Source organism: Kribbella qitaiheensis (genome assembly GCF_042657745.1).
Classification (GTDB): Bacteria; Actinomycetota; Actinomycetes; order Propionibacteriales; family Kribbellaceae; genus Kribbella; species Kribbella qitaiheensis.
In genome coordinates, this window is record NZ_JBHSKE010000044.1 from 1 (window position 1) to 55,799 (window position 55,799).

53 protein-coding genes (1 of these 53 running past the window's edge) are annotated in these 55,799 nt (G+C 68.3%); 25 read left to right on the top strand and 28 right to left on the bottom strand.

Annotated elements, in window-relative coordinates:
* Window positions 1–475 precede the first annotated feature (475 nt).
* The gene (locus ACFPJ1_RS27585) at window positions 476–1,873 is read left to right on the top strand and encodes a mycothione reductase (RefSeq protein ID WP_380108269.1); all 1,398 of its coding nucleotides are present in this window, start codon (window positions 476–478) and stop codon (window positions 1,871–1,873) included.
* A gap of 9 nt (window positions 1,874–1,882) precedes the next feature.
* On the opposite strand, the gene ACFPJ1_RS27590 is transcribed toward ACFPJ1_RS27585, so the two are convergent.
* A complete protein-coding gene (locus ACFPJ1_RS27590; protein WP_380108270.1) occupies window positions 1,883–3,367 on the bottom strand; it encodes an LLM class flavin-dependent oxidoreductase in 1,485 nt (494 codons plus the stop codon).
* A 417-nt stretch (window positions 3,368–3,784) separates the two neighbouring features.
* Here ACFPJ1_RS27590 and thpR point away from each other — a divergent pair, with 417 nt between their 5' ends.
* From thpR to efeB, 4 genes are read left to right on the top strand one after another with little or no spacing between them, the layout of a single operon-like run.
* On the top strand, window positions 3,785–4,348 hold the full coding sequence (thpR, locus tag ACFPJ1_RS27595) for an RNA 2',3'-cyclic phosphodiesterase (protein ID WP_380108271.1): 564 nt from the start codon (window positions 3,785–3,787) through the stop codon (window positions 4,346–4,348).
* A gap of 43 nt (window positions 4,349–4,391) precedes the next feature.
* On the top strand, window positions 4,392–5,243 hold the full coding sequence (gene efeU / locus ACFPJ1_RS27600) for an iron uptake transporter permease EfeU (RefSeq protein WP_380108272.1): 852 nt from the start codon (window positions 4,392–4,394) through the stop codon (window positions 5,241–5,243).
* Between the two features lie 33 nt (window positions 5,244–5,276).
* On the top strand, window positions 5,277–6,419 hold the full coding sequence (efeO, locus tag ACFPJ1_RS27605) for an iron uptake system protein EfeO (RefSeq protein ID WP_380108273.1): 1,143 nt from the start codon (window positions 5,277–5,279) through the stop codon (window positions 6,417–6,419).
* Window positions 6,416–7,681, top strand: coding sequence for an iron uptake transporter deferrochelatase/peroxidase subunit (gene efeB / locus ACFPJ1_RS27610; RefSeq protein ID WP_380108274.1), 1,266 nt, complete (start codon window positions 6,416–6,418; stop codon window positions 7,679–7,681). Before efeO ends, efeB begins: the two co-directional genes overlap by 4 nt.
* Before the next feature lie 61 nt (window positions 7,682–7,742).
* Here efeB and trpC read toward each other — a convergent pair whose 3' ends face one another.
* From trpC to ACFPJ1_RS27635, 5 genes are all read right to left on the bottom strand, one after another.
* Window positions 7,743–8,519, bottom strand: coding sequence for an indole-3-glycerol phosphate synthase TrpC (gene trpC / locus ACFPJ1_RS27615; protein WP_380108276.1), 777 nt, complete (start codon window positions 8,517–8,519; stop codon window positions 7,743–7,745).
* A gap of 140 nt (window positions 8,520–8,659) precedes the next feature.
* Window positions 8,660–9,499: a carbohydrate ABC transporter permease gene (locus ACFPJ1_RS27620; RefSeq protein ID WP_380108278.1), complete on the bottom strand. Its 840-nt coding sequence runs from the start codon at window positions 9,497–9,499 to the stop codon at window positions 8,660–8,662.
* Complete coding sequence (locus ACFPJ1_RS27625) at window positions 9,492–10,475, bottom strand: carbohydrate ABC transporter permease (protein ID WP_380108280.1); 984 nt, start codon at window positions 10,473–10,475, stop codon at window positions 9,492–9,494. The genes ACFPJ1_RS27620 and ACFPJ1_RS27625 overlap by 8 nt, the downstream gene beginning before the upstream one ends.
* An 84-nt stretch (window positions 10,476–10,559) precedes the next feature.
* Window positions 10,560–11,879, bottom strand: a complete 1,320-nt coding sequence (locus tag ACFPJ1_RS27630) for an ABC transporter substrate-binding protein (RefSeq protein WP_380108281.1) — start codon at window positions 11,877–11,879, stop codon at window positions 10,560–10,562.
* A 233-nt stretch (window positions 11,880–12,112) separates the two neighbouring features.
* On the bottom strand, window positions 12,113–13,207 hold the full coding sequence (locus tag ACFPJ1_RS27635) for a LacI family DNA-binding transcriptional regulator (protein WP_380108282.1): 1,095 nt from the start codon (window positions 13,205–13,207) through the stop codon (window positions 12,113–12,115).
* Between the two features lie 97 nt (window positions 13,208–13,304).
* Between ACFPJ1_RS27635 and ACFPJ1_RS27640 the strand changes: the two genes are divergently transcribed.
* Complete coding sequence (locus ACFPJ1_RS27640; RefSeq protein ID WP_380108284.1) at window positions 13,305–15,074, top strand: acyltransferase; 1,770 nt, start codon at window positions 13,305–13,307, stop codon at window positions 15,072–15,074.
* A 150-nt stretch (window positions 15,075–15,224) separates the two neighbouring features.
* On the opposite strand, the gene ACFPJ1_RS27645 is transcribed toward ACFPJ1_RS27640, so the two are convergent.
* The 10 genes from ACFPJ1_RS27645 to ACFPJ1_RS27690 all read right to left on the bottom strand — a co-directional run bounded on the left by ACFPJ1_RS27645 (window position 15,225) and on the right by ACFPJ1_RS27690 (window position 27,624).
* Window positions 15,225–17,810 (bottom strand): hypothetical protein, encoded by a 2,586-nt coding sequence (locus ACFPJ1_RS27645; RefSeq protein WP_380108285.1) that lies wholly within the window; start codon window positions 17,808–17,810, stop codon window positions 15,225–15,227.
* A 22-nt stretch (window positions 17,811–17,832) separates the two neighbouring features.
* Window positions 17,833–19,155, bottom strand: a complete 1,323-nt coding sequence (locus tag ACFPJ1_RS27650) for an ABC transporter substrate-binding protein (protein ID WP_380108287.1) — start codon at window positions 19,153–19,155, stop codon at window positions 17,833–17,835.
* An 18-nt stretch (window positions 19,156–19,173) separates the two neighbouring features.
* Window positions 19,174–20,040 (bottom strand): carbohydrate ABC transporter permease, encoded by an 867-nt coding sequence (locus ACFPJ1_RS27655; protein ID WP_380108288.1) that lies wholly within the window; start codon window positions 20,038–20,040, stop codon window positions 19,174–19,176.
* Window positions 20,040–20,900, bottom strand: a complete 861-nt coding sequence (locus tag ACFPJ1_RS27660) for a carbohydrate ABC transporter permease (protein WP_380108290.1) — start codon at window positions 20,898–20,900, stop codon at window positions 20,040–20,042. The genes ACFPJ1_RS27655 and ACFPJ1_RS27660 overlap by 1 nt, the downstream gene beginning before the upstream one ends.
* 234 nt (window positions 20,901–21,134) lie before the next feature.
* Entirely contained in the window at window positions 21,135–22,178 is a 1,044-nt protein-coding gene (locus tag ACFPJ1_RS27665; protein WP_380108292.1) for a mandelate racemase/muconate lactonizing enzyme family protein, read from the bottom strand.
* 2 nt (window positions 22,179–22,180) lie between these two features.
* Window positions 22,181–23,497, bottom strand: a complete 1,317-nt coding sequence (locus ACFPJ1_RS27670) for an ABC transporter substrate-binding protein (RefSeq protein WP_380108294.1) — start codon at window positions 23,495–23,497, stop codon at window positions 22,181–22,183.
* Window positions 23,498–23,553: 56 nt separating this feature from the next.
* A complete protein-coding gene (locus tag ACFPJ1_RS27675) occupies window positions 23,554–24,636 on the bottom strand; it encodes a mandelate racemase/muconate lactonizing enzyme family protein (protein WP_380108295.1) in 1,083 nt (360 codons plus the stop codon).
* A 3-nt stretch (window positions 24,637–24,639) separates the two neighbouring features.
* Window positions 24,640–25,539 (bottom strand): carbohydrate ABC transporter permease, encoded by a 900-nt coding sequence (locus ACFPJ1_RS27680; protein WP_380108296.1) that lies wholly within the window; start codon window positions 25,537–25,539, stop codon window positions 24,640–24,642.
* On the bottom strand, window positions 25,529–26,470 hold the full coding sequence (locus tag ACFPJ1_RS27685; RefSeq protein ID WP_380108298.1) for a carbohydrate ABC transporter permease: 942 nt from the start codon (window positions 26,468–26,470) through the stop codon (window positions 25,529–25,531). The genes ACFPJ1_RS27680 and ACFPJ1_RS27685 overlap by 11 nt, the downstream gene beginning before the upstream one ends.
* 395 nt (window positions 26,471–26,865) lie before the next feature.
* Window positions 26,866–27,624, bottom strand: coding sequence for an IclR family transcriptional regulator (locus tag ACFPJ1_RS27690; protein WP_380108299.1), 759 nt, complete (start codon window positions 27,622–27,624; stop codon window positions 26,866–26,868).
* 95 nt (window positions 27,625–27,719) lie between these two features.
* Here ACFPJ1_RS27690 and ACFPJ1_RS27695 point away from each other — a divergent pair, with 95 nt between their 5' ends.
* The gene (locus ACFPJ1_RS27695; RefSeq protein ID WP_380108301.1) at window positions 27,720–28,835 is read left to right on the top strand and encodes a hypothetical protein; all 1,116 of its coding nucleotides are present in this window, start codon (window positions 27,720–27,722) and stop codon (window positions 28,833–28,835) included.
* On the opposite strand, the gene ACFPJ1_RS27700 is transcribed toward ACFPJ1_RS27695, so the two are convergent.
* Entirely contained in the window at window positions 28,756–30,114 is a 1,359-nt protein-coding gene (locus tag ACFPJ1_RS27700) for an MFS transporter (protein ID WP_380108303.1), read from the bottom strand. The genes ACFPJ1_RS27695 and ACFPJ1_RS27700 overlap by 80 nt on opposite strands.
* Window positions 30,111–30,737, bottom strand: coding sequence for an ArsR/SmtB family transcription factor (locus tag ACFPJ1_RS27705; RefSeq protein WP_380108305.1), 627 nt, complete (start codon window positions 30,735–30,737; stop codon window positions 30,111–30,113). Before ACFPJ1_RS27705 ends, ACFPJ1_RS27700 begins: the two co-directional genes overlap by 4 nt.
* 203 nt (window positions 30,738–30,940) lie before the next feature.
* Here ACFPJ1_RS27705 and ACFPJ1_RS27710 point away from each other — a divergent pair, with 203 nt between their 5' ends.
* The 3 genes from ACFPJ1_RS27710 (at window position 30,941) to ACFPJ1_RS27720 (ending at window position 33,746) form a co-directional block, all read left to right on the top strand.
* Window positions 30,941–31,306 (top strand): hypothetical protein, encoded by a 366-nt coding sequence (locus ACFPJ1_RS27710; protein ID WP_380108307.1) that lies wholly within the window; start codon window positions 30,941–30,943, stop codon window positions 31,304–31,306.
* 95 nt (window positions 31,307–31,401) lie between these two features.
* Window positions 31,402–32,652, top strand: coding sequence for a class I SAM-dependent methyltransferase (locus tag ACFPJ1_RS27715; RefSeq protein ID WP_380108309.1), 1,251 nt, complete (start codon window positions 31,402–31,404; stop codon window positions 32,650–32,652).
* Between the two features lie 23 nt (window positions 32,653–32,675).
* Window positions 32,676–33,746, top strand: a complete 1,071-nt coding sequence (locus ACFPJ1_RS27720) for a hypothetical protein (protein ID WP_380108311.1) — start codon at window positions 32,676–32,678, stop codon at window positions 33,744–33,746.
* A gap of 85 nt (window positions 33,747–33,831) precedes the next feature.
* Here the strand turns inward: ACFPJ1_RS27720 and serC are convergent, their stop codons facing one another.
* Window positions 33,832–34,956: a phosphoserine transaminase gene (gene serC / locus ACFPJ1_RS27725; protein ID WP_380108313.1), complete on the bottom strand. Its 1,125-nt coding sequence runs from the start codon at window positions 34,954–34,956 to the stop codon at window positions 33,832–33,834.
* A gap of 105 nt (window positions 34,957–35,061) precedes the next feature.
* Window positions 35,062–35,895: a phytanoyl-CoA dioxygenase family protein gene (locus tag ACFPJ1_RS27730; protein WP_380108315.1), complete on the bottom strand. Its 834-nt coding sequence runs from the start codon at window positions 35,893–35,895 to the stop codon at window positions 35,062–35,064.
* Between the two features lie 122 nt (window positions 35,896–36,017).
* On the opposite strand from ACFPJ1_RS27730, the gene ACFPJ1_RS27735 reads away from it, so the two are divergent.
* Window positions 36,018–36,797 (top strand): AraC family transcriptional regulator, encoded by a 780-nt coding sequence (locus tag ACFPJ1_RS27735; RefSeq protein WP_380108317.1) that lies wholly within the window; start codon window positions 36,018–36,020, stop codon window positions 36,795–36,797.
* Between the two features lie 6 nt (window positions 36,798–36,803).
* Here ACFPJ1_RS27735 and ACFPJ1_RS27740 read toward each other — a convergent pair whose 3' ends face one another.
* Both ACFPJ1_RS27740 and ACFPJ1_RS27745 read right to left on the bottom strand, forming a co-directional pair.
* Entirely contained in the window at window positions 36,804–37,478 is a 675-nt protein-coding gene (locus ACFPJ1_RS27740) for a DUF2293 domain-containing protein (protein WP_380108319.1), read from the bottom strand.
* 65 nt (window positions 37,479–37,543) lie between these two features.
* On the bottom strand, window positions 37,544–38,656 hold the full coding sequence (locus ACFPJ1_RS27745) for a citrate synthase 2 (RefSeq protein ID WP_380108321.1): 1,113 nt from the start codon (window positions 38,654–38,656) through the stop codon (window positions 37,544–37,546).
* A 156-nt stretch (window positions 38,657–38,812) separates the two neighbouring features.
* Here ACFPJ1_RS27745 and ACFPJ1_RS27750 point away from each other — a divergent pair, with 156 nt between their 5' ends.
* From ACFPJ1_RS27750 to ACFPJ1_RS27775, 6 genes are all read left to right on the top strand, one after another.
* Window positions 38,813–40,780, top strand: coding sequence for a hypothetical protein (locus ACFPJ1_RS27750; protein WP_380108322.1), 1,968 nt, complete (start codon window positions 38,813–38,815; stop codon window positions 40,778–40,780).
* A gap of 44 nt (window positions 40,781–40,824) precedes the next feature.
* A complete protein-coding gene (gene pdxH / locus ACFPJ1_RS27755; protein ID WP_380108452.1) occupies window positions 40,825–41,448 on the top strand; it encodes a pyridoxamine 5'-phosphate oxidase in 624 nt (207 codons plus the stop codon).
* Window positions 41,449–41,770: 322 nt separating this feature from the next.
* Complete coding sequence (locus tag ACFPJ1_RS27760; protein ID WP_380108324.1) at window positions 41,771–42,064, top strand: hypothetical protein; 294 nt, start codon at window positions 41,771–41,773, stop codon at window positions 42,062–42,064.
* A complete protein-coding gene (locus ACFPJ1_RS27765; RefSeq protein WP_380108326.1) occupies window positions 42,064–42,198 on the top strand; it encodes a hypothetical protein in 135 nt (44 codons plus the stop codon). Before ACFPJ1_RS27760 ends, ACFPJ1_RS27765 begins: the two co-directional genes overlap by 1 nt.
* A 4-nt stretch (window positions 42,199–42,202) precedes the next feature.
* Window positions 42,203–42,829: a CGNR zinc finger domain-containing protein gene (locus ACFPJ1_RS27770; protein ID WP_380108327.1), complete on the top strand. Its 627-nt coding sequence runs from the start codon at window positions 42,203–42,205 to the stop codon at window positions 42,827–42,829.
* Between the two features lie 438 nt (window positions 42,830–43,267).
* On the top strand, window positions 43,268–44,074 hold the full coding sequence (locus tag ACFPJ1_RS27775; protein WP_380108329.1) for a hypothetical protein: 807 nt from the start codon (window positions 43,268–43,270) through the stop codon (window positions 44,072–44,074).
* A gap of 45 nt (window positions 44,075–44,119) precedes the next feature.
* On the opposite strand, the gene ACFPJ1_RS27780 is transcribed toward ACFPJ1_RS27775, so the two are convergent.
* Window positions 44,120–44,854 carry a hypothetical protein gene (locus ACFPJ1_RS27780; protein ID WP_380108331.1) on the bottom strand — a complete coding sequence of 245 codons (735 nt, stop codon included), beginning with the start codon at window positions 44,852–44,854 and terminating at the stop codon, window positions 44,120–44,122.
* A gap of 226 nt (window positions 44,855–45,080) precedes the next feature.
* Here ACFPJ1_RS27780 and ACFPJ1_RS27785 point away from each other — a divergent pair, with 226 nt between their 5' ends.
* The 5 genes from ACFPJ1_RS27785 (at window position 45,081) to ACFPJ1_RS27805 (ending at window position 49,669) form a co-directional block, all read left to right on the top strand.
* The gene (locus ACFPJ1_RS27785; protein WP_380108332.1) at window positions 45,081–45,707 is read left to right on the top strand and encodes a TetR family transcriptional regulator; all 627 of its coding nucleotides are present in this window, start codon (window positions 45,081–45,083) and stop codon (window positions 45,705–45,707) included.
* Between the two features lie 109 nt (window positions 45,708–45,816).
* Window positions 45,817–46,770 (top strand): ROK family protein, encoded by a 954-nt coding sequence (locus ACFPJ1_RS27790; protein ID WP_380108334.1) that lies wholly within the window; start codon window positions 45,817–45,819, stop codon window positions 46,768–46,770.
* On the top strand, window positions 46,767–47,897 hold the full coding sequence (gene nagA, locus ACFPJ1_RS27795) for an N-acetylglucosamine-6-phosphate deacetylase (protein WP_380108336.1): 1,131 nt from the start codon (window positions 46,767–46,769) through the stop codon (window positions 47,895–47,897). Before ACFPJ1_RS27790 ends, nagA begins: the two co-directional genes overlap by 4 nt.
* A complete protein-coding gene (locus tag ACFPJ1_RS27800; RefSeq protein ID WP_380108338.1) occupies window positions 47,885–48,805 on the top strand; it encodes a 1-phosphofructokinase family hexose kinase in 921 nt (306 codons plus the stop codon). Before nagA ends, ACFPJ1_RS27800 begins: the two co-directional genes overlap by 13 nt.
* A 27-nt stretch (window positions 48,806–48,832) precedes the next feature.
* Window positions 48,833–49,669 carry a class II fructose-bisphosphate aldolase gene (locus tag ACFPJ1_RS27805; protein ID WP_380108340.1) on the top strand — a complete coding sequence of 279 codons (837 nt, stop codon included), beginning with the start codon at window positions 48,833–48,835 and terminating at the stop codon, window positions 49,667–49,669.
* On the opposite strand, the gene ACFPJ1_RS27810 is transcribed toward ACFPJ1_RS27805, so the two are convergent.
* The 5 genes from ACFPJ1_RS27810 to ACFPJ1_RS27830 all read right to left on the bottom strand — a co-directional run bounded on the left by ACFPJ1_RS27810 (window position 49,666) and on the right by ACFPJ1_RS27830 (window position 53,250).
* Window positions 49,666–50,718 carry an ABC transporter permease subunit gene (locus ACFPJ1_RS27810; protein WP_380108341.1) on the bottom strand — a complete coding sequence of 351 codons (1,053 nt, stop codon included), beginning with the start codon at window positions 50,716–50,718 and terminating at the stop codon, window positions 49,666–49,668. The genes ACFPJ1_RS27805 and ACFPJ1_RS27810 overlap by 4 nt on opposite strands.
* Complete coding sequence (locus ACFPJ1_RS27815) at window positions 50,715–51,605, bottom strand: ABC transporter ATP-binding protein (protein WP_380108343.1); 891 nt, start codon at window positions 51,603–51,605, stop codon at window positions 50,715–50,717. The genes ACFPJ1_RS27810 and ACFPJ1_RS27815 overlap by 4 nt, the downstream gene beginning before the upstream one ends.
* Window positions 51,602–51,994 carry a GntR family transcriptional regulator gene (locus ACFPJ1_RS27820; protein WP_199234890.1) on the bottom strand — a complete coding sequence of 131 codons (393 nt, stop codon included), beginning with the start codon at window positions 51,992–51,994 and terminating at the stop codon, window positions 51,602–51,604. Before ACFPJ1_RS27820 ends, ACFPJ1_RS27815 begins: the two co-directional genes overlap by 4 nt.
* A 114-nt stretch (window positions 51,995–52,108) precedes the next feature.
* Window positions 52,109–53,035, bottom strand: a complete 927-nt coding sequence (locus tag ACFPJ1_RS27825) for a cryptochrome/photolyase family protein (RefSeq protein ID WP_380108345.1) — start codon at window positions 53,033–53,035, stop codon at window positions 52,109–52,111.
* Window positions 53,029–53,250 carry a deoxyribodipyrimidine photo-lyase gene (locus tag ACFPJ1_RS27830; protein WP_380108347.1) on the bottom strand — a complete coding sequence of 74 codons (222 nt, stop codon included), beginning with the start codon at window positions 53,248–53,250 and terminating at the stop codon, window positions 53,029–53,031. The genes ACFPJ1_RS27825 and ACFPJ1_RS27830 overlap by 7 nt, the downstream gene beginning before the upstream one ends.
* A 94-nt stretch (window positions 53,251–53,344) precedes the next feature.
* On the opposite strand from ACFPJ1_RS27830, the gene ACFPJ1_RS27835 reads away from it, so the two are divergent.
* From ACFPJ1_RS27835 to pabB, 3 genes are all read left to right on the top strand, one after another.
* The gene (locus tag ACFPJ1_RS27835; protein ID WP_465261086.1) at window positions 53,345–54,058 is read left to right on the top strand and encodes a metal-dependent transcriptional regulator; all 714 of its coding nucleotides are present in this window, start codon (window positions 53,345–53,347) and stop codon (window positions 54,056–54,058) included.
* A gap of 106 nt (window positions 54,059–54,164) precedes the next feature.
* The gene (locus tag ACFPJ1_RS27840; RefSeq protein WP_380108350.1) at window positions 54,165–54,938 is read left to right on the top strand and encodes a class I SAM-dependent methyltransferase; all 774 of its coding nucleotides are present in this window, start codon (window positions 54,165–54,167) and stop codon (window positions 54,936–54,938) included.
* A 24-nt stretch (window positions 54,939–54,962) separates the two neighbouring features.
* Window positions 54,963–55,799: the 5' portion of an aminodeoxychorismate synthase component I gene (gene pabB / locus ACFPJ1_RS27845; RefSeq protein ID WP_380108352.1), read on the top strand. Its footprint extends 534 nt past the window's final position; only the first 837 of its 1,371 coding nucleotides appear in the window; the start codon lies at window positions 54,963–54,965; its stop codon lies beyond the right edge, outside the window.

A 55,799-nucleotide genomic window follows, 5' to 3' on the forward strand; every position in this document is an offset into this window, starting at 1 on the left:
TCTTTCCAACACCACCCGACCCCAGCCAGGACCTACCCAGGCGCGTCACCCAAAAAGCAACAGGCTCTCCAGGTCCCCACACGGTGTCCGAGGTCCCCGCAACCGCACCGCCACCGGCTGGCGCACCCCCGAGAAGGTGTCCGCGGTCCCCACAACTGCACGGCACGGCGGCCGCCGCCGGATCCGGGCCGGGCGGCGGGCTCTCGGTAGCGGGTCGTTCGGCCGCTGGCGTCTTACAAGCCGCCAGCCATCGAACAGCCCGCCAGCGGATCCCGAAACGAGCCACGAGCGGCCGAACAACCCGCCAGCCGGCTGACGACCCGCCAGTGGTCGAACAAGCCGCCGGCGCCAGCCCCCTAATCGGCACAACCACCACCCATCAGGGCGAAACCCAGCCCGGAAGCCCTTGTACCGACCGACAGGCCCGCCAGGTGGCCCCGAGCCGCCTGGTTGGTGTCGGCGGTCACAATGGGGTGTGACCCACTTTGACCTGGTAGTGGTCGGAACCGGCTCCGGCAACACGATCGTGACCAAGCAGTTCGCCGACTGGAAGGTGGCGATCGTCGAGCGCGGCACGTTCGGTGGGACCTGCCTGAACGTCGGCTGCATCCCGACCAAGATGTTCGTGCACACCGCCGATCTGGCCGCGGTACCGTCCGGGAGTTCCCGGTTCGGGGTGGACGAGCAGCTGACCGGGGTGCACTGGCCGGAGATCCGCGATCGCATCTTCCACCGGATCGACCCGATCTCCGCGAGCGGCGAGGAGTACCGGCTGCATCACGCGAACAACGTGAACGTCAGCCTCTACCACGGCACCGGGCGGTTCACCGCCGAGGGCGAGCTGACCGTGACGTCGGCGGACGGCGAGCAGACCGAGGTGCTGACCGCGGACAAGTTCGTGCTCGCCGCGGGGAGCCGGCCGATCGTGCCCTTCATCCCGGGGCTCGAGGAGGTCGGCTTCCACACCTCCGAGACGATCATGCGGATGGAGCAGCTGCCCCGCCGGCTCGGGATCATCGGCAGCGGGTTCGTCGCGGCCGAACTGGCGCACGTCTTCTCCTCGCTCGGCGTCGAGGTGACGGTCATCGGCCGCTCCGACCTGATGCTGCGGCACGAGGACCGGGAGGTCGCGGTCCGCTACACCGAAATCGCCAAGGAGCGGTACAACGTCCGGCTCTATCACGACACCGTCCGGGTGAAGGGGCGCGACGACGGGATCGCGCTGGAGATGCTCAGCCCGCAGGGTTCCGACGAGCTCATTGTCGACGAGTTGCTGGTCGCCGTCGGGCGGACGCCGAACTCAGATGTGCTGAACGTCGGAGCCGCCGGTGTCGAGCTGACGGAGGACGGCCGGGTCATCGTCGACGAGTTCCAGGAGACGGCGGCCGAGGGGATCTACGCGCTCGGCGACCTCTGTTCGCCGTACCAGCTCAAGCATGTCGCCAACCACGAGGCACGGGTGGTCAAGCACAACCTGCTCCACCCGGAGGACCGGATCGAGGCCGACCACCGGTACGTCCCGCACGCGGTCTTCGGCTCGCCGCAGGTGGCGTCCGTCGGGCTGACCGAGGAGGAGGCGATCGAGCAGGGCGTCCGGTACGTCGTCGGCCGCGAGGCGTACGCCGACATCGCCTACGGCTGGGCGATGGAGAACACCACCGGTTTCGCCAAGGTCCTCGCGGATCCCGACACCGGCCTGCTGCTCGGCTGCCACGTGATCGGCCCGCAGGCGGCGACCGTGATCCAGCCCGTCATCCAGGCGATGAGCTTCGGCCTCGACGCCCACACGATGGCCCGCGGCCAGTACTGGATCCACCCGGCGATGCCCGAGCTGATCGAGAACGCCCTGCTGAACCTGAAGCTCAAGGGCTAGCGTCAGGGCCTAGCGGAACGCGGTGATGACCTCGGCCATCGTGTCGATCGGGCTGAGGTCGTCGTCGAGGTCGGGCAGGCTCAGCATCACCTCGGCCGCGCCGGCTTCGGCCAGCTCACGGAACCGGCCGATCTGGTCGGCGATCGTGCCGGCGTTGACGGTCGCGGCATACCGGGCCGGGTCCTGGTTGCGTGGTCTCAGCCGGTCGACCAGTGCGTTGACCTGCTGGTGGTCCTTGCCGACGAGCGTGGTCGACAGGTGGGTGAGCCTTGGTGGTTGCTTGCCTGCTTCCGTGTGCGCCTTCAGGTACTCCGCCTTCTGCCGCACCTTGACCGCATCCCCGAAGACGTTCGCGGCGTCGGCGTACCGGGCGGCCAGCCGGAGCGTACGCTCGCCGCTGCCGCCGAGCAGGATCGGCAACGGGTCTTGCAGTGGTCGTGGGTAGCAGGCCGTCTCCGGTACGTCGAGAACCTTGCCGCGCCAGGGTTTGTTGCCCGGGCCCCAGAGCACCGGGAGCAGTTGGAGCGCGTCCTCGAGCAGGGCGTAGCGATCGCTGACTGACGGAAAGTCCCAGCCGTACGCGTCGTGCTCGGCCTTGAACCAGGCGAGCCCGAGCCCGCAGACCGCGCGGCCGCCACTCAGTACGTCGAGGGTGGCCGCGATCTTTCCGAGGTGGGCGACGTTGCGGTAGGTGATGCCGGTGACGAGGGTGCCGAGTTTCACGCGCTCGGTGCAGGCCGCGAGATAGGCGAGCGTGGTCCAGCTCTCCAGGAAGTCCTCCCAGGCGCGCCCGACCTGCGGGATCTGCCGGAAGTGGTCCATCACGTAGATCGCGTCGAACCCGGCGGCCTCGGCACTGGTGGCGACCTGCCTGATCCACTCACCCGTGGTCTTGCGCCCCGCTTTGTGCGTGTAGCTGCTCAACTGCAGCCCGAACTGGAGTCTTGCCGGCGCTGCCTGCTGCCGCTGCACCGCCTGCTCTGCTTGGACGAACGCCTCCGGTACTACGCGAACTGTCCGCGGCGCGAGGATCTCGTCGTACCCTTCGTCGGGCAGTTCCTTCTTCACCCGGCCCCAGGTCTTCAGCTGCGCGGTGAGCACGTCGGCCGGGATCCGCTTCGTCCGCTCGCGATTCCTCCGCCGGCACTCGGCAGCCGGTGTGTCGAAAGCCACCGCCACACAGGGAATCCCGTGCTCCCTTGCCAACCACAACCAATTGAGCCGCCGCTCCCGATCCAGCCCCAACGTGTCGATCACGGTGGTCAGCCGCCGCCCGATCCGTTGCCTCACCACCTCTTCCAGCAACGCGAACGCATCAGCACTGGCCGCCAGATCGTCCTCCCCGGCCCCCACCAATGCCCGCAGCCGATCACTCGACACCACCAACTCAGGCGCGAACGCTTCGGCTGCCCACGTCGACTTCCCCGAAGCCCCGGGCCCCACCAACACCACCACGCACGGCGAAGGCAGATTCCGCCCACCGACATCACCCATACCTCAGTCTCCCCCGATCTCCAGCACATACCAGTCCCGCGGATCCTCGAACTGCAGCCACAGACGGTTGTCCCGGCAGACCCGGTTGCGCGCCCAGCCCGGAGGAGGCGAACCATCGGGTATCACCATCGGGTGCGTTGCCCAGGCGAGGAGCCACGATGGACGCCTCGTCGAAGTAGCTGATCCAGATTCCACCGGACCGGTCGGTCAGCATTTGCTCGATCGCGTCCCCGGCGTTGAACGACACCCTGGTCGAGCCGTCGGGACCGACCACCCGCGCGTTGTGCTCAGGTGTTCCGCTCTGCCGGTTGCGCGCGTCGACCAGGACGAAACCCACCACCAAGTGCGTCGATCAGCCGATCATCACTGCCCGGTCACCGGCGTAAAGCTGGTTGCCGGGGGAATTAGGGTTGGTGGATGCGATTGTTTGTGGCGGTGGTGCCGCCGGTGGAGGTTGTGGAGCATCTGAGCGAGTTCGTGGAGCCGCGGCGGGCTCATCGCGATGACGACATCCGGTGGGCGGCGGACGAGAACTGGCACATCACGCTGGCGTTCCTGGGGGATGTTCCGGAGTACAAGACCGATGATCTGGCCGAGCGGCTCGAGGTGGCGGCCGAGCGGCAGAAGCCGTTCGACCTGCAACTGGCCGGGGCCGGCGCGTTCCCGTCGGTGGCGGACGCGCGGGTGGTGTGGACCGGGGTGCGGGACGAGAGCGAGGCCCTGCCTCACCTGGCGATGACGACGCGTTCGGCGGCGAACAAGGCGGGCGTGACCGTGGACGGGCGGAAGTTCACCCCGCACCTCACGCTGGCCAGGACGCGGCAGCCGATCGACGTGGTGAAGTGGGTCCGGGTGCTGGACGAGTACCGCGGCCCGGCGTGGACTGCGGAAAGTATCGAGTTGATCTCATCGCGTCTCGGCGAGGGGCCGAGCCACGGTGCGGCTTACGACACAGTGGGCGAATGGGAGTTCTTAGGTTAACCTTCGGAAGGTTAGCCGTACCTAACGCCCAGGAGTCTCCGCCATGCTCGCCAACTACCTGATCGGTCTCCGAGAAGGCCTTGAGGCATCGCTGGTGGTCAGCATCCTCGCCACCTTCCTGGTCAAGTCGGGCCATCGTGACCGGCTCAAACTGGTCTGGATCGGTGTCGGCGCGGCCGTCGCCGTAGCAGTGGCCGGCTGGGCCCTGCTGCAGTTCATCACCTCGCTCACGGCCAAGTCGTTCACCACCCAGGAGACGATCGGCGGGGTGATGTCGATCATCGCGGTCGGCTTCGTCACCTGGATGATCTTCTGGATGCGCAAGGCCTCCCGCGGCATCGCGCGGGAGTTGCGCGACCGGATGGGGCACGCGCTCGAGATCGGCACCCGCGCGGTGGTCCTGCTGGCCTTCCTCGCGGTCTTCCGGGAAGGCATCGAGACGGCGTTCATCGTCTACGCCTCGGCGGCGACCGCGACCACCGCGACCCCGTTCATCGGCGTACTGCTCGGCCTGGCCACCTCGGTGGTGCTCGGCGTGCTGATCTACCGCGGCGCGGTCAAGGTCAACCTCGCGGTCTTCTTCAAGTGGACCGGCGCGGTCCTGATCCTGGTCGCGGCCGGCATCTTCGCCTACGGCTTCCACGACCTGCAGGAGGCGAACATCCTGCCCGGCCTGGAGAACCTGGCCTTCGACATCTCGCACGTGATCCCGCCGGACAGCTGGTACGGCGTCCTGCTGAAGGGGATCTTCAACTTCAACCCGGCCCCGACCGTCGTCGAGGCGGTCGCCTGGCTGGCGTACCTCGTGCCGGTCCTGGTGCTCTACTTCCGGCCGCTCAAGCCCACCACGCCGCCGTCCGCGGTAGCCGCCGAAGCCCGAACCGAAGCGGCCTGAACCACCCCCTCACCCGTCCAGGAGACACCTCGCATGATCACCATCACGGCCCGCCGGGCCACCGCAGCCGGCGCGGTACTGCTGCTGGCCGGTCTGACCGGTTGTGCCGACGAGAAGCCGGCCGCGGCACCCGGTGACACCAGCGGCCCGGTCTCGGTCAAGGCGACCGACTCCGAGTGCTCGCTGAGCCGCACGGACGTCAAGTCCGGCACCAGCACCTTCTCCGTCGCCAACGGCGGCAGCAAGGTCACCGAGTTCTACGTGTACGCCGAGGGCGACCGGGTGATGGGCGAGGTCGAGAACATCGGCCCCGGCCTGAAGCGCGACCTGATCGTGGAACTGCCGACCGGCAAGTACCAGGCGGTCTGCAAGCCGGGCATGATCGGCGACGGCATCCGCGGCGACCTGAACGTCACCGGTGACGCCCCCGCGCAGGTGGACGAGGACACCGCGCTGAAGCAGGCCACCGAGAGCTACCAGCGCTACGTGAACTCCCAGGCGGTCGCGCTGGAGCAGAAGACCACCGAGTTCGTCCATGCGGTCAAGGCCGGCGACATCGCCAAGGCCAAGGAACTGTTCCCGGTCTCCCGCACCTACTGGGAGCGGATCGAGCCGGTCGCGGAGTCGTTCGGCGACCTCGACCCGAAGATCGACGCGCGCGTCAACGACGTCGAGGCGGGCACCGAGTGGACCGGCTACCACCGGATCGAGCAGGCGCTGTGGGAGAAGAACACCACCGCGGGCATGGCGAAGTACGCCGACCAGTTGCTGGTGGACGTGAAGACGGTGGTCGCCAAGGCCAAGGTCGTGAAGCTCAACCCGCTGCAGCTCGCCAACGGCGCGAAGGAACTGCTGGACGAGGTCGCGACCGGCAAGATCACCGGTGAGGAGGACCGCTACTCGCACACCGACCTGTGGGACTTCCAGGCCAACGTCGAGGGCTCGCAGGCCGCGATCCAGGCGCTCCGCCCGGCCCTGCAGCAGCGTGACGCGGCCCTGGTCACCACGCTGGACACGAACTTCAAGGCAGTCTTCGCGGCGGTCGACAAGTACCGCGTCGGCGACGGCTTCAAGCCCTACCAGCCGACCGATGCCGAGCGCAAGGAACTCGGCACGGTGGTGGACGCGCTGGCCGAGCCGGTCAGCAAGGTCGCCGCAGTGGTCGCGCAGAAATGACCGAACGCAAAGGCATCTCCCGTCGCGGCCTGCTGGGCGCGGCGGGAGCGGCCGTGGCCACCGGCGTCGCGGGGTACGCCGCTCACTCCGCACTCGCGGGCGAGGAGTCCCAGGCCGCGGACAACACCGGACCGGTCGAGTTCCACGGCCGGCATCAGGCCGGGATCGTCACCCCGGCCCAGGACCGGCTGCACTTCGCCACCTTCGACGTGACCGCGAACAAGCGGGACGCGGTCGTCTCCCTGCTGAAGGAGTGGACCGCCGCGGCCGCGCTGATGACCGCGGGCCGCGACATCGGCCAGTACGGCGCGGTGAACGGTCCGGCCGAGGCGCCTCCGGAGGACACCGGCGAGGCTGTCGGCCTGCCGCCGGCCCGGCTGACCCTCACGATCGGCTTCGGGCCGAGCTTCTTCGCCGATGCCAAGGGCAACGACCGGTTCGGGATCAGGGCGAAGCGGCCGGGCGCGCTGGTCGACCTGCCGCACTTCATCGGCGACAACCTCGATCCCAACCGCAGCGGCGGTGACATCGCGATCCAGGCGTGTTCGGACGACCCGCAGGTCGCGGTGCACGCGATCCGCAACCTGGCCCGGATCGGCTTCGGCACCACCTCCGTGCGCTACTCCCAGCTCGGCTTCGGCCGCACGTCGTCCACCTCGCGGGCGCAGAGCACGCCGCGCAACCTGTTCGGCTTCAAGGACGGCACGAACAACCTCAAGCTGGAGGACACCGACAAGCTCGAGCAGCAGTTGTGGGTGCAGCCTGAGGACGGGCCGGACTGGATGGTCGGCGGCTCGTATCTGGTCTCCCGGCGGATCCGGATGACCATCGAGACCTGGGACCGTACGTCGCTCAGCGAGCAGGAGGCGATCGTCGGCCGCGGCAAGGGCACCGGCGCCCCGCTCGGCAAGGCGGACGAGTTCGACCTGATCGACTTCGAGGCGAAGAACTCCGAGGGCGAGCCCAAGGTCGCCAAGGAAGCGCACATCCGGCTGGCCCACCCGCAGTTCAACAACGGCGCGGAGTTGCTCCGCCGGGGCTACAACTTCGTCGACGGCTCGGACGGACTCGGCCGCCTCGACGCCGGGCTGTTCTTCCTCGCCTACCAGCGGGACCCGCGCAAGCAGTTCATCCCGATCCAGACGCAGCTCGCCCGATCGGACGTGATGAACGAGTACATCCGCCACGTCGGCTCCGGCATCTTCGCCTGCCCCGGCGGCGTCCCGGCCGGCTCCTTCTGGGGCGAGAAGCTCTTCGCCTGACCAGTTGTGCCTGACAATCCCCAGCTGCTGAGTGGCAGCAGGGGATGGTCGGACACGTGCCCTAGGCCGAGCGGAATCTCCGGATCGAGTCAGTCGGGTCACCGGACTTGACCAGCGCCTCGCCGACCAGGACCACGTCGGCACCCCACTCGCGGTACTGCGTGACGTCCTCCGGCTCGTTGACCCCCGACTCGGCGACGCGAATCCGGTCGGTCGGGATCTGCGGCGCGAGCTTCCCGAAGACGGCCGGGTCGACCCGCAGCGTCGTCAGGTCACGAGCGTTGATCCCCAGCACCTGAGCGCCGGTGCCGATCGCGCGCTCGAGCTCTTCCCCGGTGTGGGACTCGACCAGCGGCGTGAGGCCGAGTTCACCGCACCGGCCGACCAGGTCGGTGAGCAGGGCGTCGTCGAGCGAGACGACCATCAGCAGGGCGAGGTCGGCGCCGAACGCCCGGGCCTCCCACAGCTGGTACTCCTCGACGATGAAGTCCTTGCGCAGTACCGGCACCGACACGCGCTCACGGACCGCCGCGAGATCAGCAAGCGATCCGCCGAACCGCCGCCGCTCGGTCAGCACGCTAATCGCCGCGGCCCCACCGTCGGCGTACTGCGCGGCGAGCCCGGCCGGGTCGGGGATGTCGGCCAGATCACCCTTGCTCGGACTCCGGCGTTTGACCTCGGCAATGATCGACACCCCGTCGGCGCGGAAGCCCGGCAACGGATCCAGAGCCGGGGGCAGCTCGGCGACCCGTGCCTTCAGTTCGGCCAGCGGAACCTGCCGCTGTCGCTCGGCCAGGTCCTCGCGGACCCCTTCCAGAATGCCGTCCAGCACGCTCACTTCGGTTCCTCCGTGGGTGGTCTCCACCTCCCACCGTACGACGGTGCTCCAGGCAACCGGTCCGGGAAGCGCGGCACAAACTCGTCGCGCCCCGCCCAGGCTGACCTGGACGGGGCGCGGACGGCGTATCGGCGTACTGGCTACTTCACGGCTCCGGCGGTGACGCCGGCGACGAAGTGGCGCTGGGCCAGGAGGAAGCCGATGACGACCGGGACGCTGACCACCAGGGCGGCGGCCATGATCTGGTTCCAGTAGACGTTGGTCTGAGTGGAGTACTGCCTCAGGCCCACGGACAACGTCCGGTTGGCCTCCGTGGTCATCACCGAGGCGAACAGGACCTCACCCCAGGCCGTCATGAACGAGTAGATCGCCACCGCGATGACGCCCGGGCGCGCGGCCGGGAGGACGACCCGCCACAGTGCGCCCATCGGTCCGCAGCCGTCGACCAGGGCGGCCTCGTCCAGCTCGCGCGGGATGCTGTCGAAGTACCCGGCCAGCATCCAGATCGAGAACGGCAGGCTGAAGGTCAGGTAGGTGATGATCAGCCCGAGCCGGGTGCCGACCAGTTGCACCCCGATGGAGTTGTTGATGTTCACGAAGATCAGGAACAGCGGCAACAGGAACAGCACGCCCGGGAACATCTGCGTCGACAGCACCGTGGTGCTGAACACGGTCCGGCCGCGGAACCGGAACCGGGAGACCGCGAAGGCCGCCAGGATCGCGATCGCCACCGAGAAGACCGTCGCGACCACCGAGACGATGGTGCTGTTGACGAAGTAGCGGGCCAGCGGCACCGTCTGCCACATGTCCACGAACGGTTCCAGCGTGAGGTTCGACGGCCACCAGGTGAAGGCGCCCTGCACGTCGCTCAGCGGCTTCAGGGACGAGGTCGCCATCACGTAGAGCGGGACGAGCACGAACAGACCGAGCACGGTGAGCACGACGGCCCGGTAGATCTTGAAGCCCTTGGTGTCACGCACGACGAGACCTCCGGCCGGTGATGAGCAGATAGGCGCCGGTGACGATCATCAGGAAGATCAGCAGCAGCACGGACATCGCCGCGCCGGACCCGAAGTTCCAGGTCAGGAAGGACGCGTTGTAGATGTGGAAGGTGATCAGGTCACCCGCGGGCGGTTGCGCCGTACCGAACAGCACGTACGGCGTGTTGAAGTCGCTGAAGGTCCACAGGAACAGCACCAGCACGAGCACCAGGTTGACCGGGCGCAGCGATGGCAGGGTGATGTTGCGCCACTGCCGGATCGCGCCGGCGCCGTCCACCGAGGCCGCCTCGTACACGTCGCGCGGGATGCTCTGCAGGCCGGCCATCAAGGTCAGGAAGGCGAACGGCCACAGCTTCCACAACGCGACGGTGATCAGGGAGACCAGCGCGTTGCCGCCGATCAGCCAGAACGGCCGGTCAGAGACCAGGCCGAGGTTGTCGACCAGCAGGTGGTTCACCGCGCCGGTGTCGCGCTGGAGCATGAAGTTCCAGGTCAGGATGCCGGCGTACGCGGGCAGCGCGTAGGGGACCAGGAAGAGCGTCCGGACCAGGGCGCGTCCCTTGAACGGCGGCTGCAGCGCGACGGCCGCGGCCATCCCGAGACCCCAGGCCAGCGCCAGCGTGATCAGGGAGAAGGCGACGGTGACGCCGAACGACTTCAGCAGGCCCTCGCCGACGGCGTTGTCGAAGTCGAGGGCGACCCGGTAGTTGTCGAAGCCTGCCCACGGGGCGGCGGACCAGTTCGCGATGAAGAACTTGGTCAGTTTCACGAAGCTCATCCAGATCCCGACGAGCATCGGGATGATGTGGATCAGCAGTTCCAGCAGTACCGCGGGGGCGAGCAGCAGATAGGGCAGTTTCCGGCTCAGCCCGGGCCGATGGTCCGGCCCTCGCTTCTTCTTCGCCCGTGGCTCGGGCGCCGCCGCGGCGGGGGCCTTTTCTGTGGCGACGGACATCCGGTCGCCTCCTGTCTTGTGGATCGCTGGGTAGACGGCTACGAGGGTGGCCCGGGCTGGACACCCCGGGCCACCGTTCGTGTGTCAGCTACTCGCCGCCACCTGATCCTCAGCGGTCTTCAGCGCCGTCTTCACGTCGTCGGCGGTGACCGTGCCGCCGGTCGCGATCTTGGCGAACAGGCCGTTCATCGCCTTGCCGACGGTGCTCTCGAACTGGTCCTCGGCCGGCACCAGCGGCAGCGGCTTGGACTTGGTGTTGTAGACGTCGGCGAAGGTCGCCGCCTCGGCCGCGTCCGTGGTGAACACCGGCTTGGCGTCCTTCAGTACCGGCAGCGAGGCGAACGGCTTACCCAGCGTGGTCTGGGTGGTCGCGTCCGTCATGTACTTGACGAACTTCAGCGCCGCGTCCTTGTTCTTGGTGTTCTTGAAGATCGACAGGTTGATGCCGGCCACGTGGCTGGCCACCGGCTCGCCACCGGACGGAGCCGGGAACGGCACGACGCCGTACTCGCCGGCCTTCATGCCGTTGGCAACGATCGAGGAGTCGGCGTTGTTCTGGTTGATCACCATCGCGACCTTCTTGGTGGCGAAGTCGTTCACCGACTTGGTGCCGTTGTCGTACTGCGCGTTCGACGGGTTGGCGACCTTGTCCTTCTGCATCAGGTCGAGGTACCGCAGCACACCCTGCACGTTGCCGTCACCGGTGAAGGTCGGCTTGCCGTCGGCGTCGAACCAGTCGGCCTTGTTCTGCGCGGCGTTGATGAACGCGAAGTGCACGTTCTCGGTGTAGCTGCCGGCCGCCAGCGCCATGCCCCACTGCTTCTTCGCGGGGTTGGTCAGCTTCTGCGCGGCGGTGACCATCTCTTCCCAGGTCTTCGGCGGCTGCAGGCCGGCCGCGGCGAACATCGCCTTGTTGTAGTACAGGCCGTAGGCCAGACCGTAGAGCGGGACGGACGTCGGGTCGGTGCCCTCCTTGCCGCCGGTCGCCAGGGCCGTCGGCACGAACTTGTCCTTGCCCCCGATCGCGTTCATCGCGTCACCGTCGAACGGCAGGAACGCGTCGGTCGCCTGAAGCGACGCGGCCCAGGTGTTGCCGATGTTCACCACGTCCGGCGCCTGGCCGGAGGTGATCGCGGTCTGGATGCGGGTCTGCAGGTCGTTCCAGCCGATCACTTCCAGGTTGACCTTCACGCCGGTCTCCTGGGTGAACTTCTCCAGCACCGGGGTCAGGACCTGCTTGTCGTTGTCCAGGCTGGTGCCCTGGTTGCTGGCCCAGTAGGTCAGCGTCGCATCTCCTCCACCACCGCCGTTGGAGCTGTCGCCGGAGTCGTTGCCGCCACACGCGGCCAGGCTGACTCCGAGGGCGGACACCGCTACCGCGGCTACAAGCGAACGCAGTCTCACGTCGGACTCCCTCGTCCTGTCGAGCCTCCGGCAGGGAGCGGAGGCGGATCGGGCCAATAGTGGCCTAACCGGTTAAGTATGGGAACCCGAACCGGTTCAGTTGGGTCTGGTTCGTTACTGCTCCGTGACCTGTACCGCTGGCAGTTGCAGGTTATCCGCGCATTGCGAACACCCTCGCGCACGTTCGCACACGGTTGTCTTGCGACTCCATGTCAAGACCTGCTGACGCAGGGTCAGCCCGTACTGCGGTGCGCAGCGGCCGAGGAGTCCCGGACCCGCAGTATGCCGGGGGGTGTCTCCCAGTGCAGGCCGGCCTCGCCCGCGGCGATCCGGAACAGCAGGTCCGCCGCCATCCGGCCGCGCTCCATCGTCTGCTGGTCGACCGCGGTGATGCCCGGGTTGGCCAGCTCGCACAGCGGGGAGTCGTCCCAGGCCACGATGGTCAGCTCGTCCGGCACGACCGTGCCCAGCTCCGCAGCCACCCGCACCGCGGCGACCGCCATCAGGTCGTTGCCGAGGACGAGCGCCGTCGGCCGGTTCTTCCCGCTGAGCACCTTGCGGGTCATCTCCGCGCCGTCCTCGTACCGGTAGCTGCCCTCGTGGTGCGTCACCCGGATCCCGCGCTGCCGGCCGCGTTCGGCGAACAGCTGGACCCGGAGTTGCTCGTGCACGAAGGTGAACGGTCCGCTGACGTGCGCGACCTCCTGGTGCCCGAGCTCGGCCAGATGGTCCAGCAGCATCGTCACGGTCTGCTCGGGCGAACTGATCAGCCGGCCGACGCCGTCGTCCGGCGCGTTCGAGCTCACCACGACGCAGGGGACGCCCAGCTCCTTGAGGGCTGGGATGCGGGGGTCGTCGTTGTGCTCGTCGAACAGGATGAACCCGTCCACCCGGCCCTGCCGACTCCAGCGCCGCAGTACGTCCAGATCCTCGCCGTGCTCGCCGGTCAGCCGGAGCAGCAGGGACGAGTCGACCTCGTTCAAGTACTGCTCGATGCCGACCAGTGTCCGCATGTAGAACGCCTCGGTGGAGATCAGCGCGGGGTCGCGGGCGATCACGATGCCGATCGTCCGGGTCCGGCTCGCGGACAGCGCGACGGCCGCCGAGTTCGGGTGGAAGCCGAGCTCCTCGGCCAGCTGCAGGACGCGTTGCCGGGTCTCCTCGCTGACCCCGGACCGGCCGTTCAGCGCGTACGAGACGGAGGCCTTCGAGATGTCGAGACGGCGCGCGAGATCGCTGATCGTGACTCGCTGCGTCCGGCGCACACCAGTGCTCGCCGGACCGTCGGAGACGGTCTCGCCGCCGTCCAAGGATCCGGGTGTCGTCATCTGTCGCTCCCACCCCGCATGGGCCGAACGTTAGCAGCGCAATTCCGCGACAAGCCGCCACGTGCGTCCGGTCCCGAGTCTCGGATAGCGTTATCCAATGACCTCACCTGGCTCGGACCACGCCGTACGCCGACTCGATTTCCTGCCCTGGGAGTACGCCCGGCGCGGGACCGCCGCCGACCGCGAGAGGCAGGCCGAGCGGCATCGGCAGCTCGCGGCGACCGGCAAGGTCGACCTCGCCGCGGACGTGTACGTCGCGGAGTCGGCGGCGGTGTTCTGCGCCGAGCTCCGGATGGGGGAGCGGTCGTACATCGCGGCCCACGCGTACGTCACCGGCGAGATCAGCCTGGGGTCGGACTCGACGATCAACCCGTTCTCGGTGGTCCGCGGCCGGATCACCATCGGCGACGGAGTCCGGATCGGCGCGCACACCTCGATTCTCGCGTTCAACCACGGCACGGCGGTGACCGAGGAGCCGATGTTCCGCCAGCCACACACCTCGCTCGGGATCACCGTCGGCGACGACGTCTGGATCGGCTCGAACGTGCTGGTCCTGGACGGCGTCACGATCGGCGCCCACAGCATCGTCGGCGCCGGCGCGGTGGTCACCAAGGACGTCGACGAGTGGTCCGTCGTGGCCGGCAACCCGGCCCGCAAACTCCGCGACCGCCGCGCGCCGCGCCCGACTGCCGAGTCCACCACGACCCCCGTGCCGGATGCCGCCCAGGTGACCGTGGCGGTCGCCGACCCGCCGGAGCGCACCATCGCCGCAGCCGCCCGCGACCTGCCGGACCGGGCGGCCGCCTTCGCCTCCAGGGCTCGTGAGCAGGTTGATGAGCTGCTGCGGCGGTGCTGGGACGGGGAGCGGTTCGTCGACCGGCCGGGGATCGAGCAGGAGCCCGCGATCCGCCCGTGGTGCGACGCGATCGAGATCGCCGACCTGCTGCTCCGCCGCGCCCCCGAGGGCCACACGCGCGACGACCTGGTACGCCGTCTCCGCGCGCGGCAGGACCCGCAGACCGGGTTGGTGGCCCCTGGTGACCTGTCGGACCGGGGCCTGGAGCAACCGTTCGACGCGGCCGGACTGTCGGTCCTCGAAGGCCCGGCCAGCTACCACGTCCTCTGCGCCGGCTACGCCCTCCAGGTGCTCGATAGTTGCTTCGAGCACCCGATTTTCCTCGACCTCCCGCCGGCCGAGCTCGAACGCCGGCTGGACGGATTGCCGTGGGCAAGGAATGCCTGGGGAGCAGGTGCCGGAATAGATGCCCTCGGCACCGCGGTGGCGCGAAACCTCAACAATTACAGGGATACCGGCTCCGGTCCGCTGTTCACCCTGATGGGTTGGCTGACGGCCAGGGTCGATCGGGAGAGTGGGATGTGGGGTCAGCCGGATCCTGACCAAGGCTGGCTCCAGGTGGTCAACGGGTTCTACCGGCTGACCCGTGGAACCTATGCGCAGTTCGGTCTCCCGCTGCCCTACCCGGAGGCGGCCGTACGGACCCTGCTGGCCCATGCGGAGGATCGGCGGGTGTTCAGCGGTGGTGGGTTCAACGCCTGCAACGTGCTCGATGTGATTCACCCTCTCTGGCTCGCGGGCAAGCAGACGGACTTCGGCCGGGCCGAGGGTCGTCGGTGGGCCGAGGCGCAGCTCGCGGAGATCCTCGGCCGCTGGGTGGACGGTGCGGGCTTCGCGTTCGCTCCGGACGGCGGCGACGACCGGGCGATCCCCGGGCTGCAGGGGACGGAGATGTGGCTGGCGATCATCTGGCTGCTGACCGACTACCTCGGCTTCTCCGACGTTCTCGCCTACCGCCCCCGCGGCGTCCACCGCCCCGAACCCCTGGTCGCCCTCCCCGGCCTCAGCTGATCCGGCCTGGGCGGAACCGGCCTGGGCTGGGCCGTCCGGCCGGGGGTCCACTAGCCTGGGCCAGTGGACCCCCGGACCCGACGGCTCGTCACCTCGCTCGTACTAGCGGCTCTCGTCGCCATCGTCGTGATCGCCGCCATCGTGCGCTGATCAGCTCCCGGTCGACCTGATCGTGAGGTAGGGCTGGTTCGACAGATCCGCCGCGAGCCCCGGATACAGCGCCTGGCCACCACTGCTGTGCCGAACGGAGAAGAAGTACATCAGCGGGTACGTCGAGGCCGTGTACTCCCCGTCGATGGTGCCCGAGAACAGCCCGCCGATCTCCTCCAGCGGCACTGACCGCCAGGCCGCGGACTGATCCACATGCCGGTAGTGCAGCGTGCCGCCGACCACATCGGGCCCCAGAGCCTCCAACCCGAGGGTGAGCGGCTCGCCCCGAGTGAAGGCCTCCGGGACGGAATGAGCCACACCTGCCTCGCCGGGCCGCTCCGGCGCAGCTAGCAGCGAGGCAGCGGGTTCGTTGCCCGACGCCTCCCGCAACTCGTCGGCCAGCGCCGCCAGATCCTCGTCGATGGCCGGCACCCGGTCCGCCCAGTGCCCGTGCTCGGACGACTCGATCCCGAACCGCAGGTCCGGCTGGTACACCCCCTCGACGACACCCGGGATCTCCGCATAGGCGTAGCGGGCTTTCCGATAGTGACGCAGCGCGGACTCCAGCGACCCGGGGTCCTCGGTCGCGTGGAAGATCGAATAGTCCACGGCTGCCCGGAACTTGCCCGCGAAGTACCGGCCCATCCGGACCAGGACATCCAAGTCGATCAACGTGCGCTTCACCTGGGCGTCCGAGCCGTCCGCCAGAGCGCGAGCCCGCTCGAGCGCCTCGGCCCCGTCCGCGACCAACCGCTCGATCCAGGACGCCACCTCCAGCGGCGTGTACTTCGCGGACAGCTCGCGCGCGGCCAGCGCCCCGACGTACTCGTCGATGCCGTAGAAGGTGGTCGGGTCGAACGGACTGACGCCGCCCCAGTTCGCCGGCGGCTCGGTGTCACCCGCGTAGTGGTCCGAGTGCACCCGCGACGAGATCGGCAGGTTGAGGTACACCTCCGGCCAGTAGCCGTTGTTCGATCCGCCGACGCCGTGCACCACCGTCACCAAGGGCAGGATCCGGCTGAGGGAGCTGAGCGAGCGTTCCACCTCGCCCGAGGCAGCGCCGTACGTCGATCGCAACTGGCGGCGCCAGGTCTCGGGCTCGGTGTCCGGGTTGTAGAGCAGCCGTCCCCAGAGCAGGTAGCTGTACCGGTACTTCGTCCACTCGCGGTTGCCCGGCAGCCGGAGATCCTCGCGGATGTACGGGTCGCGGTGGCCGGGTTCACCGCTGCCCTTGCGTCCCTTGAAGAACAACGGCTCGCACAGGTCGACCCCGCGGGACCCGCCGAAGGTGGACAGCCGCCCGTACCCCGCCGCGATGGCGGGATCGCCCCAGAGCAACAGCTTCTGGGTGCCCGGCCAGACCCGGAACATCAGGTCGACGTTGCGATCCTCACGGAGGAAGTCGCCGTAGCCGTAGCGGGTGAAGCGCCGGGAGAACTCGGTGATCCCCTTCATCTCGTGCCCGGGCGGGATCGGCTTGGCGGTCTCCTTGGCCCGGATCGAGGCCTGGTGGTAGGGCAGCCCGACGTGCTCGGCCCAGTACTTCGCGGACAGCACCGGCGACAGGTTCGGCAGGTCCACCGCATCGAGCAGCGCCTGGTCGACGCCCTTCGCGTGCATGTCGATCTCGAGCGGCCGGCCGACCGAGTTCGCTCCCTCGAAGACCGACCGCCAGAAGATCTCGTGCTTGTCGTCGGGGATCCCGCCCTCGTAGTGCACCCGGAAGGTGAGCCCGTCGATGTCCGGGCACTCCGTGAGCAGCCTGGCGATCCCGGCCCCGGAGTACGCCGCGTGGTTGTCGGGTCCGACCCCGGTGATCGGGAACCGGTGGACGGAGTCGCGGCCGTAGTCGTAGGCGTGGTTCCACAGCCCGAGCTGGAACTTCAGGCCGCGGCGCTTGGTCTCGGCGGCGATGAACCGCAGCGTCTCCAGGTTGCGCTTCTGCTCGGCGCCGTCGACACCCTCCGCCGCCACCTCGTAGCCGTCGACGTCGAAGAGGAACGGGTAGACGAAGCAGAGGTAGTTGTCGGTGGCACCATGCCGGTCGGCGCCGTAGTTGTACTGCATCCCGAGCGCGAGGTGGAAGCGGTTGAACCGGGCCGAGGCCAGCGCGGTCAAGTATTCGGTCCAGAACTCTCGGTCGTGGAACCAGGGAACGTCCTCGTCCACGCTGGAGAACGAGCGCACCAGACCGCGAACCGGGACAGCCGGACTCTCGGAGTACGTCGTCGTCGCGGCGAGCGTCTCCAGCGGCTCGGCCGCATGCGTGACCCGCTCGGCCAGTTCCAGTACGGCGTACACGAAGCCGGTCTGGTCGTTGCCTCCGACAATGATCCGGGATCCTTGCCCGACCACGGTGAAGGACTCGTCCCCGGTCGGGACGTCCACGCCGGACACCTCGTCGGGGGTGACCAGCTCGATCGTCAGGGAAGCGTCCCCCGGGTGGCCGATCGCGGCCGTGATCCCCTTCTCCGCAAGGCGTTGCGTAAGGGTTTCCACGGCCCAGGTCACGGGCGGTCCGGTGGTGATGGGGTTGTTCTCGTTACGCGTGACCAGCACGGTCGGCTGGTCCGCTGCTTCAGACATGTGGTTCCAATCCTGGTGGGGTCTACTTGCCGGCGAGGGTCTTGCGGGCGTCGGCCATGAACTTCGGCGCACCCTGCTTGATCGAGATCTTGCCGAAGGCGATGTCCTGGCTGGTCTTCAGCAGCAGGTCGGCGACCGCGGTCGAGGCGGCCGGTCCGGGCGGTGGGGGAGCGAAGGAATTCTTCAGGGCCAGGTCGGTGTAGGCGAGCACCTGCTTCTCGCTCGGCGACAGGTCGCTGCCCTTCAGCAGCACGTCCCGGCCCGCGGCCGACGCGGGCGGGCCGCTGATCAGCCGCAGCGTCTTCGCCGCCTCCTCTCCGTTGGTGAACCAGTCGATGAAGGCGGCAGCGTCATCGGCGCGCTTGCTCCGGGCGTTCAGCGAGAGGTAGCTGCTGGGTGCCGGGAAGGTCGGGCATTTGCCGCCCTTCGAGTAGCGCGGCGGCAGGGTGATGTCGATCGTGTTGTCGGTCAGATCCTGGAAGCCGCCCTTGAGGTTCGGCGTGTGGATGTGCCCGAGCGGCGCCTGCTTCTTCACCATCGGCAGCGTCGGCCAGTCGCCGTACGAGGCCTGCGCGGCGATCTCCGCCGGGATCGTGCCGCCGGTGGATCGCAGCGCCGCCCAGTACTCGAACCACTCGACCAGGGTGTCCTCGCCGAAAGCCAGATCTGCTTCCTTGTAGAGGTCCTCGCCCTTGCCCCGCAGGAACATCTGCAGTGACGGCGGATCGCCGCTCGGGTCCTCCGAGCCGTAGATCTTCTTGCCGGACTTCTGCCGGATCTCGTTACTCAGGGCGGCGTAGTCGTCCCAGGTCCAGGTCTCCTTCGGGTGCTCCAGCCCGAGGCGGTCGAGCACGGTCACGTCGTACCCGATGCTGTAGGCGCCCATCGCGACCGGGATGCCGAACTGCTCACCCTTGAGCTGCCCCTGGCTGAGCAGGTTCTTGTCGAACGGATTGGTGTCGATCGTGTCCGGCACGTACTTCTGCAAGGACTGCAGCGCCCCGGCAGCGCCGTACTGGCCGATCCGGGCGATGTCGATGTTGATCACGTCCGGCGCGTTGCCGCCGGCCATCTGGGTGGCGAGCTTGTCCCAGTACTCCGCGGTCGCGGTGCCCTCGAAGACCATCTTCACCTCCGGGTGGCCGGCGGTGTACTGGTCGGCGAGCTTGCTGCGCAGGCCGAGCTTGGTCGGGTCCCCGTAGCTGCTGAACCGGACCGAGTCCGCGGACGGTCCGCCGCCCGGGCCGATGTTGCAGGCGGACAGCAGGGGTGCGAGGACGGTGGCCGCGAGCCCGGCCTGGAGGAAGCGCCGGCGGCTGAAGTCTGTACTGCGGTCTGTGCTCATGAGGGATTTCCTTTCGCGCTAGCCCTTGAGGCCGGTCGTCGCGATGCCCTCGACGATCCGGCGCTGGGCGAGGAGGAACACGATGAAGGTCGGCATCAGTGAGAGCACCGACATGGCCAGCAGTTGCCCGTACGACGAGTCGCCGGTGGCGTCGACGAACCGGCGCAGGGCCACCGGGACGGTCTCGCTGGTGGGGTAGGACAGGTAGATCAGCTGGGCGAAGAAGTCGTTGTACGTCCAGATGAAGGTGAAGATCGTCGTGGTGATCAGCACCGGGCCCAGCAGCGGCAGGATGATCCGGCTGAAGATGCGGACCTTGCCGCAGCCGTCGATCATCGCGGCCTCGTCCAGTGTTCGCGGGATCGTCCGGATGAACTGGACCATCAAGAAGATGAAGAACGCGTCGGTGGCGAGGAACTTCGGCACCACCAGCGGCAGGTAGGTGTTCACCCAGCCGAGGTTGAAGAACAGCACGTACTGCGGGATCAGCAGCGCGTGGGCCGGCAGCATGATCGAGCCGAGCATGATGCCGAAGAACACCTTCTTGCCCCGGAACTCCAGCCGGGCGAACGCGTACGCCGTCAGCGTGCAGGCGAACACGTTGCCGGCCACCGCGAGCAACGCGATCACGGTGGAGTTGATGTAGAACCGGGTGAACGTGGGATCGGTCGCGGTCCACCCGGAGATGTAGTTGCGCGGGTCCAGCGAGGTGGGCAGCGGGTTGAGCTGGGAGAAGATGTCGGTCTCGTCCTTGAAGGATCCGCCCACCATCCAGATCAGCGGGTAGACCATCAGCAGCGCTCCGGCGATCAGCGCCAGGTGGGTGAGCCACCGCCGCCCGCGACGGCGACGCAGTACTGGGGTCGGAAGCGAGGTCGTGGTCATCAGCGGTCCTCGTAGTAGACCCAGCAGCGGGCGAACACGAAGTTGATCAAGGTGAAGCCCGCGATGATCAGCAGCAGCACCCAGGCCATCGCTGAGGCGTAGCCCATGTTCAGGTTCGTGAAACCCTGCTGGTACAGGTAAAGGGTGTAGAACAACGTGGAGTCCGACGGTCCGCCAGTGCCGCCGCTGACGATGAAGGCGGGCGTGAAGGCCTGGAACGCCTGGATGATCTGCAGCACCACGTTGAAGAAGATGATCGGGGTCAGCAGCGGCACAGTGACCGACCAGAACCGTCGCCACGCGTTCGCGCCGTCCACCGAGGCGGCGTCGTAGAGCTCCTGCGGGATCTGTTTGAGCCCGGCCAGGAAGATCACCATCGGCGAGCCGAACTGCCAGATGTTCAGCAGCACCAGGGTGTAGAGCGCCGTGTCCGGGTTGGAGATCCAGCTCCGGCCGGTGACGCCGAAGAAGGCCAGGAACCCGTTCAGCACGCCGTCGTCGTCGAACAGCTGACCCCAGATCACCGCGATCGCGACGCTGCCGCCGAGCAGCGAGGGGATGTAGTAGATCGACCGGTACCACGCCATCCCGCGCAACGGGCGGTTCAGCAGTACCGCGACCGCCAGCGCGAAGCCCAGCTGGAGTGGCACGGTCAGCGCCACGTAGATGAAGGTGACCTTCAGCGACTGGAGGAAACGCTGGTCGTCGGTGAACATCTTCACGTAGTTGCCGAACCCGGTCCACATCGGCGGCTGCAGCAGGTTGAACTTGGTGAACGACAGGTAGAGCGACCCGAGCAACGGGCCGGCCGTGAGCAGCAGCAGGCCGACGAACCACGGTGCCAGGAAGAGGTAGGCCACTCGATCGCTGCGTCTGCGGCGTCCGCGCCGCGGCTCGGTTCGGCGGTCTGGCCGGCGCTCGGCGGTGGGCCGATCGTCAACCAGAGCAGGGATTTCGGTACTGGCCGTCATGGCGGGCTCAGCTCGCGATGGTGCGCAACGGGGTCCGGTTCATGGGAGGGCTCCTCTTCTTCACCGATGTAGAAACTGGTCCGAAAATTGCCGGACCTCCAGGAGGAGGCCCGGCAGGGGTGGTCAGTGCCAGGACGAGAGACCGGGCTCCAGCGGCAGCGGGTAGCAGCCGTCCACGAGCTCGACCCGGCCGTCGGCCGGGAGGAGTCCGCTCTCGACGTAGATGGTGTTGGGCAGCGCCGCCAGCACGTGGATGTGGGCGCCGCCGCCGTGGGAGGCGTACGGAATGCCGAAGCCGGCCGCCATCAGGCCGATCTCCAGACAGTCGGTCAGACCACCGGCCCGGCGCAGGTCAGGCTGGATCACCCCGACGCCACCGCCGGCGATCAGGTCGCGGAACTGCGCCTGCCCGTAGCGGTTCTCGCCGGTGGCGATCGGGATGTCGAGCTTCTGCGCCAGCCGGATGTGCCCGTCGGTGTCGCCGGCCGGCAGCGGTTCCTCGAACCACCGGCAGTCGAGCTCCTCGTACACCCGACCGCGGCGCAGCGCCTCGTTGTACTCGAAGGCCTGGTTCGCGTCCACCATCAGCGGAGCGTCCGGGCCGATCACTGCCCGGACAGCCTTGATCCGTTGGACATCCTCGGTCAGCGGCCCGCCGCCGACCTTCATCTTCACACCGCGGAACCCCTGCTCCATCGCCTTCGCCGACACCGCCTCCAGCCCGGCCACGTCAAGCTCGAGCCAGCCGACCATCGCGTACGTCGGGATAGAGGTGCGCTGGGCTCCCAGCAGCTTCCAGACCGGCACCTGCAACGACTTGCCGAGCAGGTCCCACAGCGCCAGATCGATCGCCGAGATCGCGTACGACGAGAGGCCGACGGTGCCCTGGTAGTCGGTCAGCTTCTGCAGCTTGAGCCGGACCTGCCGGATCAGGGTGGGATCGTCCCCGGTGATCGCCGGAGCGAACTGGTCGGTGATGATCTTCGCGAGCACCGCGGGAGAGCTGTCCACCCGGCCGAAGTACGTGTCGCTGACGCCGGTGACGCCCTCGTCGGTCTCGATCACGACCCTGGTGTGGCCGTCGCGGTCGAGCAGTTGGAGCGCGTCCCGGACCGGGTGGGCCTTGGGTTTCGACACCACCTCGACACCGATGCCGGTGATCTTCATCGTCAGCCCTTCCCGGCCAGGACGTCTTCGACCTTCTGCTTGACGCTGCCGAGCGCCGCGGCCGCCGACTGCTTCCCGCTCCAGACGTCGTCGAGCACCGGCCGGTAGATGGTCCGGGCCCGCTCGATGTAGCGGCTGAAGTTCTCGTTGACCGCGTTGTCCAACGCCTCCGTCACCAGTGCAAGGTTGGCCGGGCCCTTGTCGTCCGGGACGAACAATGAGGACGAGCTCTTGGCGACCGGCATGAAGCCCCGGGACTCCGCCAGCAGCTTCGACGCGTCCGCCCCGGCGCAGTACTTGAGGAAGTCCCAGGCGGCGTCGGGATCCTTGGAGGTCTTCGGGACCGCCAGCACCGTCATGGTGTTGACCGTCTTGCGGACCTCCTTCATCGGCGGCGGGAAGATGTCCCACTTCACCTTCGCGTTGCTGCGCAGGTAGGGGATCCCGCTGGTCAGGGAGAGCAGCATGGCGACCTTGCCGGTGCCGAGCTGGGACAGCGCCCAGTTCGGGGTCTGCCGTCCCGCGGTGATGGTGGCGAAGTCCGGATGCACCTTGTGCACCAGGGAAAGGTCGGCCACCCACTGGACCGCCTCCGCCCCTTGCGGTTCGGCCAGCGTGAAGCGGGTGGTGTCCTTGGAGTAGATCCCGTCGCTGCCGTTGTTGACGGTCCAGACGGTCTCGAGCGACGTGTCCGGGAAGACCAGGGCGCCCCACCGCTCGCCGTTCGGCTTGGTCAGCTTCTTCGCGGCGTCGAGGAAGTCGTCCCAGGTCCAGCCGTTCGCGGCCCAGTCCTTCGGCGGCAGCGGTACGCCGGTCTCCTGGAAAGCGTCCACGTTGCAGTAGATGACGCCGGGGTTCGTCATGATCGGCCAGGCCGCGTGCGCGCCGTCCTGCTGCTTGGGGAAGTTGAACGCCACCGGGAAGTAGTCGTCGGGCTTGATGCCGTCCTTGTCCAGGTACGGCTTCAGGTCGAGCAGCGATCCTTCCGCGTGATACCCGGCGACGTAGTCGTCGTTGATCCGGATCACGGTCGGCGCCGCTCCGGACGCGAGCACGGTTCGGAGCTTGGTGTCGTAGTCGTCACCGGGAACCGACTGGATGTCGAGCTTCTTGCTCGCGCCCTTCGCCCAGTTCTCGGCCACCGTGTAGAGCGGGGAGCCGGAGGTGGTGTCCCAGGTGAGGAACGAGACGTCCCCACCGCCGCCACCACCGGCCGCGCTGTTGTTGCAGGCTGTGAGTGGGAGCCCGAGGGACGCGGCGCCCGTGGCGAGGCCGAGGCCTTTGAGCAACGACCTGCGGGAGACCTGGTTTGCCGTCATGGTCAGTCCTCTTCCGTACTTGTTCCGGGCTTGGTTCAGGGCGTGCGGGTAGTCCCTCAGTTGGTGCGGAGTTTCGCGACCGCGTCCTCGTCCAGCTCAACCCCCAGGCCGGGCAGCTCCCAGGGGGTGATGGTGCCGTTCACCGGCAGCAGCGGGTTCTGCCAGATCGGGGTGTCGTCGAGGATCGGGTTGTGCTCGATGTTGTACTCCTGCGGGTAGACGCAGGCCGGCGTACTGACCCAGAGGTGGGCGTGCGCCGAGGTGCCGACGGTCTGCTGGGTGTTGTGCACCGTGATCGGCTTCGTGTACGTGTCGGCGAGTACCGCGATCTTCTTGAACTCGGTGATGCCGCCGCACTTGATCACGTCGGGCTGCAGGATGTCGACCAGGCCGCGGGTGATCAGGTCGCGGAACTGCCAGATCGTGTACTCCTGCTCCCCGACGGCGATCGGGATGTCGACCGCGTCGGCCAGCCGCCCGTACGCCTCGTAGTCGTGTGCGGCCAGCGGTTCCTCGAAGTGCCAGACGCCCAGTTCCTCGAGCGCGTGCGCCATCTTGATCGCGGTGTGCTCGTAGTAGGCGTTGTTGACGTCGACCAGGATCGGGAAGTCGTTCCCGACCAGCTCACGGACCGCGGTCACCGTGGCGATCGTCTGGTCGAAGCCGTCGTCGTGCATCCACGGGGTGGAGGAGTGGATCTTGTAGCCGTGGAAGCCCTTCTCCTGAAAGGAAAGCGCCCGCTCGGCCTCTTCGTGCGGCGACATGCTCCGCGACATCGAGCTGGCATACACCGCCATGCTCTGCCGGTACTTCCCGCCCAGCAGCTTGTACGTCGGTAGGCCGGCCGCCTTGCCCAGCAGGTCCCACAGGGCGATGTCGATCCCCGCGATCGCGTTCAGTTGCGCGCCACCCGGCCCGAGCTTGTACGGCTTGGTGTAGAGCCGCCGCCACAGTCGCTCGATGTCGGTCGCCTCCTCACCTACCAGCAGCGGAGCCATCGCGTGCTCGACGATGCTGTGCGTCACCTGGGCGTTCATCGGGCTGATCTCGCCCACGCCGACCAGGCCCTCGTCGGTGTGCACCTTCACCAGGTGGAGCTTGTCGAGCAGGATGATCGACTCGATCTTCGTGATGCGCATGGGCTACCCCTTCAGGCCGGACATCGTGATGCCTTGGACGAAGTACTTCTGTGCCACCAGGAACAGCAGCAGCGGCGGCAGGATGGTGAGGGTGGCGGCCGCCATCATCAGGTTGGTCTGGGTGAAGTACTCGCCCTTGAACAGCGCCAGCGCGATCGGCATCGTCTGCAGCCGGGTCGAGTTGAGGAAGATCAGAGGCCCGAACAGGTCGTTCCACGAGCCCATGAAGGTCAGCGCGCCGACGGCGGCGAGTGCGGGTTTCACCTGCGGCAGCATGATCCGCCAGAACGTGGTGAAGATGGACGCGCCGTCGAGCTGTGCGGCCTCCTCGAGCTCGACCGGAACGCCCCGGAAGGCCTGCCGGAGCAGGAAGGTGCCGAAGACCGGTGTCAGCACGTTCGGCACCCAGAGCGGGTAATGGGTGTCGATCCACCCCATCTCGCGGAACAACATGTACTGCGGGACGAGGTACACCATGCTCGGGATCATCGCGGTGGACAGCAGCAGCGCGAACGCGAGCCGCTTGAACATGAAGTCCAGCCGGGCGAAGCCGTAGCCCGCGAGTGCCGCGAAGATCAGCAGGAACCCCACGTTGAGGCTGGCCAGCTTCACGCTGTTGAGGAAGAACGGCAGCAGACCGTCGCCGGCTTGCGAGTAGTTCGACCACAGGAAGGTGGTCGGCACGAAGGTCGGCGGTGTCTGCAGGACCTCGTTCTCCGGCTTGAGCGACGCGCTCACCATCCACAGCAGCGGCATCGCGAAGATCACGGCGAAGAACAGCAGTGTCGCGAACACCACGATCCGGCGCGGCAGGTGTCTCGGCGCCTTGTTCTGCAGGGGTTCTGCCGGCGGCGGGCGGTGCCGATCGGCGGCCGGACGCTCGACGGTGCGCTCAATTGTCATAGTGGACCCACCGCTTCTCCAGGTTCCACTGGACGGCCGTGACGATGCCGACGATGACGAACAGCACCCAGCCCATCGCCGACGCGTAGCCCAGCCGGCCGTGGCCGAAGGCCGCCTCGTAGATGTGGTAGATGAACACCGAGGTCGCGTTGTTCGGACCGCCGGACGTCATCACGTAGATGATTCCGAACACCTGGAACGACGAGATGAACTGCGTGATGGTGAGGAAGAACAAGCTCGGCGTCAGCAGCGGGAAGACGACCGACCAGAACCGGCGCCAGGCCGTCGCCCCGTCGACCGTGGCCGCCTCGATCAGCGACTGGTCCATCGACTGCAGGCCGGCCAGCAGGATCACCATCGGGTATCCCACGCCCTGCCAGATCGCCACCACGATGACCGCGATCAGCGCGGTCTTCGTGTCGGACAGCCAGGCTGGACCACCGATGCCGATGGTCTTCAGGGTCGAGTTGAACAGCCCGTTGTTGGGCTCGTATAGCCAGAACCAGACGAACCCGATCGCGACCACGTTCGTCACCACCGGCGAGAAGTAAAGGGTCCGGAAGATCCCGATGCCCTTCACCTTCTGGTTGCACAGCACGGCCAGCCCGAGCCCGAACAGGATCGACAGGTTGACCACCACGACGGTGAAGATCACCGTGTTCCGCAGCGACGCGTAGAAGGTGTCGTCGGCGGTGAACAGCTCCTTGTAGTTGCCCAGGCCAAGGAATTTCGGCTGGTTCAGGCCGGACCAGTTGGTCAGCGAGACCACCAGCGAGGCGGCGACCGGGGCGAGCTGGAAGAACAGCACGCCGAAGATCACCGGGCCGACGAACAGCCAGCCCGCGAGGTTGTGCCGCCGCGGCCTGCGCTTCTGTACGCGGCCGCCGCGCCGGGTGTCGGGACGGGCGGGCCGCAGGGCTGTGGTCGTCAAGCTCTGTCATCCCCTTCGCGCCGGAGCAGTCGGATCCGGACGTGTTCGTCCGGCCGCACGGGTCGGCAGGCGTGCGGCGATTAGTTGCTATGGGCAAGCTGTTGCGCCCGGCGAGCGGATCTGGCGCTCGTCAGATCGGGGCGGAGCAGGCGGCTCTAACCGCTCGGGAAAGGCCGCGCGAGGTCGAACGAAGTCTGGCGGGTGACCGATTCGTTGGGCATTGCTGCCTCCAGGACTTACCACTCAGTGGAAACTGGAGTTGCACTAAGCGAGAGATTAAGCCGCTCATGGACGTTGCGCAATACCGCAGTGCATTCGTATTCATGGATCGTTTCAAGACGTTGGAGTACCGGTGTGGTCGCGGCGGCGCGGCGGCCTCGGTACCGGGGGAACGGTCAGGCTTCGATGGTGTTGACGGACTCGGCGAACTCGGCCGCGATCTCGATCAGCGCCGGGCCGATCCGCCTCCCGGCCTCGGGGGTGATCCGGGCCTCGGGTCCGGAGACCGACAGGGCGGCCGCGATGCCGGTGCCGAGCACGGGAACCGCGAGGCAGCGGACCCCGATCTCCTGCTCGCCGTTGTCCTCGGCCCAGCCACGGGCTCGGATCAGCTCGAGGTCTGCGAGCAGCGCGCCCAGGTCGGTGATCGTGCGATCCGTCAGCGCGGGCATCCCGGTGCGTTGCACCAGCGACTTCACCTCGTCGTCGGGCAACTGGGACAGCATCGCCTTGCCGACGCCGGTGCAGTGCGGCAGCACCCGCCGGCCGATCTCGGTGAACATGCGCATCGCGTGCCGCGACGGCACCTGCGCGACGTACACGACCATGTCGGACTCGCGCATCGCCAGGTTGGCCGTCTCGCCGGTGCTGTCGACCAGCCGGGTCAGGAAGGGATGGGCGGCGGCGCCGAGCGCGCGGCCGGCGTGCTCGCCGAGCCTGATCAACCGTGGGCCGAGCGAGTAGCGGCGAGAGGGAAGCTGGCGTACGTACCCGAGCGCCACCAGCGTCTTGAGCAGCCGATGAGCGGTGGGTAGCGGCAGGCCGGACTCGGTGGCGAGCGAGCTGACGGTGACGGGTTCGCCGTGGTCCGCGATGCGATCGAGCAGCTCGAGTGCCCTGGTGACGGTCTGAACGCCCTGGGCCGGCTGAGTCATACGGCTCTGCGCTCCTTACTTTCCGTTAATTGGACTTTAGCTTTCAGTATTCGAGAAGTCGAGGACGGCACCCTCGAGCGCTAACGTTGCGCGTCATGGATACCTCGGGCACGCGGTCGCCGTACCTGCTGCGGGCCGGCCTGGTGCGCAACGTGCGCGTCGGCGAGCACCTGACCACCTTCGTGGTGTCGGGCGTCTCGACGGTCCTGATCACCCGGCTGATCCTCGGGTTGAGCGGTTACCCGCAGATCGGCGGCAAGGGCCTGCACATCGCGCACGTACTGCCCGGCGGCCTGCTGATGCTGCTGTCGATCTACCTGCTGCTCGCGTACGTCGGACCCGTCGTGCGGCCGGCCGCCGCCCTGGTGGGTGGTGTCGGGTTCGGGCTGTTCATCGACGAGGTCGGCAAGTTCGTCACCTCGGACAACAACTACTTCTACCAACCCACCGCGGCGATCGTGTACGTCGTGTTCGTGCTGATCGTGCTCGGCTCCCGGTACGTCACCAACCGGCGGCCGATCGACCAGCGCGAGATCCTGTCGAACGTGGTCGACATCGCGGTCGAGGGTGTCGCCGGTGGGCTGTCCCGGCGTCGCCTGGCGGGAGCCTCGGAGCAACTCCGCCTGGTCGGGCCGGACGTGCGGGCGCGGATGGAGACCCGGGGCCTCCTGGCCGCCTGTCCTGCGGACGAGGTGGAACTGGCCGCTCCGGTCGATACCGCCTGGCGTGCCGTGCAGCGTGGGTTCGACCGGCTCGCCACCCATCCGCTCGCGCCGCGCATCGCCGTCGGAGTACTGGTGGTGCAGGCGATCGGGGCTCCCTTGATCGCAGCCGGGATCCGGCTGGACGACGGCGGGCTCGTGAACGATATCCCTGTGCTCGGAGTGGCCGCGGGGAGCTTGTTGTCGGCCACCTTCACCTTGCGGGGTTGGCTGCGGCTCCGACACGGCGACCGGGCTCGGGCGGTGCGGCTGTTCGAGTTGGCCGTGCTGGTGTCGCTGCTGGTCACCCAGGTCTTCCAGTTCGCGGGGACGCAGTTCGCGGCCGTCGGCGGGATGACGCTGGACCTGGTGCTGCTCGGGTTGCTGGGGGCGGAGCGGGAGCGCCTGCGTCGCGAGGCGACTCCGGTGACTACGAAGCCGACGATGTGGGGACTGCCACCAGATCCTGACAGTCCGCCTTTTCCTGAGGACCCGGGAGATCCTGCTTAGGGGCTGTGCTTCCGCGGCCACCCCAGTTCTCGGTTCTACCCATCAGGACGGGAGAGAGGGTGGCGACGAAGTACAAAACGCCTGCGATCGCCAGTGCGGGGGCCAGACCGAGGCCGGCGACGGTCGCGCCGGCGAGCACGCCACCCAGCGGGATACCGGCCCAGCCGAGTGCGCCGGCGAGCGAGTCGACCCGGCCGAGCATGTGCCGGGGAATCCGCTCGATGAAGAGCGCGCCGAGGATCGGGTTGATGAACCCGGCGCCGACACCACTGGTCGCGAAGGCCAGCAGGATCACCCACAGCGGCAGGTCCAGCGCGAGCACGATGAACCGCGGCGCGCCGCAGACCAGGAAGCTGAGCGTGAACGCCAGCCGCCGCGGGATCCGCTCGCCGATCGAGGCCGCCAGCAGGGCGAACAAGGTCGCTGTGACCGAGAACACCGTCAGCACCAACGTGGTCTGAGCTGGCCCGTGGCCGTGCTCGTGCACCCAGAGAGGCAGCAGTACGGCGAAGCTGGCCGCGTCGAGCAGGTTCGTCACCGAGATCATCAGCACCAGCGGCCGGAGCAGCTTGTCCCGGGAGAGGAAGCGCCAACCCGTCCTCAACTGCTGCAGGTAGGTGCCCTGATCCTCTTGGTCGGCCTGAGCCGCGGCGACCGCAGTACTGCGGCGCGGTACCCACCAGGCGATCAGCACGGCGCAGATGGCGAACGAGGCGGCGTCGATCCAGAGCGCGTTCGCCGCGCCGACCAGCGAGATCAGCCCGCCGGCCAGTAGGAAGGCGATGAAGCCGGCAAAGCGTTCCGTGGTGCTCTCCAAGCCGGTCACGCGTTCCAGTGGCGCATTTGCGGCGTCGGCGATGTCCGGGATCAGCGTGCCCTTGGCGGCGTCCCCCGGTCCGCGCAGAGCGCCCGCGATGGCCACCAGGACAAGCAGCGTGCTGAAGGGCAACGCACCGAGCAGGTGAAGCAGGGGGATCAGGCCGACGACCACCGCGCTGCAGATGTCGGCTCCAACGCTGACCAGGCGTCCGCCGAGGCGGTCGATCAACGGGCCGCCGAATGCCTTGGAGATCACCAGCGGCAACGTCTCGGCCGCCGCGACAAGGCCCATCTTCACGGGGGAGCCGGTGGACACGAGCACGAACCAGGGGATCGCGATCGCGCTCACCCGGGTCCCGCAGATCGACACCACGTTCGCCACCAGGAACGCGACCAGCGGCACCCGGTACGGCGTACCGGTGGTTGCTGTGGGCTGTACCGCTGAGCTTGTGGGGCTCATCGGGTCTCCCGGGGGTAGGCCTGGATCTGGACGGAGACCTGCTCGGCGCCATCGGGCAGCGGTGCGGTCAGGTCGGTGCTGTACTTCTCCAGCACGGCCCTGATCTCGGTCATCATCGCCATCAGCTCGTCGGGCCTGAGCTGGAACAGGTAGTCCGAGATGAGGCTGGCCTCGCGCCACTCCGGCGTCATGGTCTGCAGGTTGTCGATCGCGCGGAACATGTTCTCCGCGTACATCTGACCGATCCCGTGCAGGAACCCGAGCGCGAGCTCCGGCTCCTCCGCCAGCAACTCGCTCTTGTCGAAGTCCGTGCCCTGGTGAGCCGACTTCCACCAGCGGTCCCGGGCGTTCCCGCGACTGTCGTCCTCGACGACCAGCCCGGCCTCGGCGAGCTGCCGCAGGTGGTAGCTGGTGGCGCCCGTGTTCACCGCCAATCGGTCGGCCAAGGTGGTCGCTGTCGCGGGACCGTAGAGCCGGAGCAGGCCCAGGATCCGGTTCCGCATCGGATGGGCCAGCGCCCGCAGCAACTGCGCGTCCAGTCGCACCGACTTGTTCGGCCCTTCCGACGTGCTCGGCGCGGGGCTCGGGTCTGCCGGCTTCGGCTGCTGCTCCTGATCGCTCATGACAGCGAGACTACAACTGCACAATCCGTTTGCAAAGAGTCTTTGCAAACGGATTGTGCAATCTGTGCTTGGGTTGCTGGGTTATCCACAGCGAGCCAACTCAGCGCGGGAACCGGCAGCGAACTCGGCATCTTGTGTGGTGAGAAGGGATCAGGACGCGGTCGCAGGGACCGTGCGGCCCGTCAAGCGAAGTGGAGAGACACATGGTCCGGGTGATGCTCGAGGACGCCGACTACTGCGACGTCCCGGCCGATCTGATGACGTTCGACGAAGGCGTGGTCGTCTTCTGGCGCGAGGGTGAGGAGGTGGGCCGCCACCGTCAGACCCGTATCCGCTCGCTGGAGCTCCTGTCCAACCGCTCCTTCGGCCGGCGGATCGAGGAAGCCCGGAAGACCCATCCCAACGCCTACCGCGCCTGGACCACCGATCAGGAGGAGCTCCTCACCCGCATGTTCAACGAGGACGCCACCAAGGATGAACTGGTGGCCGCCCTGGGCCGCCAACCAGGTGGCATCGAGACCCGCCTCAGGGCCCTCAACCTCCTGGCCGACGACGAGAAACTCCAGTGAGCGGTCCTCGATCGACGGCGGCGGAGGGTGGTGACTGTGAGTGGGAGAGCGAGACCGTTTTGTGATGCGGTGGAGAGGTCGGCGACAATGGCGCGATGCAGGCAGAGCAAGACGTTGAGGAGCAGACAAGCCCGGTGGACGACGAGTCCGGGGCGTGGTCTGCGATTCGCGCCGCTCTGCTCGAGCCGGGCTCGCTGGTCCGCGCGATCGGATCAGGCCGCCGCCGGGGCGCGGAAGCCCCGCAGTACCAGCGAGTCGAGCTCCGCTATGTCGACCTCAAGGGCACCCGCCACCTCCAACTGACCGAGTACGACGACCGCCAGGCCCACATCCGCAACCTCAGCGTCGGGGATGCGGTCGAGCAGGCGGTGGGTGAGTTGCTGCGGGTGCCGTACGGGAACTGGCATGTGGAGACGACTGAGGAGACTCTGCGGCTGCGGTTCACGAAGAAGGGCAAGGTGCTGCTGAGTCGGGAGAGAGCTCAGCGGGAGCAGCGGACCGGGCATGACCGGGTCAAGCAGCGGGCGCTGGATCCGGCGGCTCCTTTCCTTATCGAGTTGGGGATCAGCGACCACAACGGACGGGTGAAGCCATCCCGGCAGTCGAAGTACAAGCAGATCGACGAGTTCTGCAAGCTGCTGGCGCCGGCGTTGGAGGAGGCACTGGCGGCTGGCCGGATTCCGGCCGGGCGGCCGTTGCAGGTGGTCGATCTCGGCTGTGGGAACGCCTACCTCACGCTGGCGGCGTACCACCTGCTGACCTCGGCCGGGCACGACATCCGGATGACGGGAATCGATCGCACCCCGGCCGCGCGCGAGCGGAACAGCAAGCGGGTGGCGGCGCTCGGGTGGCAGGACCACCTGCGGTTCGTCGACGCGACCATCGAGGACGCCCGGCTCGACACCCCGCCGGACGTGGTTCTGGCGCTGCACGCATGCGACACGGCGACCGACGACGCGCTGGCCCGGGCGGTCGGCTGGGAGGCGCCGCTGATCCTCGCGGCACCGTGCTGCCACCATGACATCCAGAAACAGCTCAAGAGCGTCGAACCACCGCCGCCTTACGCGCTTCTCACCAGGTATGGCATCGTTCGGGAGCGATTCGCCGACGTGCTCACGGATTCGTTGAGGGCGGCGGTGCTCCGTCAAGTCGGTTACCGGGTAGAGGTGGTGCAGTTCGTGGACAGTGAGCACACGCCGCGCAACCTCCTGCTCCGAGCCGCCCGGACCGGCGCGACGGCCGGGCCCGAGGTGCGCGCGGAGTACGAGGCGCTCGTCGGTGAGTGGCAGGTCAAGCCACGGCTGGCGGCGCTGGTCCTCGACCCCGACCGCGAGGCGGTGTACTGACCTTGCTCCGCAAAGTCCTGACCGTGACCGCGGTCACGCTCCTCAGTCTGGCCGGCGCCACCCTCCCCGTCGCCTCGGCCTCCGCTGACTCCGCGTCGACGCAGGCGGACCCGACGCCGGCGCCGAAGAAGTTGTTCACGATCGATGACGAGCGGGTCGACGAGTCCTCGGGGTTGGCGAAGAGCGCGAAGTACGACGGCATCTGGTGGACGGTGAACGACTCCGGTGACAGCGCCCGGGTGTTCGGCATCGACCGGACCGGCGAGGTCAAGGCGGAGTTGCGGCTGAACGCGGACGTCACGGACGTCGAGGCGATCGCGGTCGACACCGACGGCACGATCTACCTCGCCGACATCGGCGACGGCGAGGCCACCCGCGACATGATCGAGGTCTACACGATCCCGGAACCGGCGTCCTTGGAGGACCAGGCCAGCGTCAAGTTCCACCAGTACGACTTCGAGTACCCCGACGGCGCGCACGACGCCGAGACGCTGCTGATCCAGCCGTCCACCAAGCGGCTGTACTTCGTGACGAAGTCCTCGAGCAAGGCCGCCTTCTACTCCGCACCGGAGAGCGCGACACGCGAGGGAACGAACGAGCTGACCAAGGTGGCGGCCGCCCCGCCCGGGGTCACGGACGGAACGTTCATGCCGGACGGCAAGAGCGTCGTCCTGCGCACCTACCTGGAAGTCCTGAACGTGGCGTGGGCCAAGACTCCCACCGTCGTCGCCAAGGCCACGGTGCTCGCCAAACAGAGCGAGTCGATCGCAGTGGGCCCAGCCGGCAACGACATCATCGTCGGCAGCGAGGGCGCGAGCTCAGCCGTCTACCAGCTCCAGGTCCCGGTAAAGAAGACCGCTGCATCTTCCCCGGCCACCACCCCAACCCCCAAAGCCAACGCCGCCGGCAGCAGCACCGAGCCGAAAAAGAACCACAACCTCCGCTGGATAGTCATCGGCGCCGCTCTCCTCGCCATCATCATCACCTTCGTCACCTTCCCGGCGGGCCGCCGCGAACGCCTGGACCGAATGGCCGAGAACGCCCGCCTGACCGGCCAACGCCCACCCAACCCCCACGGCCGCCGCCGCGCCTGACCCGCCGCCGGCCACCCGCTCCGGCTAAGGCAGCACAACAGCCGCCGGCCTTCCGGGGCGGCGGCTGTTGGCTTGGGGGGTGGGCTTAGCGGAGAGCGTCGACGGTGAAGTCGATGGCGTGGGTGAGCTTCTCGACGTCGTCCGGGTCGACCGCGGGGAACATGGCGACGCGGAGCTGGTTGCGGCCGAGCTTGCGGTAGGGCTCGGTGTCGACGATGCCATTGGCGCGCAGCACCTTGGCGACCGCGGCCGCGTCGATGGAGTCGTCCAGGTCGATGGTGCCGATGACGAGGGACCGAGCGTCGGCGTCCTCGACGTACGGGGTCGCGTAGTCGGACTTCTCGGCCCAGGTGTAGAGCCGGTTGCTGGAGTCGCTGGTGCGCGCGACGCTCCACTCCAGGCCACCCTGGCTGTTGATCCAGTCGGTCTGCTCCGCCATCAGGAAGAGCGTGGCCAGCGACGGCGTGTTGTACGTCTGGTGCTTGCTGGAGTTGTCGATCGCGGTGGCGAGATCCAGGAACGCCGGGATCCATCGGCCGGAGGCGGTGATCTCCTCGACCCGGGCCAGCGCGGCCGGAGACATCAGCGCGATCCACAGCCCGCCGTCGGAGGCGAAGCACTTCTGCGGCGCGAAGTAGTAGACGTCGACCTCGTTGAGGTCGACCGGCAGACCGCCGGCGCCCGAGGTGGCGTCGATCGCGACCAGGGCGCCTTCGTCAGCACCCTCGACCCGCTTGACCGGCGCCATCACGCCGGTGGAAGTCTCGTTGTGCGGCCACGCGTACAGGTCCACGCCGGCCTCGGCGACCGCGACCGGGCGGGTCCCCGGCTCGGACTTGATCACGCTCGGCTCACCGAGGTGCGGGGCAAGCTGGGAGGCCTTGGCGAACTTCGAGGAGAACTCCCCGAAGCTCAGGTGCTGGCTCTTCTCCCGGATCAGTCCGAAGGTGGCGATGTCCCAGAACGCGGTCGAGCCGCCGTTGCCGAGCACGACCTGATAGCCGTCAGGCAGCTGGAAGAGGTCGGTGACACCCTGCTGGACGCGGGCCACCAGGTTCTTCACCGGGGCCTGGCGGTGCGAGGTGCCGAGCAGCTTCGCGCCCTCGGTCGCCAGGGCCGCCACGGCCTCGGGGCGCACCTTGGAGGGACCGGCACCGAACCGGCCGTCGGCGGGCTTGAGCTCTGCGGGGATCTGAATGTCGCTGGTCACCAGCGGTTCCCTTCGTCGTCTGGCGGAAATCCTTGCCGACGACGCTGTCAGCACCACCCAGTGTTCCATATCCCCGCAGACCCCGGCCGACGGGTCTCAACCGGGCTACTCGTGCTTGCGGGTGATCATCTCCTGGCCGGTCATCACCGCGACCGGGCCGTCCTCGGTGGTCACCCACTCGCCGCACGCGCCGCCGCCCTCGGCCACACCGAGTTCCAGCACGCTGCCGTCCATCCGGATGACCGGGTGGTAGTACTCCGCGACCTGTTCGGCCTCGCCCTCGATGTAGTGGCCGATCAGCGCCCGCCGGAACCGGTCGGACGTCACGTTCGGCGCACTGCCGTGCACGAGCGCTCCGTGGAAGAACAGGACGTCTCCCGGCTCCATCTCCACCGGCACTGCGGCGTCGGGCTCCGGCAGCGGCACTGTCACGTCGGTGAAGCTGACCTTGGTGTCGGCCTTCTCCGTGCAAAGGATCGGCCAGCGGTGACTGCCGGGCACGACCTCGAGGCAGCCGTTCTCCCGGTCCACCTTGTCGAGCGCCATCCAGGCCGCCACGCAGGTCCCCGGCTCCGCCTTCAGGTAGAAGTTGTCCTGATGCAGCGCCTGGCCCCGAGAGCCCGGCGGCTTGAAGTAGATCATCGTCTGGACCGCGTACGGCGACCTGCCGAGCAAGGCGGTCATCACCTCGTCCAGGCGGTCGTCGATCATCCACTGCAGGGACACCTCGTCCCACCGGTGCATCTGGGCCATCCGCGGGTACCGGCGCAGCGGGTCCCGGCTGTCGGCCTGTACGCCGACCACGTCGCCCGGGTAGGAATCCCGTCGCCGCAGCACCATGTAGTGCTCCCGGAGCCGCTCGACCTCGTCCGCCGCGAACAGTCCACGGACCAGCGTGTACCCCGAGGTGTCGAACTCCTGCTTGAACGAAACGCTCACCGATGTCTCCCCTGGTCGGCCCGGCACGATCCGGCGACAGCGCATACTGAGAACCTGACAAGGAAATTCTCCGATCCAGGACCTCCCGGAGCCACGGATGATCGACGCAAGGACTTGAGCTTTTGACGCATCGACCGGTGCTGGCTGATCCGCTGGACCTGCACCTTCTCTCGCCGCCCACCTTCTGGCGATGCGAGCCGAGCTGGTCCTGGGTGTCGCGGCCGCTCCCGGATCACCTGCTGTGGTGCGTACTCGACGGCATCGGCCGCCTGGAGGTCGACGGCGCCACCCGGGAGCTGGGCCCGGGCACCTGCGCCGTCTTCGCTCCGGGCGACGCCCCCACCGCCGGCCACGATCCACGTCGCCGTCTGCTGGTCTTCGGAATGCACTTCAACGTCACCCCGGCGGGCGTAGTACCGGAACAGCGGTGGGCTGACCTGCCGGACCGGGTACTGCTCGGCGCACTCGCCCAGCGCTCCGATACGGCGTACAGGCGGGGCGATCCGTTAGGGATGCGGCAGGCCGCGCTCTGCCTCGAGCAGCTGCTCTGCTTGATCTGGGAGGCGGCGCACAGCTCACCGCAGAGTGCGAATGACACGGCCGTGCTGGAGGTCGCACAGGTGATCCGGCAGGACCCCGGCCGCGACTGGAGCGTCGCGGAGATGGCTGCGCGGACTGCACTGTCCAGAGCCCAGTTCACCCGCCGGTTCGTCGCCCAGAACGGCATGGCGCCGGCGCAGTACCTGATCCAGGCCAGGATCGACAGAGCCCACCAACTCCTGACCGAGACCGGCATGACCGTCACCCAGGTCGCCGCCGCCCTCGGCTACACCGACGTCCCGTACTTCAGCCGCCAGTACAAACAACGCACCGGCCGCCCACCCAGCGAGAGCCGCCGTTGACGTGCCCTACCCACGCCAACGGTCGAGTACTTCGTCCAGGGCGACGCGGATCTGATCGCGTGCTTCTGATCGCGGGACGCCCGCCATCAGCAGTTCGTCGTACGGCGTGTCCTGGTGCCGGACGGAGGCGACGACGGCGAGCGTGACCGCGTTTTCCTCCAGCGCGCGGCCGGCGGCTGATCGGCCGACGCGCCCACTGCTGCGTGTCCCGGCGTGCCTGGCGATCGCCTCGGCGCGGTCGGCAGGGCAGTGGGGGAACAGCCGAGCGATCTCCAGAGCCATTCGCTGCTGGAAGTCGACATCCTCGAGCTCTCGCTTCCCGCGTGCCCGCTCCCGCTGCCGCGCGCGGGCGTCCTCGTCGGCAAGACACTGCACTTCGGCGAGTTCGAGGGCGGGTTGCTCAACCAGCACGCCTTGCCGCTCGTACCGTTTGCGAGCCCGGCTCCAGCGGACCACCACAGCCGACAAGGCGCTCGCCTTGCGCGCCCGCCGAGTCAGGGCGGTGTTGCCCGACGGCAGGAAGACCAGGTGATCCAGATCAACGCACTCGAGGCAGTGCGGAGCATCATCCTCGAGTCGCATCAAGTCCGCCTCGGTACTGCCGCAGTCCGCACAGGTGAACGCCTTCACCGGCGAGATCACCAGCAGATCCTCGGACTTCCGCTTCGCGTCAGGACTCACCCGGAAACCTTACGTCCGAATGACCGTGGGTCAGGACCCTCACTTCTTCGGACGCAACGAGACGGTCAGGCCCAGGAGGGGTTCCAGCCTTCGATGGAGTCGGCGGGGCGGGTGGCCGGGCCGGAGTAGATGGCGGAGGGGCGGATCAGGCGGCCGGTGCGCTTCTGCTCGAGCACGTGGGCGCTCCAGCCCGCAGTACGCGCGCAGGTGAACATCGAGGTGAACATCGGCGGCGGGACCTCGGCGAAGTCGAGCACGATCGCCGCCCAGAACTCTACGTTCGTCTCCAGCACCCGGTCCGGCCGGCGCTCGCGCAGCTCGGCCAGCGCAGCCTTCTCCAGCGCCTCGGCAACCTCGTACCGCGGGGCGTCCAGCTCACGCGCAGTACGGCGAAGGACGCGGGCGCGCGGGTCCTCCGCGCGGTACACGCGGTGCCCGAATCCCATCAGGCGCTCGCCGCCGTCCAGCAGTCCCTTCACGAAGGCCCGGGCGTCACCGCTCTTCTCGACGCCCTCGATCATCGTCAGGACGCGGGCCGGCGCACCACCGTGCAGCGGCCCGGACATCGCGCCGACCGCACCGGACAGCGCGGCGGCCACGTCGGCGCCGGTGGAGGCGATCACCCGGGCGGTGAAGGTGGAGGCGTTCATGCCGTGCTCGGCCGCGGACGTCCAGTACGCGTCGACCGCCTTGACGTGCTTGGGGTCGGGCTCGCCGCGCCAGCGGATCATGAACCGCTCGGTGATCGTGTTCGCCTTGTCCACCTCACGCTGCGGCACCATTGGTTGCCCGATGCCACGAGCCGCCTGGGCGACGTACGACAGCGCCATCACCGCGGCGCGGGACAGGTCGTCACGGGCCTGGACGTCGTCGATGTCGTAGAGCGGCCGCAGCCCCCAGGCGGGGGCGAGCATCGCCAGCGCGGACTGCACATCGACCCGGACATCACCAGTGTGTACGGGCAGCGGGAACGGTTCGGCCGGCGGCAGGCCGGGCGTGAAGGCTCCGTCGACGAGCAGACCCCAGACGTTCTCGAACGGCACCCGGCCGACCAGATCCTCGATGTCGACGCCGCGGTAGCGCAGCGCCGAACCTTCCTTGTCCGGCTCAGCGATCTGGGTGTCGAACGCGACCACACCCTCGAGACCGTGCTGAACCTCGGTTTTCGGATCTGACATACGTCTGCGACTCCCTTGTCCCGGACCTTAGGCGCTCAGGCAGCATAGTTCTCCGCCTCGCCGCGCGGACAGATCTGTGACCGGTTCGGCGTTTACGCTCGATCCCCGGCCAGTAGTTCTTCGCAACTTTCCTCCGTCCCGCCGCATCTGGTGGGCATGGAGACACTTGTTGCCTACGCCTTCGACGGGTTCGTAGGCGCCGAGCGGGCGGCCGCCGGCGTCAGACGCGTGGAAGCGCACTACGGGCAGCTCTGGGGAGAATCCGCAAGACGCGACGGTTGCGACGCGGCCACGGTGGGTGTGCACACCTGGAGCCGTCGCGAGCCCGATTGCTTCTGGCCTGCCTGGCGCGACGACGACAACCTGTGCGTGGCCAGCCTGCACGCACCCCTCGGCTACGAGAGCATCATCGGAGAGGTGGCGCCGCAGCGTGCGCCTACTGCACTCGCGCGGGCGGTGATCGCTTCTCCTGCTCGCATGCTCGACCTTGCGCCGCCGTTCGTCCTGACAGTGCTGGACCCAGCGGACGAGCGGCTGGAGTTGTTCACGGACTCGATCGGCGTCGGCCGGCTCTTCCAGCTTCGGGTGGCCGACGGCTGGGTGTGGAGCAACCGCCCGGCTGCGGCCTGCCTGTTCGCCGATGTCCCGGCCGAAGCCGCAGCCAGGGGTTGGCGGTTCGCAGCGGGCTGTGGCTGGTTCATGGCCGACACCACGCCCTACAACAGGGTTCTGGCTGTCCCGGGAGCTACCCGCATCGTGATGGAGGGTCGCCGGGCTCGGCGGACTGTCACTCGCACTGATGCCACCAGCATCTGGTCCGGCCCCACTGGCGACGAGTTGTCGCCACGAGTGGTCGAAGAGACAGCGGAAGCCTTGCGGGGCGTGGCGCGCTCGGTCGCAAGGCTGTGGCCCGGTACTCCGACGGTGGACCTCAGTGGCGGCCGGGACTCCCGTGTGGTCGCAGCGGCCTTCCTGTCCGCGGGTGTCGACCTGCGCCTCAACAGCTATGACGCAGTACCTGGTGAAGTGCAGGTGGCGGATCAACTGGTGGCTGCGCTGCCATACGAGGTGGAGCACGTCGTCACTGGCGGGACGCGGCAGCCCGCAGTACCGGCTGCTCCTGCGAAGCCGGCCGCTGCACCGGAGTTGGTGGAACGGATCAAGCGCTGGCACCGGTACGGCGAGGGGCTGCGTTCGGCCAGCTACTTGTTCCACGCGCCACCTCGTGATCTCGCCGGGGTCAGCCATCTGGCGATCGGCGGTGCGGGCGGTGAGGTCGCGCACGGGCACTTCTATCCGGGCGACGTGCTCACGCTCGACGCGCGCCCGCTCGAGGGCAAGGTACGAGGGTTCGCCGACAAGCTGCAGGCCCGACTCGTCCCGGCGGCAGGTCCTGCCGACCAGGTCCGTGCGGCGGTCACCGGGCAGATCGAGCAGGTGTTCCGCGAGGCTATCCAGGGCGGCTTCGAGGACGCCAAGATGCTCGATTACTTCTACGTGGTGGAGCGGTTGCGTCGCTGGGGGACAGTCGGTGAACGCACCGGGGTGGTCTCGCCACTGCTGGTTCCTGCCTTCGTCCGGGGAGCGTTCGCGCTGACTCCGCCGCAGCGGATGGAGAACGCGCTGCACTGCGCGCTGATTCGCGAACTGGTACCGCAATGGGTCGATATCCCTTTCTTCAAACCGGTTCCGGCTGCTGCGCCGACGACCCCGAAGCGGGCACCTGCACAGGTAAAGCGGGTTGCCGACGCCGCGGACCGTGATGCGATCGGGGCGCTGCTCACCCAGTCTCGCCCGTGGGCCGACGACTTCGACGCCGAGACGATGGGCACCTCGTGGGCCGCGTCGGTGCATGGCAGCAGTACGGCGGCGCAGGAGGTCGCGCTCAGGCAGTTCCTCTGGCGAGCCGTCTTCGAGGAGCACCTCACCGAGGTCAACCAGCACATCACCGCACCCGCTCCTGCACCCACCACGCAGACCGCGACCATGCCGCCGGCTCGCGTGACCCGGTTCAGGCAACGCCTGCGCCGGCAGGCCGTAGTACGGAAGCTGGCGCGGGGACAGGTCTGGCGCCTCTTCCGGGGGAGCCGGTTCGGTCGCTCGTGGGGTGGTAGGCGCCGCTGAAAGCGGTTGTACCTCGTAGGCTCGCTGTCGTGGATCTAGGAGAGATGCGGCAGACCTACGGCCTCGGTGAACTGCTCGAGAGCCAGGTGGACGCCGACCCGATCGCGCAGTTCGGCCTGTGGCTCGCGCAGGCGACCGAGGCCGGGCTGCCCGAGCCGAACGCGATGGTGCTCGCGACCGCGGACACGGACGGAAAGCCCTCGGCACGGACGGTCCTGCTGAAGGGACTCGACGAGCGCGGCTTCGTCTTCTTCACCAACCAGCAGTCGCGTAAGGCCGACGACCTCGCCGCGAACCCGTACTGCGCACTCGTCTTCCCGTGGCACGCGATGGAGCGCCAGGTCCGCGTCGAGGGCACCGTGAGCAAGGTCCCCACCGAGGAGGTCGACGCGTACTTCGCGTCCCGTCCGCGGGGTTCGCAGCTCGGCGCCTGGGCGTCCCAGCAGAGCCAGCCGGTGGAGTCCCGGGAGGAGCTCGACCTGCAGTACGCGTCGTACGAGCGGCAGTGGCCGGAGGGTACCGAGATCTCGGCGCCGTACTTCTGGGGTGGCTACCGGGTCCGGCCGGAAGCGTTCGAGTTCTGGCAGGGCCGCACCGGCCGGCTCCACGACCGCCTCGCCTACTACCGCGCGGACGCCGCCTGGCGACTGGTGCGACTCCAGCCCTAGACCCGGGTGAGCTCGGGGTGCCGGATCAAGACAAAAAAAAGAGACCCGCGGGCGCTTCCGGAGACACGGCCGGGTGGCCGAACTCTGGGTCAGGCGGACTTTCCTGACTACCCGCGGGCCCGGTGGCTGGCGTCGGAATGACTAGCCACTTGCCCACTGAATAAGTGGTTGGCGGTTAGCCCGCCGCCACCTCACGAGTCCGATAGCACATCATGCTTTGGACCACCTCCCTTCACGTGTACTCAAAACCTACGTCCCGGCCGGGCCGCATTCAACCGGTTTTCGCCGACAGATGAACGCCGTCCCGTGATCCCATGGAGTCATGGTGTTCAGGCTCGGACTTCCCGTCATCGTGCTGCTGGTAGGAACCGTCTGGTTCTCGTGGTCGTGGTACCGCCGGGCCGTCCTCGCAGAGCAGGCCGTGGCCGACCTGAACAGCGAGACGAAGGCGCTGCTGCGGGAGGTCCGGTCGCTCGAGAAGGCGGTCGCGGCTGCCGAGCAGGGGCTCCGTACGCTCAGCTCGCATCCGTCGGTACCGCGTGACGTCGCGGTCACCGCCGACCTGACCCTCGCCGACATCCGGCGGCTCACCGAAGGCAAGGAGCTCGACCACTGATGGCAGAGCTGGGGAAAGCTGCGGCGGCCGTGAAGAGCACTGGGAAGGGGAGCGTGACGGCGAAGATCCAGTTCGTGGTCATCCCGCAGAATGGGACCGTGAGCATCCCGGTCCCGACCCAGACGGCCCGCTGATCCCGTGTCCGCGCTGCCGTCACACCTCGAGCTGGTGCAGGGCGTCGTGCTGCCCAAGCCGGTCGGCGCGGACCCGGTGCTGGACTTCCTGAACACCCGATCCGACTTCGCCGGACGAGAACCCGCACGGAGCGAGTGGCTCACGTCGTACGAGGCGTTCGTGATCTGGAACGGGTACGTCGGCCTGCTCTCCGACGCGAGCGTCTTCCGGCTGATCGAGCAGGCCGCGGTCAAACCGAAGGACGCGGCGCACCGGTTCGACGCGACCCTGGAGTTTCGCGCCGACCTGTACGACGTACTGACGGACGCCGGCGCAGGTGGTTCGTTCGACGCAGTAGCGCGCGCGGTGGAACGAGCCACCGCGCGCCGCCGCCTCACCGCAGTACCGGCTGTCGGCCCGGGTCTTGGAGCTGGCTGGGATCTCCCGGAGGACCTGGGGTTGCCCCTGGACCAATTGGCTCTCCTCGCCGCGGACCTGCTCACCGGCGCATCCCGCGACCACGTCCACCTCTGCCCGGGCGACGCCTGCGGCTGGCTCTTCCTGGACCCCCGAGGCCGCCGCCGCTGGTGCTCCATGTCCACCTGCGGCAACCGCTCCAAAGTCCGAGCCCACGCCGCCCGCACCCGCTAGCCCCTGCTACTTCGGACCGCTAGCACTCACCAATCGCACTCGAGCTGCTCGTGCGCCGCCTGACAACGCCCAATCCGCGGACCGCCGGCGAGCTTACTGAGTGCTGGCCGTCCGGCGGATGCCTACGCCGCCCCGCCGGCCATCGTCAGGCGCTCGCCTCCAGCTGAAGGGGATTGCTGCAACTTCGGCCTAGGTCGGTGCATCTAGCTGAGTGGATCGGTTGCTGGGGCTTGGAGTCCGCAACGGTGGGCAGCTCGGTCCAGGAGAGGTTGCGACGTGAACGGTGGGCGAAGGAACGTCAGGCGGAGTACCGGGCTTGTCAGTGCAGCGGCGTTTGTGACTGCCGGCTTGATGCTGCCTGGAGCCGCGGACGCTGTACCGACGGTTGCGACCGCCGGCGGAGCCGCCAGCGCGGCATGCAAGGTCTCTCCTGGTGCCGTGACGGCTGGGGGCGACCACCGGGGGTTCACGATCACCGCGACGAAACCCATCGCGGTCACCGAGCACCGGCGGCACGCTGATATCTACCCCGACGGCCTCGCTCGGCTGAGCGGCTACATGGTCGTCGATCCCAACGTGCAACAGGGTTACGGCGAGCGGGTCTACGGCTGGGTGGTGCTGGGCTCGACGATGTACGGGAGCAGCTACTTCACCGATGGCGACGGCAAGCTGGCCCCCGACACGGTCGAGCGTTGGTTGGTGGGCGGCGGTTGGGGGAACTTCGTTGCCTTCGAGACGAGCACCTGGATCCGGCCGGACCACACGGTGCGGACCAATCAGTACGGGCTTCGCAGTGACGGTGTGCTGTTCCGGTGGTCGGACATCGACCTGCGCGGGTGGACCGTGAAGGCGTCGTACCCGGGCTTCTCGGCGGTGAAGGCGATGGCCCTGATCAGTCAGACGGCCACCTATGACACCTTCCTCGCGACCACCAAGGGCGGGGCGCTGTACACCATTCGTATCCCGATCAGCTCGCCGATGAAGCCTGTGGTGAAGGCTGTGCGCCGCTCCACCTGGCAGGCGTTCGACTCCTTGGTGATAGAGCAGTGTGGGCCGACCGGCACGCTGCTGCTCGGCATCGACAAGGACACCAGGACGGCCTACCTGTATTCCGTCGGTCACGCCAAGGGCACTGCCACGGTGATCCAGGGCCTCGGCAAGGTTCCGACCACCTTCGACGACCCGATCTACTTCCGGCGAGGCGGCGAGCTCGATGACGCTCCGGTCTATCTGTTCGGCGAATAGCTGGATGCCTGGCCCGGCGCGATCGGTCGTGCGGTGCCGGGCGGTTCAGATGAACAGTGCGGGGTCGACCAGGATCCAGGTGTGTTGGGCTCGCGCCAGGACTCGGCCGTCGGAGTCGTACAGGGTGCTGGCGGTGAGGGTTTTGCGGCCGTCTTCGCCGAGGATGCGGCCCATCACCACGCAGGCCTCGCCGGCGGGCGGTCTGGCGTCGATGCAGGCGCTCATCTGGCCAAGTACCGACGGGCGTCCTTCGAGGTCGATCGCCCAGCCGCCGGGGCAGTCCAGCGCCGCCCAGAGGAACACGGGATCGACCAGTCCGTCGTCGGCGGCCAGGTCGGTCGACGGGTGCCACGTGCAGGCGGTTCGCCCGTCACCGAGAGGGCCGGGTCGCAGTCGCAGCCCTTCCGTGTTCTCGGGACCGCAGACGAAGCATCCCGGGAAGGGATGGTTCACGAGCCCCTTGTACTGCGCTTCCGCCGCGCGCGCCTCGTCCGGTCCGACCGGGTCGACCGTGGCTTGGTCCAAGGTGTCCGCGGCGACCGAGATCGCTTCGGCCACAGGTGCCTCGATGCCGGCCAAGCTGGCGGAGTCCGACGAGACCAGCAGGTCGAGGTCGACCTCCATCGGCGGTGGCGCCATCAGCCGCACTCGGGGGACCGTTCCGTCGGCGGCAACCGCCGCCAGCGCGGTACCGACCTGGCCCGCGACGTAGCCCCCGTTGCCTGACTTGGCGGGACCCCTGAAGCGCGGTGCGATCCGCAGTACCTCTCGCGTGGTCATGGCCAACGACCCTAGTCCCCGTGGTGGTTGGGGCCGGTTCGGGGCCTGAAGGAAGCTGATGACCTGCGGAAACGCCGGGATTCCCGTGTTTTCTGAGCTTCTTTACAGATTAACGGCTCCCAGCACTCTCATTCAAACGTCCGTTTGAACTATGCTGACTGCAGGCTACGGCGCGTGAGCAGGTGGGGTGCCTGAGCGAGCGGTGGCTGGGGGGAAGGAGAACTCTGTGGAAACACCCGTGGAATCAACCCGGGAAAGGCTGCTCAACATCGCCGAGCAGAGGTTCGGCGAGGGTGGTTACGAAGGTACGTCGCTGCGGGCGATCACGGTCGCGGCCGCCGCGAACATCGCGGCGGTCAACTACCACTTCGGTTCGAAGGAGGCCCTGCTGAGGGCGGCGGTGGCGCGCGCGATGGCGCCGGTCAACACCGAGCGCCGGCGCCGGCTGGACCAGTTGGAGGCGAAGGGGCAGCCGACCGCCGAGCAACTGATCCGGGCCTTCATCGAGCCGGGCCTCGATCTCGTACTGCGCCGTGGCGAGCGCGGGCCGGTGGTCGCCAGGTTCATCGGCCGGGTCGCGTTCGACCCGAGCCAGCGGATCCGGGAGTTGTATGCGGCGGAGTCGGATCCGGTCGAGGCGCGGTACCTCGAGGCGCTCCAGGCGGCGTTGCCGAGAGCGGCGCCGGAGTCGGTGGCGTTCGGTTACGTGAACATGCTGGGGTTGCTCGCATTGCACCAGTCGCAGGCATTGACCCGGGCGCCGGGCACCGAGGACGTGGAGGATCCGGGCAAACTGGCGGAGAACCTGATCGCCTTCCTGGTGGCCGCTTTCGACCGAGGGTTGCGCGCCTGAACACCGCCTTGCGCGCAGTGGTCCAGGGGGCACACTGGTCTTGTGGGAGCTGTCCAGAAAATGCTCACGGATGTTCGAACTGCCGGGTAACGCTGCATAATGGCGCTCCGTGGACCCCTGTGAAGTCGTGGTTGCCGTCGATCTCGGTGGAACCCGGATGAAGTGCGGCCTGGTCGCCGCGGACGGTGCCGTGCTGCACCGGGAGACCAGGCCGACACCCCGGGAGGCCGGGGGTCGCGCGGTGCTCGACGCGCTGCTCGAAACCGTCGTCGAACTGGGCCAGAAGGCCGCGGCCGACGGACACCGCGTGCGCGCGGTCGGCGTCGTCGTACCGGGCATCATCGACGCCGCGACAGGAACCGTCGGCGCGGAGAATCTGGCCTGGGTCGGTACGCCGGTCCTGGCCGAACTGAAGGAATCCCTCGGCGAGGATCAGCAGGTCGTTCTCGCCCACGATGTCCGCGCGGGTGGTTACGCGGAGCTGCGCCAGGGTGCTCTGACCGGCACCACGAACTCCCTCTTCCTCCCCCTCGGCACCGGCATCGCCGCGGCCATGGTGGTCGACGGCTCGCTGGTCAGCGGCGACGGGTACGCGGGGGAGCTCGGGCACACCCGCTTCGTCCACGGGGATACCGCCGAGCTCTGCGCCTGCGGCCAATGGGGCTGCCTCGAGACCGTGGCCTCCGCCGCCGCCCTGGCCCGACGGTATGGCGCACGTACGGGCCGCACAGTGGACGGTGCCCGCGAGGTGCTCGAACTCCTGGCACAAGGTGACCCGGACGCGGCCGCTGTGTGGAGCGACGCGATGGAGGCCCTGGTCGACGCGCTGGTCCTCTACACCACGCTGGTCGCGCCCACCCGCATCGCGATCGGCGGTGGGTTGGTCGGGGCCGGTGAGACGCTGCTGGCGCCGCTGCGCGAGGGTGTTGCCGCGCGGCTGACGTTCCAGCGCCGGCCGGAGATCGTGGCCGCAGTACTGGGTGAGGACGCCGGATGCCTCGGCGCGGCGCTGATGGCCTGGGATCGCGTGACTGCTGACGAGAGCGGAGAACAGACGGTATGACGACGTATCGGATCGCGCGGCTGGTCACGCCGGACGACGTGCTGGAGAACGCCTGGCTCCAGGTCGCGGACGGCGACATCCTCGCGTACGGCCGGCGGTCCGAGGGGATGCCGGCCGACGGGTCGCGGCCGGAGGACCTGGGCGACGTCACCGTGGTGCCTGGGTTCGTCGACATCCACACTCACGGCGGCGGCGGCGCGACCTACTCGACGACCGATCCGGAGGAGGCACGCAAGGTCGCGGCCTTCCACGCCAGGCACGGCACCACCACGACCATGGCGAGCCTGGTCACGGCACCGCTGGACGACCTCGTCTCGCAGACCGCCTGTCTGGCCGACCTGGTCACGGACGGTGTGATCGCCGGGGTGCACTTGGAAGGGCCGTTCCTGTCCGAGGCGCGCTGCGGGGCGCACGAGCCGACACTGCTGCGCGACCCGGTCGAGGGTGACGTGGCGAAGGTGCTCAGCGACGCCGTGAAGATGGTGACGATCGCGCCCGAACTGCCGAGCGGCTTGGACGCGATCCGCCAGGTGGTCGACGCCGGCGTGGTCGCGGCGCTCGGGCACACGGACGCGACATACGAGCAGATGATCGCCGGGGCGGACGCCGGCGCGACGGTGGCGACGCACCTGTTCAACGGGATGCGGCCGTTCCACCACCGCGACCCGGGCCCGGTCGGAGCCGCGCTGAACGACCCGCGGCTGCTGCTCGAGGTGATCAACGACGGCATGCACCTGGACCCGCAGGTGGTGCGGGTCGCGCTGGCCGCCGCCGGGGTCAACCGGATCGCGCTGATCACCGACGCGATGGTCGCCACCGGGATGCCCAACGGGCGGTACATGCTCGGCAGTCAGGAAGTGGACGTGACGGACGGGCTCGCGACGCTGGCCCACGGCAGCCACTCGATCGCCGGCAGCACCCTGACGATGGACGTCGCTTACGCCAACGCGGTCAAGGCCGGTGTCTCGCTGGTGGACGCGTCGCGGATGGCGTCGACCACGCCGGCGGAGACCTTCGGCTGGTACAACGTCGGCGGGATCGAGACCGGCAAGCGGGCCGACCTGGTCGTGCTGGACGAGGAGTACGCCGTCCGCAAGGTGATGCGGGCCGGCTCGTGGCTGGACTGATCGCGACCGTCACGCTGAACCTGGCGCTGGACGTCACGTACGGCGTCGACGAACTGGTGGTCGGTGGGAGTCACCGCGTCACCGACATCCGGCAGCGCGCGGGCGGCAAGGGCGTGAACGTCGCGCGGGTCGCGACCACCCTCGGGCATCAGGTCCTCGTCCTCGGGTTCGTCGGCGGAGTGACCGGCGAGATCGTCGCGGAGGAGTTGTTCGACGCCGGTCTGACCGCTCTGCTGACGCCGATCGCGGCGGAGACCCGGCGGACCGTTGCCATCGTCAACGGTGCGGACGGCGACGCGACCATCTTCAACGAGCTCGGGCCGATCGTTTCCGCCGACGAATGGCGGGCCTTCCACGATCGGATGCCTTGGGCAAGGCTCGGCGTGCTTGCCTGTTCGGGAAGCCTGCCTCCTGGTCTGCCGGCCGATGCCTATGCGGAACTTGCCGTGCGAGCACGTCATCACGACGTGTTGTCCGTGATCGACACCGGCGGCGATGCACTGGCGGCGGCTGCCAAGGCCGGTGCGGTGGTTCGCTCCAATGCCGCCGAACTGCGTGATGCCCTCGGCGACGTCGATGTCGAGGAGGGCGCACGGCAACTGGTCGAGCTGGGTGCCACCGCGGCCGTCATCACCGACGGCGCTCGCGGGATGGTTGCTGCTAGCAAGCAAGGTGCCTGGCGCGCGTTGCCGGTCGAGCAGGTGGCGGGCAACCCGACCGGCGCCGGAGACGCCTGTACCGCGGTAGTCGCCGCGGCTGTCGCGGAATCGCCCGAGCCCGACTGGGCCGTAGTACTCAAGTCGGCTGTCGCCGCGTCGGCCGCGGCCGTGCTGACACCGGTTGCCGGGGACATCGATCTCGCGGCGTACCGGCGCTGGCAGCCGCAGGTCGAAGTACAGAGTCTCTAGTGTCCTTGTGAATTGAGGGAGTTCGTCATGCCGTTGGTATCCGGAGCCGAGGTCGTGCTGGGTGCGGCCAAGGACGGTCGCGGGGTCGGCGCGTTCAACGTGATCCAGCTGGAGCACGCGACCGCACTGATCGCCGGTGCCGAACACGTCGGCGCGCCCGTCATCCTGCAGATCAGCGAGAACGCGGTGCGGTACCACGGCGCGCTCAAGCCGATCGGCGTCGCCACCCTGGCCGCCGCCTCGGCCGCGGTCGTCCCGGTCGTCGTGCACCTGGATCACGCGATGGACCGCGACCTGGTGACCGAGGCGGTGTCGCTCGGCTTCACCTCGGTGATGTACGACGCGTCGAAGCTGGACTACGAGGACAACGTGCGGTCGACCAGCGAGGTCACGGCGTTCTGCCACGAGCACGGGGTGTTCGTCGAGGCGGAGATCGGGGAGATCGGTGGCAAGGACGGAGTCCACGCGCCCGGCGCTCGCACCCGTCCGGACGAGGCCCTCGCCTTCGCCGAGGCGACCGGCGTGGACGCGCTCGCCGTCGCGGTCGGTTCTTCGCACGCCATGACGGAGCGGACGGCCGAGCTCGACTTCGAGCTGATCACCGGGCTGCGCTCCGCAGTACCGGTTCCCCTTGTCCTGCACGGTTCTTCGGGTGTCGCGGACGCGGACCTGACCCGCGCGGTCGAGGCCGGGATGACGAAGGTCAACATCGCCACCCACCTCAACAACGTCTTCACCGCCACCGTCCGCGAGGTGCTGGCCGACCAGCCCAGCCTGGTGGACACCCGCAAGTACCTCGGCCCCGCCCGTACTGCGGTCGCGGCCGAGGTAGCTCGCCTGTTGAAGGTGTTGAAAGCGGTCTAGGTCAGGTCGCGGCGGATCCGCCAGAAACAGAAGCCGCTCAGCGCGAGGGCCAGCACGAAGAACAGGCCGGCCTCCCGCCACTGCAGCCCCCAGAACCGGTCGGCCGGCTGGTAGGTGATCTGTTGCCGGTAGCCCTCATCGGCCAGCCGCTGGAAGCAGGTGGACAGCGGGGGTCGTGACGGCGCCTCGCCAGGGGGCGTGTTGGGCGGAGGCGGGCCGCACTCGGCCACCCAGGACGGCAGGGTCTTCTGCACCTGGCCGGCTGCGTTGACCGTCTTCTCGGACAGCTTCCAGTTGCCTTCGCCCGGCAGCTGCGCCTCGACCCGCATGACGACCGGATCCTCCTCAGGCCCGGACAGCTGGAGCCCCCGCATGTTCTCCGTCGTCACGACCACCTCGGTCTTCACCGGCGTGATCAGGTGCGGCCGGAGGAGCAGGGGAGACAGGATCTGGATCGCGATCACGGCGGCCAGCGTGACGGCGATCGCGACGACGCTGCGCCGGATCACCAGCCCGAGCGCGACCCCCAGGGCCAACCCGAACGCCGCATAGCCGATCGGCACCACGCCGCGGGCTCCGAAGACGGGCGGGAGCAGCCGTTGGACGTTGAACACACCGGATGCCTGTCCGGCGTCGATCGCGTCGTCGATCGGGTCGGACCACCAGGTGACCGCGAGGCTGAGCAGCCCTGTCAGCGCGATCGCGGAAAGCCCGGTGACGGCGAGCTTGGTGACCAGCCAGCGGGTCCGGCTGATGCTCTGGTTCCAGACCAGCCGGTGGGTGCCCGCCTCCAGTTCGCGCGCGATCAACGGCGCTCCCCAGAAGGCGCCGATCACCGGCGGAGCGGCGTACATGAGCGCCTGGCCGGCGATGTACAGGTACTGGTTGATCCGGTCGAACTGGATCTGCCTGAGGAAGTCGTTCGGGTAGGTCTTGTAGTCGTCGAGCAGGCCGGGGCCGGTGATGGCCAGGAGGATGGCGAGCGCGGCGACCGCGCCGGCGACCACCAGCGCCTGCAGGCGGAACTGCCGCCAGGTGAGCCACATCATCGCTGTACCTCCAGCACGGGCTGGTCGTTCTGCTTGGTCTGGCTGGAGCGGCCCATGTAGGCCAGCACCAGGTCCTCGAGGGTGAGCTGGGTGACCGTCCAGGCCGGGTCGAGGATCGGCTCGTCGGTGCGGATCAGCAAGGTGGACTGGCGATCGGTGTGGCTGGCGGAGATCACGTGCTGGTTGTGCGGCAGCGACTTCTCGTCACGGCGCGGACCGACCAGCCGGTAGTGCGTGGCGAGCAGGGTGTCGATGTCGCCGCTGACCTGGACGCGCGAATCTACCAGCACGACCAGGTAGTCGCAGGACCGCTCGACGTCGGAGACGAGGTGCGAGGACAGGACGACGCTGAGCTCCTGCTCGGCGACCGCCTCCATCAGGTCCTGCAGGAACTCCCTGCGGGCCAGCGGATCCAGGGCGGCGACGGGCTCGTCGAGGATCAGCAGCTCGGGGCGTTTGGCGATGCCCAGGGTGAGGGCGAGCTGGGCGCGCTGGCCGCCGGACAGCCGGCCGGCACGCTGCTTGGGGTCGAGCCCGAGGCCCTGGATCCGGCCATTGGCGAGCGTCTCGTCCCAGCCGGGGTTGAGGTGGGCGCCGAGCTTGAGGTGGTCCGCGATGCTCAGCCGCGCGTAGGTGGGAGTGTCCTGGGCGACGAAGCCGATCCGGGTGAGCTGGCTGGTGCCCGCGGCGGAGCCCAGTACTTCGATCGAGCCCGCGGTCGGCGTGAGCATGCCGACGGCCAGGTTGAGCAGGGTGCTCTTACCGGCGCCGTTCGGGCCGACCAGTCCGACCACACGGCCGGCCGGGAGGTCCAGGGTGCAGTCCGTCAGCGCCCAGCGGCGGCCGTATCTCTTGCCCAGTCCCTGGGCGTGCAAGGCGGCGGTCATGCTATGTCCTCCTGAGCGGCGGTCCGAAAGGTTGTCATGAACAACGCCTCGATGCTCTCGTCATCGAGACCGGCCTTGCGTGCCTTCGTCAGCCAGCGCTGCAGGTCCTGCCGCAGCGGTCCGTGCGCGGCCAGGCTGTGGTCGGTCAGCGTCCGCGTCACGAACGTCCCGACCCCAGGCCGCGCCGACACCAGCCCCTCGTGCTCCAGCTCCCGATACGCCTTCAGCACCGTGTTCGGGTTGATCGCCAGCTGCCCGACCACGTCCTTCACCGTCGGCAGCTGATCCCCCTGCCGCAACAACCCCAGCCGCAACGCGTTCCGCACCTGCTGAACGATCTGCTGATAAGGCGAAACCCCCGACCGCCCATCCAGATGGAACTCGATCATCCTCAACCCCATTCATCTAGTTAACTAGCACAATACTCCCCTGAGGAAGCCGCCGGTCAAGAGCCGGATGGGTTGGGTCTGTGAATGACAGCCGAAGTACCTGCCCCTGGAGGGTCAGCGGATGGCTGTGTAGCGGCGGAGGGATTCTGCGCGGGCTGTTGCGTGATCGACGATCGGTGGGGGATAGGCCGTGGGGGTGGGAGACCTCCAGGGTTCGTGGGCGGCTGGACCGGGAAGGTCGGCGAGCTCGCGGAGCCAGCGGTGGATGTAGGTGGCGTCGGGGTCGAACTTCTTGCCCTGGGTGGTGGGGTTGAAGATGCGGAAGTACGGCGAGGCGTCGGCGCCGCAGCCGGCTACCCATTGCCAGTTCAGGGAGTTCGAGGCGAGGTCGCCGTCCAGCAGGTGACGCATGAACCAGCGGGCGCCGTGCTTCCAGTGCACGTGCAGGTCCTTGACCAGAAAGGACGCGACCACCATCCGCACCCGGTTGTGCATGAACCCGGTTGCAGCCAGTTGCCGCATCCCCGCATCCACGATCGGGTAGCCCGTCATTCCCTTGCACCAGGCATCGAACCCGTCACCCGGTTCGTCGTACTCCATCTTCTCGAACTCCGGCCGCAACGGCATCCACGCTGCCTCCGGATACCGCGCCAGCAGATCCGCGCAGAACTCACGCCACGCGAGCTCCCGCCGATACGCCTCGGCCCCCGCACTCCGCTTGCGCGCCAGATCCGCCAGCATCGTCCGCGGATGCACCTCGCCGTACTTCAACGGCACCGACATCCGCGAGGTGGAGTCCAGGTCCGGCCGGTCCCGCTCGTCGTCGTACGCCGCGACGCCGTCCACGTACTCCTCCCAATGCTTCCGCGCAGCCTCCTCCCCGGCACCCTGAACGGGCCTCGTCGACGGCAGCGCGTCCCCGCGTTCGCTGATCCACTCGACCCGCGACGGCGCATCCACCGGCTGCCGCCAGCCGTGCTCGAGCCACGCGCGGAAGTACGGCGTGAAGACCTGGTACGACGACCCCTGCTGGTTCAGCACCCGCCCAGGCGCCACGGCGTACGGCGATCCGGTGGTGACCAGTGGACAGTCCAGATCAGGTGCTCCCGGCGGGGAGTGCCCGCCCTGTCCCACAACGCCGGGTCGAGCACGAACAGCCCGACCACCTGCCCGTCGCCCGCCGCCACCGCGTCCAGCAGGGCAGGATTGTCCGCCAGCCGGAGATCGCGCCGGAACCACATCACCGCGGGTGCCATCACCCCATCCTGGTGGATGCACAACTTTGCGGCCGCGCCCCGACCGAGGCCTGCCCGGACAGAGATTGGGTGAGGCTTGCCTACATAGGTGAGAATGGTTGTCGTGAGCGAGCTGATCGATACCACCGAGATGTACCTGCGGACCGTCTACGAGCTGGAAGAAGAAGGCATCCTGCCGCTGCGCGCGCGGATCGCCGAACGGCTCCACCAATCCGGTCCGACGGTCAGCCAGACGGTGGCCCGGATGGAGCGCGACGGGCTCGTCACGGTCGAGGGCGACCGGCATCTCGAGCTCACCCAGGTCGGCCGGATGCAGGCGGTCCGGGTGATGCGCAAGCACCGGCTGGCCGAGCGGCTGCTGGTCGACGTGATCGGGCTGGAGTGGGAGGACGTGCACGCGGAGGCCTGCCGCTGGGAGCACGTGATGAGCGACGCGGTCGAGCTGCGGCTGCTGAAGATCCTCGACCACCCCACCGAGTCGCCGTACGGCAACCCGATCCCGGGCCTGGAGGAGCTGCAGAAGGACACCGCGGCGACCGCGATCGGTGAGTTCCGGCTGGGCGTCGAGCCGCTCGACAAGGTGCTCGACAGCGCGACCGGGGAGAGTGTCCGGGTGCTGGTCCGGCGGATCGCCGAGCCGGTGCAGACCGACGACGACGCGATGTCGGTACTGCGGCGCGCGGGCGCGCTGCCGGGCCGCGAGGTGGATTCGACGCTGGATGCCGAGGGCGTGCTGATGGGCAGCCGTGAGGCGGGTGGCGTGATCAGCGATGAGACGGCCGGCCACATCTTCGTCAGCCTGGTCTGAGGATCTCCGCCTGAGGCAGGGTCCTGGTTGAAGAGTCCATTAAGAACGGCCACCAAGAGCGCTCGATGCGGTACTGATTGTGGTCAGGCAGTAACGTCTGTCCGCGATGCCTGAGAACGAGATCGACTGGCCGGGATATCTGCGGGAGTTCCACTCCGCCACCCCGGGCAGCACCGAAGCCCTGCTGTCACGAGCTGTGGCCGGGGACCACACGCCCTACCGCTGGCTCGTCCGAGCCGTGTCCGGAGAGGCGCGGCGGGTCCTGGACCTGGCCTGCGGCAATGGTCCGGTGGCCCGCGAGCTGTACGGCCGGTGGGTGGTCGGCGTGGACAACAACGCCGTCCAGCTGGCCGGCGCGCCCGGACCCAAGGTACAGGCCGACGCGCTGCACCTGCCGTTCGCGAACGAGGCGTTCGACGTCGTGACCTGCTCGATGGGCCTGGCGGTGCTGCAGCCGCTGCCCGACGTCCTCGCCGAGGCGGCCCGGGTGCTGCGCCGCGGAGGTGTGCTGGCGGCCACCGTGCCGGCGGTCCGGCCGTTGCGCCGTGGCGACATTCGCACCCTGACCAGCTTGACCACCCGGCTGCGGTCCACTCCGCAGTTCCCGGCGGGCGGCGAGATCAAGGACCTCAAGGATCAGCTCCGCGCGGCCGGCTTCCACGTGATGGAGAGTCAGCGCGAGCGCTACGCCTACTCGGTGCGCTCGATCGAAGACGCTCGCCGGCTGGTCGGTGCGCTCTACCTCCCCGGCACGTCCGACGCTCGCCGCGAGGCCGCTGCCGCCTGGCTGGCCGAGCGCGCCGAGGGCCGCGACGGCCTCGACGTGGCCATCCCGATCCGCCGGATCACCGCCATGCGGACCAAAGTCGCGCTCGCCTGACGAGTCATCTGTACCGTTCGTGCTGTGCCCGCTCTGACCTGGTCCGTCCGCTCGGTCGACCACGCGCTCGACGGCGAGGGGATCTACCGCTTCCTGCTCGCCGACGAGCCCGCTGCCTTCTGGCTGGACGGCAGCCTCACCGACCGTGGTGGCCGCCGCGTCTCCGTCCTCGGTACGACGACCGGCGCCGACGCGGAGGTCGTCGTACGGGACGTGGCCGACGGTGATGTCTTCGCCGAACTGCAGGAACTCCTCGGCGCCCGGCGGGACGAGCTGGGCGCAGTACCGGCTGAGCTGCGGGAGGTCTTCAGCGGCGGCTATGTCGGGTATTTCGGGTATGAGCTGAAGGCGTTGACCGGGGGAGCCGCGGCGTACGAGGCGGCGACGCCGGATGCGTTGTGGATGTGGGCGAACCGCTTCGTCGTCATCGATCACGACGAGAATCGATCGCTGCTCGTCGCGATCCACCCGCCAGGTGATGCCGCCGCGGCGCAGTGGCTGGATCGGGCGGTCGCCTCCACGAGCCGGTGGGTGATGAGCGGGCCGGCCGACCCCGAGATCGCGTCGCTGGAGCTGGAGGCGTATCTCGAGCAGGATCGCGCCACCTATCTGGCCGGGATCGACGCCTGCATGGCCGCGCTGGAGGCCGGCGAGACGTACGAGGTGTGCCTGACGAATCGGGTCCGGTTGCCGGCCGTCGCCGATCCCTTCGAGTTCTACCTGTGGCAGCGGGCGCACAACCCCGCGCCGTACTCGGCCTTCCTGCGGTACGGCGACCTCGCCGTGGCCAGTTCGTCGCCGGAGCGATTCCTCACGGTGGATGCCGACGGCTGGGCGGAGTGCCGTCCGATCAAGGGGACC

What these genes read in the sequence shown, in the direction of transcription:
- ACFPJ1_RS27705 (WP_380108305.1), bottom strand. Translation starts at nt 30,737, where the DNA reads ATGAGCGATCAGGAGCAGCAGCCGAAGCCGGCAGACCCGAGCCCCGCG.
- thpR (WP_380108271.1), top strand. Translation starts at nt 3,785, where the DNA reads ATGCGATTGTTTGTGGCGGTGGTGCCGCCGGTGGAGGTTGTGGAGCAT.
- ACFPJ1_RS27810 (WP_380108341.1), bottom strand. Translation starts at nt 50,718, where the DNA reads ATGATGTGGCTCACCTGGCGGCAGTTCCGCCTGCAGGCGCTGGTGGTC.
- ACFPJ1_RS27690 (WP_380108299.1), bottom strand. Translation starts at nt 27,624, where the DNA reads ATGACTCAGCCGGCCCAGGGCGTTCAGACCGTCACCAGGGCACTCGAG.
- ACFPJ1_RS27805 (WP_380108340.1), top strand. Translation starts at nt 48,833, where the DNA reads ATGCCGTTGGTATCCGGAGCCGAGGTCGTGCTGGGTGCGGCCAAGGAC.
- ACFPJ1_RS27745 (WP_380108321.1), bottom strand. Translation starts at nt 38,656, where the DNA reads ATGTCAGATCCGAAAACCGAGGTTCAGCACGGTCTCGAGGGTGTGGTC.
- ACFPJ1_RS27765 (WP_380108326.1), top strand. Translation starts at nt 42,064, where the DNA reads ATGGCAGAGCTGGGGAAAGCTGCGGCGGCCGTGAAGAGCACTGGGAAG.
- nagA (WP_380108336.1), top strand. Translation starts at nt 46,767, where the DNA reads ATGACGACGTATCGGATCGCGCGGCTGGTCACGCCGGACGACGTGCTG.
- ACFPJ1_RS27635 (WP_380108282.1), bottom strand. Translation starts at nt 13,207, where the DNA reads ATGACGACACCCGGATCCTTGGACGGCGGCGAGACCGTCTCCGACGGT.
- pdxH (WP_380108452.1), top strand. Translation starts at nt 40,825, where the DNA reads ATGCGGCAGACCTACGGCCTCGGTGAACTGCTCGAGAGCCAGGTGGAC.
- ACFPJ1_RS27830 (WP_380108347.1), bottom strand. Translation starts at nt 53,250, where the DNA reads ATGGCACCCGCGGTGATGTGGTTCCGGCGCGATCTCCGGCTGGCGGAC.
- ACFPJ1_RS27780 (WP_380108331.1), bottom strand. Translation starts at nt 44,854, where the DNA reads ATGACCACGCGAGAGGTACTGCGGATCGCACCGCGCTTCAGGGGTCCC.
- ACFPJ1_RS27695 (WP_380108301.1), top strand. Translation starts at nt 27,720, where the DNA reads ATGGATACCTCGGGCACGCGGTCGCCGTACCTGCTGCGGGCCGGCCTG.
- ACFPJ1_RS27680 (WP_380108296.1), bottom strand. Translation starts at nt 25,539, where the DNA reads ATGACAATTGAGCGCACCGTCGAGCGTCCGGCCGCCGATCGGCACCGC.
- efeB (WP_380108274.1), top strand. Translation starts at nt 6,416, where the DNA reads ATGACCGAACGCAAAGGCATCTCCCGTCGCGGCCTGCTGGGCGCGGCG.
- ACFPJ1_RS27675 (WP_380108295.1), bottom strand. Translation starts at nt 24,636, where the DNA reads ATGCGCATCACGAAGATCGAGTCGATCATCCTGCTCGACAAGCTCCAC.
- ACFPJ1_RS27640 (WP_380108284.1), top strand. Translation starts at nt 13,305, where the DNA reads ATGACCTCACCTGGCTCGGACCACGCCGTACGCCGACTCGATTTCCTG.
- ACFPJ1_RS27760 (WP_380108324.1), top strand. Translation starts at nt 41,771, where the DNA reads ATGGTGTTCAGGCTCGGACTTCCCGTCATCGTGCTGCTGGTAGGAACC.
- ACFPJ1_RS27835 (WP_465261086.1), top strand. Translation starts at nt 53,345, where the DNA reads ATGGTTGTCGTGAGCGAGCTGATCGATACCACCGAGATGTACCTGCGG.
- ACFPJ1_RS27665 (WP_380108292.1), bottom strand. Translation starts at nt 22,178, where the DNA reads ATGAAGATCACCGGCATCGGTGTCGAGGTGGTGTCGAAACCCAAGGCC.
- ACFPJ1_RS27750 (WP_380108322.1), top strand. Translation starts at nt 38,813, where the DNA reads ATGGAGACACTTGTTGCCTACGCCTTCGACGGGTTCGTAGGCGCCGAG.
- ACFPJ1_RS27625 (WP_380108280.1), bottom strand. Translation starts at nt 10,475, where the DNA reads ATGTCCGTCGCCACAGAAAAGGCCCCCGCCGCGGCGGCGCCCGAGCCA.
- ACFPJ1_RS27820 (WP_199234890.1), bottom strand. Translation starts at nt 51,994, where the DNA reads ATGATCGAGTTCCATCTGGATGGGCGGTCGGGGGTTTCGCCTTATCAG.
- ACFPJ1_RS27715 (WP_380108309.1), top strand. Translation starts at nt 31,402, where the DNA reads ATGCAGGCAGAGCAAGACGTTGAGGAGCAGACAAGCCCGGTGGACGAC.
- ACFPJ1_RS27700 (WP_380108303.1), bottom strand. Translation starts at nt 30,114, where the DNA reads ATGAGCCCCACAAGCTCAGCGGTACAGCCCACAGCAACCACCGGTACG.
- ACFPJ1_RS27590 (WP_380108270.1), bottom strand. Translation starts at nt 3,367, where the DNA reads ATGGGTGATGTCGGTGGGCGGAATCTGCCTTCGCCGTGCGTGGTGGTG.
- ACFPJ1_RS27645 (WP_380108285.1), bottom strand. Translation starts at nt 17,810, where the DNA reads ATGTCTGAAGCAGCGGACCAGCCGACCGTGCTGGTCACGCGTAACGAG.
- ACFPJ1_RS27840 (WP_380108350.1), top strand. Translation starts at nt 54,165, where the DNA reads ATGCCTGAGAACGAGATCGACTGGCCGGGATATCTGCGGGAGTTCCAC.
- ACFPJ1_RS27655 (WP_380108288.1), bottom strand. Translation starts at nt 20,040, where the DNA reads ATGACCACGACCTCGCTTCCGACCCCAGTACTGCGTCGCCGTCGCGGG.
- ACFPJ1_RS27710 (WP_380108307.1), top strand. Translation starts at nt 30,941, where the DNA reads ATGGTCCGGGTGATGCTCGAGGACGCCGACTACTGCGACGTCCCGGCC.
- ACFPJ1_RS27670 (WP_380108294.1), bottom strand. Translation starts at nt 23,497, where the DNA reads ATGACGGCAAACCAGGTCTCCCGCAGGTCGTTGCTCAAAGGCCTCGGC.
- ACFPJ1_RS27815 (WP_380108343.1), bottom strand. Translation starts at nt 51,605, where the DNA reads ATGACCGCCGCCTTGCACGCCCAGGGACTGGGCAAGAGATACGGCCGC.
- ACFPJ1_RS27650 (WP_380108287.1), bottom strand. Translation starts at nt 19,155, where the DNA reads ATGAGCACAGACCGCAGTACAGACTTCAGCCGCCGGCGCTTCCTCCAG.
- efeO (WP_380108273.1), top strand. Translation starts at nt 5,277, where the DNA reads ATGATCACCATCACGGCCCGCCGGGCCACCGCAGCCGGCGCGGTACTG.
- efeU (WP_380108272.1), top strand. Translation starts at nt 4,392, where the DNA reads ATGCTCGCCAACTACCTGATCGGTCTCCGAGAAGGCCTTGAGGCATCG.